The 48,134-nt window shown below is 66.4% G+C and carries 37 protein-coding genes and 8 pseudogenes; 28 read left to right on the top strand and 17 right to left on the bottom strand.

What is annotated here, in order from left to right; translation table 11 throughout:
- Positions 1-192, bottom strand: a pseudogene (locus tag ACFOY6_RS12905) (Crp/Fnr family transcriptional regulator); the annotation flags it as partial.
- Between the two features lie 413 nt (positions 193-605).
- Between ACFOY6_RS12905 and ACFOY6_RS12900 the strand changes: the two are divergent.
- Complete coding sequence (locus tag ACFOY6_RS12900) at positions 606-1,610, top strand: zinc metalloprotease HtpX (RefSeq protein ID WP_379638912.1); 1,005 nt, start codon at positions 606-608, stop codon at positions 1,608-1,610.
- A gap of 171 nt (positions 1,611-1,781) precedes the next feature.
- Here ACFOY6_RS12900 and ACFOY6_RS12895 read toward each other — a convergent pair whose 3' ends face one another.
- Positions 1,782-2,084, bottom strand: coding sequence for a hypothetical protein (locus ACFOY6_RS12895; RefSeq protein ID WP_379638898.1), 303 nt, complete (start codon positions 2,082-2,084; stop codon positions 1,782-1,784).
- A pseudogene (locus ACFOY6_RS12890) lies at positions 2,084-3,179 on the bottom strand (IS3 family transposase). Before ACFOY6_RS12890 ends, ACFOY6_RS12895 begins: the two are co-directional and overlap by 1 nt.
- Before the next feature lie 486 nt (positions 3,180-3,665).
- Here ACFOY6_RS12890 and pepT point away from each other — a divergent pair.
- Entirely contained in the window at positions 3,666-4,916 is a 1,251-nt protein-coding gene (pepT, locus tag ACFOY6_RS12885) for a peptidase T (RefSeq protein WP_379638868.1), read from the top strand.
- 194 nt (positions 4,917-5,110) lie between these two features.
- On the opposite strand, the gene ACFOY6_RS12880 is transcribed toward pepT, so the two are convergent.
- Positions 5,111-7,450: a PAS domain S-box protein gene (locus ACFOY6_RS12880; protein ID WP_379651061.1), complete on the bottom strand. Its 2,340-nt coding sequence runs from the start codon at positions 7,448-7,450 to the stop codon at positions 5,111-5,113.
- Between the two features lie 273 nt (positions 7,451-7,723).
- On the opposite strand from ACFOY6_RS12880, the gene ACFOY6_RS12875 reads away from it, so the two are divergent.
- Positions 7,724-8,173, top strand: a complete 450-nt coding sequence (locus ACFOY6_RS12875) for a hypothetical protein (RefSeq protein WP_379638814.1) — start codon at positions 7,724-7,726, stop codon at positions 8,171-8,173.
- Positions 8,174-8,364: 191 nt separating this feature from the next.
- Here ACFOY6_RS12875 and ACFOY6_RS12870 read toward each other — a convergent pair.
- Positions 8,365-9,152: pseudogene (locus ACFOY6_RS12870) on the bottom strand (IS5 family transposase).
- 718 nt (positions 9,153-9,870) lie between these two features.
- Here ACFOY6_RS12870 and ACFOY6_RS12865 point away from each other — a divergent pair.
- Entirely contained in the window at positions 9,871-10,818 is a 948-nt protein-coding gene (locus ACFOY6_RS12865) for a replication protein RepA (protein WP_109519109.1), read from the top strand.
- Positions 10,819-10,939: 121 nt separating this feature from the next.
- On the opposite strand, the gene ACFOY6_RS12860 is transcribed toward ACFOY6_RS12865, so the two are convergent.
- On the bottom strand, positions 10,940-12,505 hold the full coding sequence (locus ACFOY6_RS12860; protein WP_379638757.1) for an MFS transporter: 1,566 nt from the start codon (positions 12,503-12,505) through the stop codon (positions 10,940-10,942).
- Between the two features lie 344 nt (positions 12,506-12,849).
- Complete coding sequence (locus ACFOY6_RS12855) at positions 12,850-13,425, bottom strand: TetR/AcrR family transcriptional regulator (protein ID WP_109519111.1); 576 nt, start codon at positions 13,423-13,425, stop codon at positions 12,850-12,852.
- Between the two features lie 89 nt (positions 13,426-13,514).
- Here ACFOY6_RS12855 and ACFOY6_RS12850 point away from each other — a divergent pair, with 89 nt between their 5' ends.
- The 10 genes from ACFOY6_RS12850 (at position 13,515) to ACFOY6_RS12805 (ending at position 26,495) form a co-directional block, all read left to right on the top strand.
- Entirely contained in the window at positions 13,515-14,534 is a 1,020-nt protein-coding gene (locus tag ACFOY6_RS12850; RefSeq protein WP_379651058.1) for an NADP-dependent oxidoreductase, read from the top strand.
- A 99-nt stretch (positions 14,535-14,633) separates the two neighbouring features.
- Positions 14,634-15,551, top strand: coding sequence for a LysR family transcriptional regulator (locus ACFOY6_RS12845; protein ID WP_379638661.1), 918 nt, complete (start codon positions 14,634-14,636; stop codon positions 15,549-15,551).
- A gap of 163 nt (positions 15,552-15,714) precedes the next feature.
- A complete protein-coding gene (locus ACFOY6_RS12840; RefSeq protein WP_379651056.1) occupies positions 15,715-16,788 on the top strand; it encodes a TRAP transporter substrate-binding protein in 1,074 nt (357 codons plus the stop codon).
- The gene (locus ACFOY6_RS12835) at positions 16,785-17,423 is read left to right on the top strand and encodes a TRAP transporter small permease subunit (RefSeq protein WP_109519115.1); all 639 of its coding nucleotides are present in this window, start codon (positions 16,785-16,787) and stop codon (positions 17,421-17,423) included. The genes ACFOY6_RS12840 and ACFOY6_RS12835 overlap by 4 nt, the downstream gene beginning before the upstream one ends.
- Positions 17,420-18,784: a TRAP transporter large permease gene (locus tag ACFOY6_RS12830; protein WP_379638536.1), complete on the top strand. Its 1,365-nt coding sequence runs from the start codon at positions 17,420-17,422 to the stop codon at positions 18,782-18,784. Before ACFOY6_RS12835 ends, ACFOY6_RS12830 begins: the two co-directional genes overlap by 4 nt.
- Before the next feature lie 44 nt (positions 18,785-18,828).
- On the top strand, positions 18,829-20,892 hold the full coding sequence (locus ACFOY6_RS12825) for a hydantoinase/oxoprolinase family protein (RefSeq protein ID WP_379651054.1): 2,064 nt from the start codon (positions 18,829-18,831) through the stop codon (positions 20,890-20,892).
- Entirely contained in the window at positions 20,889-22,568 is a 1,680-nt protein-coding gene (locus ACFOY6_RS12820; protein ID WP_109519117.1) for a hydantoinase B/oxoprolinase family protein, read from the top strand. The genes ACFOY6_RS12825 and ACFOY6_RS12820 overlap by 4 nt, the downstream gene beginning before the upstream one ends.
- A gap of 660 nt (positions 22,569-23,228) precedes the next feature.
- Positions 23,229-24,092, top strand: coding sequence for a polysaccharide deacetylase family protein (locus tag ACFOY6_RS12815; protein ID WP_379651052.1), 864 nt, complete (start codon positions 23,229-23,231; stop codon positions 24,090-24,092).
- A gap of 16 nt (positions 24,093-24,108) precedes the next feature.
- On the top strand, positions 24,109-24,876 hold the full coding sequence (locus ACFOY6_RS12810; RefSeq protein ID WP_379638380.1) for an SDR family NAD(P)-dependent oxidoreductase: 768 nt from the start codon (positions 24,109-24,111) through the stop codon (positions 24,874-24,876).
- 41 nt (positions 24,877-24,917) lie between these two features.
- Positions 24,918-26,495, top strand: coding sequence for an ABC transporter substrate-binding protein (locus ACFOY6_RS12805; RefSeq protein WP_379639422.1), 1,578 nt, complete (start codon positions 24,918-24,920; stop codon positions 26,493-26,495).
- A 220-nt stretch (positions 26,496-26,715) separates the two neighbouring features.
- On the opposite strand, the pseudogene ACFOY6_RS12800 reads toward ACFOY6_RS12805, so the two are convergent.
- Positions 26,716-26,882: pseudogene (locus ACFOY6_RS12800) on the bottom strand (transposase); the annotation flags it as partial.
- 61 nt (positions 26,883-26,943) lie between these two features.
- On the opposite strand from ACFOY6_RS12800, the pseudogene ACFOY6_RS12795 reads away from it, so the two are divergent.
- Positions 26,944-27,261, top strand: a pseudogene (locus ACFOY6_RS12795) (IS3 family transposase); the annotation flags it as partial.
- A gap of 39 nt (positions 27,262-27,300) precedes the next feature.
- On the opposite strand, the gene ACFOY6_RS12790 reads toward ACFOY6_RS12795, so the two are convergent.
- Positions 27,301-30,630, bottom strand: coding sequence for a DEAD/DEAH box helicase (locus ACFOY6_RS12790; RefSeq protein WP_379651050.1), 3,330 nt, complete (start codon positions 30,628-30,630; stop codon positions 27,301-27,303).
- Positions 30,631-30,858: 228 nt separating this feature from the next.
- Between ACFOY6_RS12790 and ACFOY6_RS12785 the strand changes: the two are divergent.
- The 5 genes and pseudogenes from ACFOY6_RS12785 to ACFOY6_RS12765 form a co-directional block, all read left to right on the top strand.
- Positions 30,859-31,110 (top strand): annotated as a pseudogene (locus ACFOY6_RS12785) (IS3 family transposase); the annotation flags it as partial.
- A gap of 89 nt (positions 31,111-31,199) precedes the next feature.
- The gene (locus tag ACFOY6_RS12780) at positions 31,200-31,511 is read left to right on the top strand and encodes a tautomerase family protein (protein ID WP_379651063.1); all 312 of its coding nucleotides are present in this window, start codon (positions 31,200-31,202) and stop codon (positions 31,509-31,511) included.
- Positions 31,508-31,678, top strand: coding sequence for a hypothetical protein (locus ACFOY6_RS12775; protein ID WP_181378308.1), 171 nt, complete (start codon positions 31,508-31,510; stop codon positions 31,676-31,678). The genes ACFOY6_RS12780 and ACFOY6_RS12775 overlap by 4 nt, the downstream gene beginning before the upstream one ends.
- Before the next feature lie 31 nt (positions 31,679-31,709).
- Positions 31,710-32,270 (top strand): 3'-5' exonuclease, encoded by a 561-nt coding sequence (locus ACFOY6_RS12770; RefSeq protein ID WP_379651048.1) that lies wholly within the window; start codon positions 31,710-31,712, stop codon positions 32,268-32,270.
- Between the two features lie 3 nt (positions 32,271-32,273).
- A complete protein-coding gene (locus ACFOY6_RS12765; RefSeq protein ID WP_379638281.1) occupies positions 32,274-33,260 on the top strand; it encodes an oxygenase MpaB family protein in 987 nt (328 codons plus the stop codon).
- A 49-nt stretch (positions 33,261-33,309) separates the two neighbouring features.
- Here the strand turns inward: ACFOY6_RS12765 and ACFOY6_RS12760 are convergent, their stop codons facing one another.
- Positions 33,310-34,188, bottom strand: a complete 879-nt coding sequence (locus tag ACFOY6_RS12760; RefSeq protein WP_379638261.1) for a sigma-70 family RNA polymerase sigma factor — start codon at positions 34,186-34,188, stop codon at positions 33,310-33,312.
- Positions 34,189-34,235: 47 nt separating this feature from the next.
- The gene (locus tag ACFOY6_RS12755; RefSeq protein WP_379638242.1) at positions 34,236-34,685 is read right to left on the bottom strand and encodes a carboxymuconolactone decarboxylase family protein; all 450 of its coding nucleotides are present in this window, start codon (positions 34,683-34,685) and stop codon (positions 34,236-34,238) included.
- A 475-nt stretch (positions 34,686-35,160) separates the two neighbouring features.
- Between ACFOY6_RS12755 and ACFOY6_RS12750 the strand changes: the two genes are divergently transcribed.
- Positions 35,161-36,198 carry a phytanoyl-CoA dioxygenase family protein gene (locus ACFOY6_RS12750; RefSeq protein ID WP_379638222.1) on the top strand — a complete coding sequence of 346 codons (1,038 nt, stop codon included), beginning with the start codon at positions 35,161-35,163 and terminating at the stop codon, positions 36,196-36,198.
- A gap of 792 nt (positions 36,199-36,990) precedes the next feature.
- On the opposite strand, the gene ACFOY6_RS12745 is transcribed toward ACFOY6_RS12750, so the two are convergent.
- Positions 36,991-37,683: a hypothetical protein gene (locus ACFOY6_RS12745; RefSeq protein WP_379651046.1), complete on the bottom strand. Its 693-nt coding sequence runs from the start codon at positions 37,681-37,683 to the stop codon at positions 36,991-36,993.
- The gene (locus tag ACFOY6_RS12740; RefSeq protein WP_109519129.1) at positions 37,680-38,336 is read right to left on the bottom strand and encodes a ParA family protein; all 657 of its coding nucleotides are present in this window, start codon (positions 38,334-38,336) and stop codon (positions 37,680-37,682) included. The genes ACFOY6_RS12745 and ACFOY6_RS12740 overlap by 4 nt, the downstream gene beginning before the upstream one ends.
- Before the next feature lie 438 nt (positions 38,337-38,774).
- Between ACFOY6_RS12740 and vapB the strand changes: the two genes are divergently transcribed.
- The 3 genes from vapB (at position 38,775) to ACFOY6_RS12725 (ending at position 39,963) form a co-directional block, all read left to right on the top strand.
- Entirely contained in the window at positions 38,775-38,996 is a 222-nt protein-coding gene (gene vapB / locus ACFOY6_RS12735) for a type II toxin-antitoxin system VapB family antitoxin (RefSeq protein WP_109519130.1), read from the top strand.
- On the top strand, positions 38,996-39,400 hold the full coding sequence (vapC, locus tag ACFOY6_RS12730; protein ID WP_379638095.1) for a tRNA(fMet)-specific endonuclease VapC: 405 nt from the start codon (positions 38,996-38,998) through the stop codon (positions 39,398-39,400). The genes vapB and vapC overlap by 1 nt, the downstream gene beginning before the upstream one ends.
- 383 nt (positions 39,401-39,783) lie before the next feature.
- Positions 39,784-39,963, top strand: a complete 180-nt coding sequence (locus ACFOY6_RS12725; protein WP_109519132.1) for a thermonuclease family protein — start codon at positions 39,784-39,786, stop codon at positions 39,961-39,963.
- Positions 39,964-40,081: 118 nt separating this feature from the next.
- Here ACFOY6_RS12725 and ACFOY6_RS12720 read toward each other — a convergent pair whose 3' ends face one another.
- Together ACFOY6_RS12720 and ACFOY6_RS12715 are read right to left on the bottom strand one after the other, a co-directional pair.
- Positions 40,082-40,366 carry a transposase gene (locus ACFOY6_RS12720; protein WP_379638014.1) on the bottom strand — a complete coding sequence of 95 codons (285 nt, stop codon included), beginning with the start codon at positions 40,364-40,366 and terminating at the stop codon, positions 40,082-40,084.
- Positions 40,367-40,399: 33 nt separating this feature from the next.
- A complete protein-coding gene (locus ACFOY6_RS12715) occupies positions 40,400-40,753 on the bottom strand; it encodes a hypothetical protein (RefSeq protein WP_379637992.1) in 354 nt (117 codons plus the stop codon).
- An 882-nt stretch (positions 40,754-41,635) separates the two neighbouring features.
- On the opposite strand from ACFOY6_RS12715, the gene ACFOY6_RS12710 reads away from it, so the two are divergent.
- From ACFOY6_RS12710 to ACFOY6_RS12700, 3 genes and pseudogenes are all read left to right on the top strand, one after another.
- Positions 41,636-43,657 carry a hypothetical protein gene (locus ACFOY6_RS12710; protein ID WP_379651043.1) on the top strand — a complete coding sequence of 674 codons (2,022 nt, stop codon included), beginning with the start codon at positions 41,636-41,638 and terminating at the stop codon, positions 43,655-43,657.
- Positions 43,658-43,726: 69 nt separating this feature from the next.
- Positions 43,727-44,653, top strand: coding sequence for a TAXI family TRAP transporter solute-binding subunit (locus tag ACFOY6_RS12705; RefSeq protein ID WP_379651041.1), 927 nt, complete (start codon positions 43,727-43,729; stop codon positions 44,651-44,653).
- A gap of 221 nt (positions 44,654-44,874) precedes the next feature.
- Positions 44,875-45,081 (top strand): annotated as a pseudogene (locus tag ACFOY6_RS12700) (IS5-like element ISRso1 family transposase); the annotation flags it as partial.
- Between the two features lie 78 nt (positions 45,082-45,159).
- On the opposite strand, the gene ACFOY6_RS12695 reads toward ACFOY6_RS12700, so the two are convergent.
- Together ACFOY6_RS12695 and ACFOY6_RS12690 are read right to left on the bottom strand one after the other, a co-directional pair.
- Positions 45,160-46,695, bottom strand: a complete 1,536-nt coding sequence (locus ACFOY6_RS12695; RefSeq protein ID WP_379637916.1) for a glycosyltransferase — start codon at positions 46,693-46,695, stop codon at positions 45,160-45,162.
- A gap of 390 nt (positions 46,696-47,085) precedes the next feature.
- On the bottom strand, positions 47,086-47,781 hold the full coding sequence (locus ACFOY6_RS12690) for a GntR family transcriptional regulator (RefSeq protein ID WP_379637880.1): 696 nt from the start codon (positions 47,779-47,781) through the stop codon (positions 47,086-47,088).
- Between the two features lie 110 nt (positions 47,782-47,891).
- Here ACFOY6_RS12690 and ACFOY6_RS12685 point away from each other — a divergent pair.
- Positions 47,892-48,134, top strand: a pseudogene (locus ACFOY6_RS12685) (fumarylacetoacetate hydrolase family protein); the annotation flags it as partial.

The following is a 48,134-nucleotide window of genomic DNA, read 5'->3' as shown; positions in this document are numbered from 1 at the left end:
GGCGAGCATGGAGCACCACCCGCTTTCCGGGAAATAGACATTCTCGATGGCCACTTCCGGCTTGTGCAGCACCTGGCGGAGCTGCATCTCCACCCGTTCCAGCTTCGGCCAGAGACGGGCGAGGCTGTCCGGCGGCAGGGCGGCGAGCAGGCGGTTGCGGGGCGTGGTAGGGATTTGGGCAGAGCGGGCCATGATGGGCTCCTGCGACATGGCGTCGGCAAGAGCGCAGACGTCTCTCGGCCACCCGCGCCGGAAAACCATCAGCGAGCGATGGGCCCTACATAAAGGGCGAAGCTCGGCCTGTCTGTACGGTATCGCGCAGGCCCTTCAGGCCAGCACCGGCGGGAGGCACCGACCATGGCTGATGCCACTCAGCATCCAGACCACACGCTGTTCTAATGTTCTGGTACTGAAGCCAGCTGCTACAAGCAGGCGAAGAGGAACTAACGCTTCTAAAGCGGTCAACGAGTCGCCAGAGCCGCCCTGGCCAAGTGCAGTCGGCAGCGGAACCATTCCGAAATTTCGAGTCGCGAAGCGTTCGAAGCAGCGGATCATTTTGAGCTTTTTCTCCGCCGTGCCGCCCGCCATTGACGATGAGAGAGAGCATGCACCATTGCTTCAACGCTGCACTTGCGGCAGCGCCTATACAAAAGCCGCTTTGGCTCGACCGCGCGGCGCTGCGTCGTCATCAGCAGCTGAACCGGCTGCAGTCGGTATTGCTGCTTGTCGGCCTTGGATTACTCGCAGCGATGACAGGCAGCCTCCTGGCTGGTCTTGACGGCATGCTGCTCGCCGCAGGCGCGTCGCTGCTGTTGCTCCTGTTAGAGCCAATCGCTGGCGACACGGCATTCCGCCACGTGTTCGGCGCCGTCCCGCTTCACCCAGCGCAGGCACCGGAACTTTATGCGCTGACCCAGGAGGTGGCACGCCGCGCCGGCCTTCCGCGTGTGCCCATGCTTCACCTGATACCCTCCAGCCAAATTCAGGCCATGGCGGGCGGTGGGCGGAAGAGCCCGGTAATCGCCTTGACCATTGGCCTGCTCACCACCTTGCCACCCCGCGAAGTGGCAGGAGTGCTCGCGCATGAGATAGCTCATCTCCGGCATGGAGATCTTCGTGTTCTGCGGCTTGCCGCCGCTGCGGCGACGCTGACGCGTGGCATGGGTTTGATAGGCACCATGCTGCTGATGCTTTGGTTGCCGGCCCTGGTGGCTGCCGGTGCGGCACCGTCACCGCTGGCCATCCTTCTGCTCGTTGCCGCACCGACGGTGGGCGACCTGCTCACGCTTTCCCTTTCGCGGAGGCGGGAGTTCCTTGCCGATGCCGGCGCTGTCGAGCTTACCGGCGATCCAGCCGGGCTGGCGGCAGCCCTGGTGCGGCTCGAGCGTCTTCAGGGCGATGACTGGGAACGGCTGGCAACACGCAGCGGCGCTTGGTGGCTGCGTTGGCTCCGAACCCATCCGACTGTCCGGGAGCGCGTCGCACGGCTCGCCTGCATCGTCACGACGGCACCGCCTGTGAAGTCCTCAGTGTTGGACGCTGTCATGCGCGATATGGTGATGCCGCGCGGCCATGCCGGTCAGCGCTTTGCGCGGCGCTGGATGCTCTAAGCAGCGCCAGGTCAAGCGAAGACGGATTCGCGAAGTTCCAGGCAGGTCCTACCTCGCCAGCTTACCCACAAGGCCAGATCGCTGCCTCAGGTGCCTGTCAGGCCCCCCAGCACAGCGCAGCAACAGGTTCTTCGAGGTACCCAGGTGTGCGGCGAACAAGCTTTCAGACGCTCAGCGATAATCTGACCAAGTTTCATCCTGCTCGTCCTCTTTGCTTGCTCTCTCAGTGGACTTTGTTGGCACAAAGCCAACTTGATAGCCAAAAGGCTTGCCGATCTTTGCCAGCGTTTCTGCCGTCGGATTTGCTGTTCCTGCCTCCAACTCAATGACCAACCGCCGCGTCAGCTTGAAGGCCTGCGCAAAGCGCGCCTTGGTCCTGACCCCTGATCTGGCCCGGGCCCTATGCAACTCGTCGGGCTTGTTGACCGTAGCCCCGGAACTGGTCCGCCCGCAGGGAGAGCGTTCCGGCTTCATCAGCAGCCCTTCCGGGCTGCTTTGGCAGCGAATTCCTGGGGCGTCAGGTGCCCCAGGGCACTGTGAGGACGGCACGCATTGTCGTCCCGTCTCCAGGCTTCGATCTTGCTCCTGGCATCCTCCAGCGACAAGAACCAATACGTGTCCAGGCATTCGTCGCGCAGGCGGCCGTTGAAACTCTCCACCAACCCGTTGTCGGTTGGCTTGCCCGGTCGGGAGAAGTCCAGCGTCACGCCGCGCTCATAGGCCCAGCGGTCCAGCGCCTTCGACACGAACTCGGGACCGTTGTCGACCCTGATCCGTTCCGGCGCACCACGATGTGCCGCGATCCGCTCGACCGCCTGCACGACGTGCTTACCCCGGATGCCACCGTCCACGACGATCGCCAGCGCCTCCCGGGTATCGTTGTCGACCAGCGTCAGGGCGCGGATCGGCGCCCGTCGAACAGGGCATCGGAGACGAAGTCCATCGACCATTGCTGGTTCGGCCTGGTCGCGACCTCCCGCTCCAGGCGTCGTACCGCGGTGACGTGCCGCCGTGGACGTTTGCAGCGCAGGCTCAGACCTTCCAGACGGTACAGCCGGTAGACGCGTTTCCTGTCCACGGCCCAGCCTTCGCGCCGGAGCAGGATATGGATGCGCGGGCAACCGTAGCGGACACGCACCGCGGCAATCTCGCGGATCCGCAGTCTCAGGGGCGCCTGGTCGTCGCGACTGGAGCGATAACGCTGCGAAGAGCGGTGGAAGCGCAGCGCCGCACATCCCCGGCGTTCACTCACGCCGGACCTGTCCTGCACGTGCCGGACAAGGTCGCGCCGACGATCAGGCGTCAGGGCTTTTTTGCCAGCACGTCCTGCAACATGGCCTTGTCCAGGCTGAGATCGGCCACCAGGCGTTTCAGCTTGGTATTCTCCTCCTGGAGCTGCCGCAGCTGCCGGAGCTCCGAAGGGCCCAGGCCACCGTACTTCTGCTTTCAGCGGAAGAACGTGGCCTCCGACACGCCCATCTTGCGGCACACCTCTGCCACCGCCGTGCCCGACTGCGCCTGCTTCAAGGCGAAGGCAATCTGCTCTTCCGTGTCGTGGCTCTTCCGCATCACCAAGCCTCCGTTCAGGTCAACAATCCTGCCGGAAAGCTCTCAGAATGGCCGGGCCAGTTTACAGGTTTAAGGTCACTGAACCACGACCCGCGCGACAACCGCCTGCGCAACCTTCATGCCCTTTGCCGGCGCTGCCGCCTGCTGCACGACCGCACCTACCACCGCGCGCAGCCGTGGAAGACCATGCGTCGGCGCTGGGCCATGGGTGACCTCTTCCTTGGCCTCTACGCGTGACCGAACCCTGAGTTAGGTCGGCCTGTAGCCTCCCACCTTTTCCTCGGCAAGAATGCCACCATTGATATAGAAAACGACAATCCTCTGATTATCAGATGCGCATTCAAAACCGAGCAATTGATCTGAGCCTGATAACGCTACATGCCAGTTCCAGGCTTCTTTTCGTCCTTTGGCGGCCGGTACCCAGGGGCGATGATGCTCTGTGCGCCGCGTCAATGCGTTTGGGCTTTACATACAGGAGCATTTCTCATGGCCAACGTCCTCGCCGAGCAGCTCATCGAGCGCTTCTTCCGCTACCTCGCGATTGAGAGCCAGAGCGATGCGAAGGCCACTATCGTACCCAGCACCCCCGGACAGCGCCGGCTGGCGGAGCTGCTGAAGACCGAATTAGAGGCGCTCGGCCTGCCGGACATCCACCTCGACGCGCATGGCATCCTGACTGCCCGGCTGCCGGGAAACCGGGCGGGAGCGCCCTGCATCGGCTTCGTGGCGCATCTGGACACAGTGGATGTCGGCCTCTCCCCCGAGGTCAAGCCGCAGCGCATGATGTTCGAGGGCGGCGATCTGCCGCTGAACCGGGAGCAGGACATCTGGCTGCGTGTCGCCGAACACCCGGAGATCCTGGCCTATCGCGGGCAGGAGATCCTGCTCGGCGACGGCACCAGCGTCCTGGGCGCGGACAACAAGGCGGCCATCGCCGTGGTGATGACGCTGCTGGACCGGCTGAGGGAGAGCGATGCGCCGCGCGGCGACATCATCGTGGCCTTCGTGCCAGATGAGGAAATCGGCCTGCGCGGCGCCAAGCTGCTGGACCTCGCGCGCTTCCCCGCCGCTTTCGCCTACACCATCGACTGCTGCGAGCGGGGCGAGGTGGTCTATGAGACCTTCAATGCCGCCAGCGTCACTGTAGACATCACCGGCGTCACCGCCCATCCCATGGCGGCCAAGGGTGTCCTGGTGAACCCCATCCTCATTGCCACCGAGCTGGTGGGCATGTTCGACCCTCTGCAGACGCCCGAGCATACGGAAGGGCGCGAGGGCTACTGGTGGTGCAACGGCATCACCGGCAACCAGAGCACGGCGCAGCTGCAGATCTCGATCCGCGACCATGACGGTGAGCGCTTCGCCGCCCGCAAGCGCTTCGCCGCCGAGGCGGTGGAGGCGCTGCGGGCACGCCACCCCCGCGCCCGCATCGAATGCCGCATCGAGGACAGCTACAGCAACATCGATGCGGCTCTGGGCAACGACCGGCACTGCGTGGAGCTGATCTTCCGCGGGCTGCGGGAGATGGGCATCGCGCCCAAGGTGATCGCGATGCGCGGCGGCACGGATGGCTCCGCTTTGTCCGCCCGTGGCGTGCCAACGCCAAACTATTTCACGGGCGCGCACAATTTCCACTCGCGCTTCGAGTTCCTGCCCGTCGGCTCCTTTGTCGAGGCCTACCGCCTGACCGAGCGTCTTTGCGCCCTGGCGGCTGAGGAACGGGAAAGCGCGGCTTGAGCGTTGGATCGACGCCGCTGGTAGTGGAAAGCTTCGCGGCCTCTCTGCCAGAAGCAGCCATCCGTTTCGTTGCTCAGCGTCTTCGCTTGGCTCCTTTGCGAAGTGGCTTGATCACGCTCCTCGGGTCATCATTGAGCAGTTGCGGTGATTGACAGTTGGCGCACATTCCCGACCAAGGCTGGCCTGTTGAGCTTCTATGCGGCTGCCAAAGGCGCAGTCGCACTGGCCTTCGCGAGGGGGATCGAAATGTCACAGATCAGGCCTGTTCTCTCCCAGTGCCATGCCAACGTCCCGCCGAGCTGGCTGCGAATTGTCGCCTCGATCACCCGTGAACCAAAGCCCCGTCGCGTCGGTTGCGCAACGGGCGGTCCGCCGCTTTCCGCCCATTGCAGACACAGCAATCCGGCGCAGGTATCCAGGCGCCAGGCGAGCTGGACCTTGCCGCCGGGCGCCGAGAGTGCTCCATGCTTGACCGCATTCGTTGCTAACTCGTGCAACACCATGGCCATGGGCTGCACCGCCGTGGACGAAAGCCGGCAGGGTGGGCCGCTCAGGATGATAGCCTCCTCCTGCTCGTACTGCCGGGAATGGGCCGCCAGTTCCCGCTCCGCTACGGTACGGAGATCAGCCGCCAGCCAGCCTTCCTGTGCAAGCAAGGAGTGCGCCCGTGCAAGCGCCGCCACGCGCGCCTCAACAGCCGCGGCAAAGGATCTGGGGTCATTTGCCGGCGTCAGGCGCAGCATGGATTGAACAACCGCCAAGGCATTCTTGGCGCGGTGATCCACCTCACGGGCCAGTAGGTTCTGCTTTTCCTCCGCCGCGCGCCGCTCGGTGATGTCGCGCAGCACGCCGGTAAAGAACCGGGCGCCGGCCGCGTCCTGCCACTCGCCAATGGATGCTTCGAGGGGAATAAGGGAGCCATCCTGGCGCAGCCCCTCGAGCTTGGTGACGGCGCCCAGGACGCGCCGCTCACCCGTGCGCAGGTAGTGCGCGAGGTAGCTGTCATGCCGCTCCGCATCGGGTGCGGGCATCAGCATGGAGATGTTCTGCCCAACCACCTCCACTGCCGCATGACCGAATATGTGCTCAGCTCCCTGGTTGAAGGACTGGACGATGCCTCGCACGTCCATCACCACAATGGCGTCGGGTGCCGTGTCCACCAAAGCGCGCATCCGTGCCTCGCTTGCGGCGAGCGCCGCCTCGACCCCTTTGCGGTCATGGATGTTGGCGATGACGCCGAACCATTCCTTGATCCGGCCCCCGTCATCGAGGATCGGCACACCCCGCGCCTGGTGCCAAAGCCACTGCCCATCCCGTGCCCGGACGCGGTACTCGACGCTCACGGGCCTTCTCTCGGCCATTGCCTGCCGCCACTCCGCTACCGTCGGCTCGACGTCGTCGGGGTGCAGTGCTCGCAGCCATCCTCTCCCGCGCAACTCCTCCCCGCCTTGCCCGGTCAGAAGTTCCCATCCCCGGCTTTCGAGAATGTAGCCATCCGGCTCTGCACGCCAGAGTGCTGCGGCGCCAGCTTCGACCAACGCCCGATGACGCCGTTCGCTGGCTGCCATGGTCGCACCTGCAGAACTGATCGCCGCGCGCAGGGATTCGAACTCGGTGACACCCAGGCGATGCGAGGCAGGCGAGAAGGACACGAGGGTGTTTCCCCCGCCTCCTGCCGCCACGGTCTCAGCCTGCTTCTGCAAAGTAGCAATGGGATTGAGAACGCGACCACCCAGCCACAGGGCAAAAGCCAACGCAAGCACCAGCGCGGCTGCCCCGCCCAGCACCAAGGTCATGATGGGTGGGCGCCAACTCGCATCGTAGGCAGCAATGGGTTCAAGCACCATCAAGGTCCATCCGGGGGTGCCTGAGATGCCCTGAAAGGCGAGCTTGACCTCCTCTCCAGCCAAAGTTCTGCCGGAGGCTAGGCCGTCCGTCTGCCCGTTGGTGGCCTCCGCGTACCAGTTCGGAACCTGCCGGCCAATGAAATTCCCGGCCTCCCGCGAGCGCGCGATGATGATGTTCTGGCCGTCGGCAATGGTCGCGACGGCGCCACCTGAAAGATTCGGTGCGGCGAGGAGGCCGGAGAGCCGTTCCGGATCGATGCGCGTGCCGATCACCGCAACGCCGCGGCCCTCCCGCAGCACGGGAACGTTGACGATAATGACTGGTCGTTGGGAGATGGCACCGGTCAGGAGGTTGCTGACACTCGGCCTCGCCCTCTCCAGCGCTGTTCGCGTTATCGCAGAGGCGGCAGTCGTCGGAAGCCTCGCGCCGAACGCACGGTCAGTGTCGATCCGGATGCGAAGATCGGGCCCGACCAGCCCGACGGAGGAGCCCACGGCCTCTGCGGCGCGGCGCGCATGCGTGTAGAAGGCCTTTAGATCCCCATCGGCTCCCCCATCGAGCGAGGGGGACGTGGCAAGGGCGGACAGCGTGGAAACATGATTGGCAATCTCGCGGCTAATGACGAGGGCTACACCGCGGGCGGTGTCACGTAGCCGGTCCTCGAAGGCGCGCTGGAAGCTGCCCATGGCCAGCCATGCACCAACCGCGCCGACACTCAGTGCTGGCAGGAGAGCAACAAAGACAATGGCTGCAAGGTGGATCCGTAGGGGACGTGGACCGAACAGAAATCTTGAGGCCTTTTGTCTTTCTCGAGAGGTTGCCAAGAGGGTGATCCCGTTAAGATCCACAGTGCACGTTATGAGAGTGTCTTATGGATTTCTACACAACCAGGGACTTTTTTGGGTTGCCGGACCTGTGATGAGCGCTGCGGTGGGATCGTCTCCCATTGAGGATGGAACATGGCCTTGCAGGGCCACGGTATGGAGGGCGACATGGAAATCGAAGCTCATCCCCTTATCGAGCGTGTCGAGGGCCGCCTGGAGCGCCTTGGCCTTAATGCCGAGGAGGCTCTGCGTGCCGCGGGCCTGCCCCCGGACCTGTTGGAGAACATCCGCCAGGGCAAGGCCCGCGTGCCCCGCGGCCAATCGCTGGTCCGCCTGTCAGAGGCGCTGTCCACCTCCGTGGCCTACCTCGTCGGCCTCGACCCGGACGCGCAGCCACCCCAGGAACTTCTTGAAGAGGACCAGGCTAACCTGGGCCTGCTTGCCGCCGACGAGGACGCGCTGCTCCGGGCGTACAGGCGCCTGGACATCCCGGCTCGCGCAGCCGCGCTGCACGTCATGCTGACCATGGCAGGCCCCGAGCCTCAGCCAACAGGTAGGCATGGGAAACGTGCCAAGTTGGCCTGAACAGTGACAACTGCTGCTCGACCTTCAAAGCTCCGGCATGCTGCGCAAGTTGGCGCCGCAAGGCTTATAGAGTTGCATGACGACCCTAGACCAGCCTGATAACCTTTGATTATCGTGCTCGCCGTAAATCAGATGGCTTTTAGCCAAAGTTATGTTTGATAATCCATATTTGTCGGAGGCTGGCTGGAAACTCATGCGGAACGACCGAGGCGCCTGACGAGGAGCATGACGGAAGCGGCGTAGAGGAAGGCTTGGCGGAAGCGATGGTTCGTTCGAAGTCCTTGGCCAACCTGCGGTTACGGTTCAGCCAGGCGAAGGTTCTCTCCACCACCCAACGTCTCGGCTGCACGGCGAAGCCGATCTGGCCCTTGGGTTTGCGGATGATCTCGGGCGTGATGCAAGTCGCCTTGGCGACGCGCTCTCCCACGTAAGCGCTGTCGGCGAAGACCTTCTTGATAAAGGGGAAGCGTTTGCGCGAAGCCTTCAAGCTCGGCACCGCCTCATCCCTGTCCTGGATGCCGGAATGGCTGCGCGGCACCAGAGGCCGCCCTGCGGTATCGACCATGATGTGCCGCTTGCGACCTTTGATCTTCCTGCCCGCGTCATAGCCATGCGGACCTCCGGCCTCGGTGGTTCTGACGCTCTGGCTGTCGATCACCGCGGCACTGGGGCTGGCGTCTCGGCCCAATCTTTCCCGCTCCAGCAGGACCAGGCGATGAGCCAGCGCTTCAAACAGGAACCAGCCTTAGACGGTTTGCTTGGGCGGGAACCGCTCCGTTAGCATGCGCCAGGGGCAACCGCTCCGCAGGACGAAGAAGATCGCCTCCAACACCAGCCGAGGGGGCCAGGTCCGGTGCTGCCCCGTCCGCCGGGCCTGCGGCATCATCGGCTCCAGCACTGCCCATTCCGTCTCCGTCAGGTCGCTGGCGATACGCAGCCCTGCTCGGCTATGCTGCTTCCGGCTGGTCAGGGCCCACATCAGGCGCTCCAACTTGGTCTCGGCAACCCGCTGAAATCATCCCCGCCCCGGCCAGCCAACCCTCATTCCGTTCCCGTTTCCAGCCAGCCTCTTAGTCAGGAAGTTATTGGCAGAGAAAATTCTGTACAGAATATCAAATTTACCAAAATTTTTACTATAACGACGGCTCATTGTCTATTTTGCCATATTATCTTAGTATAATTTCACTAAAAATCATCTCATTCAAAATATTATCACGTGATATTTTAAATAGGGCCCAGCACCAAGCGGCCGTTCCACCCCATAGGGGCGATTTGGTCATCAGGCAGGAAAACCTCTTGTGCATGACGTAACGGCTCCGAGAACTCGCGGCAGTCCGTTTGGAAAGCGGCGGACGGCCTTGAACTGAAGCAGCGGGACTGCGTGCTTGCAGGAGGGAGACGGAATTCCATCAGAGGCGCGACTCGAGGCCGATGTGCAGGATGGCGAATCCGCACATTCTCCGCCGATCAGGCGGGCGGCAGTTATCCACCGTAGCCGGGTTATCCCGGGGGATTTTGCGATGCGACTGTGGGAGTTTGCGAGGGAATCCGGGTTATACCGTGGGGTTTTGCGAGCACTCCAATTAGTAAACAACTAGATCTTCCTAGATGTTCCATCGCAAAGTCCCACGCTTGCGACAGCCGGCCGAAACCGTCACTTTGCTTATTGATGAGATGGTAAATTTCGGAGCGAAGCCATGGCCGATGCAGCGAAGGGAGTGCGGCAACTCGTCCTGCTGCATGGCCGCGAGCAGGCCCGGACGCTGGCGGATCCTAGTGACCAGTCCCTGGTCAAGATTGCCAGCGAAGTGCTCGGAGATGAAAGCGGCCAGAAAGGCTACAGCTATTCCGGTCTGTGTCTGACCTCCCTGCCGCACCGGAAGCCCGGCGACGATGAAGCCTGGATCCGCACCGTCGGGCCCTTGACGCTGATCATTGAGCCCGGCCGGATCGTGATGGGCGACGGCCAGCCGAAGCTTATGGGCGTGCCTTTCGGAGCGCGCGCCCGCCTGATCCTGATTTATCTCCAGACGCAGGCCGTGCTGACCGACAGCCGCGAGGTAAGCCTTGGCCGCTCGATGCGTGAGTGGATGAAGAGGCTCGGCCTGGCAGTCGGCGGGGAGACGGCCTCGACGCTGCGCGAGCAGGCACGGCGCATTGCGACCTGCTCCATGCGCTTCTCATGGCAGACAGAGCCCAGCAAGTCCGGCCGTCCCACGATGATGACCAACGAGCGCATCATCAAGTCCGGCTTGTTCTTCCAGGAGGGTACAGGGGATGACCGGCAAGGCAGCCTGTTCGAGGATCGGGTGCTGCTGGACTCCGACTTCTTCGACCAGTTGCGCCGCCATCCAGTACCTCTGCAGGACGCGGCTATCCGGCAGTTGAAGGACAGCGCCGCAGCTCTCGATATCTATGTCTGGCTGGCTTACCGGCTGCACCACCTCAACAAGCGCACCCCGATCGGCTGGAAGGACCTGCACCAGCAGTTTGGGGGCAGTTACAAGAACCTGTTTCAGTTCAAGCCACGCTTCCTCGCTTCGCTAGCCGAGGCTGTGGCGGCCTATCCGGAGGCCCGGGTAGACGTCGAGGATACGCACATCGTGCTGCACCCGAGCCCCCCTCCTATACGCAAGCTTGCCTGACCCACGGGGCGTGGGGCTTTGCGATAAGCATGGAAGAGCGACTTCAACGCCTTGGCCACAGCCCGGGCGCTTCTTTGTAAAGAACGCGCCATCGCAAAACCCCACACCCTGCGTAGCCGCTCTAGATGCGCCGTAACGGTAAGGTCCAGGCCAGCAAGGCGTTCATGACGGCAAAGGCTGCCACCGCCATGAAGGCGATGCTGAAGCCGGCGTCGATCCGTGCTGCTGTCGTGGCGCGTATCGCGTCCGGCAGGGCGGCCAGGGCAGCGGGGCCGTGCCGCACCATGTCGGCGAAGACCGCAGCGGCCGCGCTGTCCTGGCCGAGGATCGCGAACAAAGCGCCGATCACGACCGTGACGCCTGCTGCTGAGCCGACCGAACGCGACAGTTGCACCGAGGCTGCCGCCGCTCCCAGCATGGCAGGCGGTGCCAGCGCCTGAGCCGTGACCTGCGCCACCGGCATCGCCGAACCTTGGAACACCGCGACAAGGGCAAGCATCGCCGGCAACCCCCAAGGGCCCAGCACCGCGCCGGCCTGATGATGTCCGAAGGCGACCAGCAGCAAACCCAGTGCTGCCGCCGTTTGTCCGACCGCGGGGAAGATCGCCAAGCGTCCAGTACGGGTCACGAGCCATCCTGTTACCAGCGAGCCCATCCCGACCGTTGCCGTCAGTGGCAGCATCAGCAAGCCGATCTGAGCCGCCGAAGCGCCATCCACCGCCTGCAGGTGGATCGGCAGAAGGGTCACCTCGCTGACCAGCAGGGCGCCCGAGCAGGCGGCCATGGCGTTGGCACGCCACATGGCCGGACGCCGCAGCATCTCCAGCGGGAACAAGGGCTGCACCGCCCGCTGTTCGAACCGCAGGAGGAGCACGAGGCAGAGCAGCGACACGCCGAGGCTGGCGGCGGTCCCCACCAGTGTCGCGGCGTCGACTGGCTGCACCTGTTCCAGCGCCAGCAGCAGAGGCACTACGAAGCCGGCGAACAGCAGCAGGCCTGGCCAGTCGAAGCTACCCCGCGTCTTCCGGACAGGATGGACCGGCAGGCGCAGCGCCAGCAGCATGGCCAGTGCGCCCAGGGGCAGGTTGATGAGGAACACCGAGGGCCAGCCGAAGAACTGCGTCAGCACGCCGCCCGCCACGGGGCCAAAGGTGGAGGAGACCACGATCACCGCGGCCAGTATGCCCTGCGCACGGCCGAGCTGGCGCCGCGGCACGTTCTCGCCAAGCAGCGCCTGGGACAGCACCATCAACCCCCCGCCGCCGAAGCCCTGCAGCACTCGCGCCGCTGTCAGCGACAGGATGCCTTGTGCCAAGGCGCACAGCACCGAGGCCACCACAAACAGCACCAGCGCCACGAGCAGCAGGCGCCGCCGTCCGAAGGCGTCGCCAAGCCGCCCATACACCGGGGCCGCCACAGTGCTGGCAACCAGGTAGGATGCCACCACCCAGGACACCCGCTCCACGTCGCCGAAGGCTCCGGCCATGGCGGGAAGGGCCGCTGCCACGATGGTGCCGTCCACCACGGCGAGAAAGATGGGCAGCAGGATGGGCGGGAAGATCCGCCACAAGGAAGGCCATGCCGGCTCCTCGGCGGAGGCTGGCGTGTCGGGGACAGCGTCGGACGTCATCAGGGCAAGGTGAACCAGACCCGGGCCTTTGGCCAGCAGCCTGGCGTGACCGCTCATCGCATCCCTGCCTCAGAGCAGCCAGGCCGGCTCCGGCCCTGTCCGCCATTATGAGGAACGGCAGCCAGGCGTTCATTTTCCACCGGATGCCAGCATGATGAGGCTGTTCATCGAGGGTGAAGGGGGCAAGGTTCGGCCGGGAGCGGACTGGCAGGCTCAGGGGTTTAGCCGGATAGAAGCGGACGTCTGACTTCGGATATTCGACCGCTGGGTTCGGTCCATTGCCACCTCCCGTTCCCTGGCTGTCCCCCTCCCCTGGTAGGGGCGGCACCGGCTTCTCCAGGAAGGATCGAGAAGCGGGAATAGCTGGCTCCCCCGGCCATGGAAGAGGCTCGTGCCGCCCATCAGCCGAGCTTCGGGAGCTTGGATGCTCCCGGACTGATCAGAATCGCGTCCACAATGATCCCGAAGATATGGTCGGAGCGGGACGCAAGCGCGGGTTGATCCGCTACCCAAGAAAGCGCGCCGACGAACGCGAACAGGTCGGCGCCGTCCATATCGGCACGGGCTTCCTTTGCGGCCTGTGCCCGGCCGAGGAGGCGCGTACCGGCAGCCTTCATTGCAACACATGACGCATGGAGCGCCGACGTCTCGTCCTCGATCGCGGCCACCATCGACTTGATCGCGCCACTGTAGTTGCTTGCCACTGCCACCGTCTCGCGCAGCCATGTCACCAGAGCTGCACCGGGCGTGTCCGATGCCTCCAGGTCGCCTGCCCGCACCGTCAGCGCGTCGAAGCTGCTGCGGAGGAGGGCCTCCAACAGCGCCTCGCGGGTCGGGAAGTGCCGGTAGAGCGTACCGAGCCCCACCCCGGCCGTGCGCGCAATGTCGCGCAAGGAGGCATCCGCCCCTCCCGCGGACAGGAGGTCGCGCGCGACCGCCAGGAGATGATCATGATTCTTCTTCGCGTCGGCGCGCATGGCTCTCCGGCTTGACAAACGGATCAATGCTCCGAATATTCGGGACAGTGCTCCACATAGATGGCTTATCTGGAGCGGAGGAGACAGCCATGTCTACAGGGACAATGAAGGCGGCCAGGCTACACGAGTTTGGCGGCCCCGGCGTGCTCCGCTACGAGGATGCGCCCCGGCCTGTCGCAGCACCCGGCGAGGTGCTGGTCCGCGCCCATGCCGCCGGCCTGAATCCCCCCGATTGGTACCTGCGGGACGGTTACCGCGCACTGCCTCCGGAGTGGCGGCCTGACCCCTCCTTTCCCCTTATCCCTGGTACGGATGTGTCGGGCGTCGTCGAGGCGGTTGCCGACGACGTGAGGGGATTCAATCGGGGCGACGAAGTTTACGCGATGGTGCGCTTCCCCGAGAACCTGATGAAGGGCAGTGGCGCCTACGCTGAATATGTCAGCATTCCAGCACCGGAACTGGCGCTCAAACCCGTGGGCATCGACCATGTCCACGCGGCTGGCGCGCCCATGTCGCTGCTCACGGCATGGCAGTTCCTGATCGAGCTGGGCCACGATGAGCCGAACCCGTTCCAGTCCTTCCGGCATGAGCCGGTGCCGCTCCAGGGCAAGACGGTTCTCGTCAACGGCGCCAGTGGCGGCGTTGGGCACCTGGCCGTCCAATTGGCGAAGTGGAAGGGGGCACGCGTTATTGCCGTGGCGTCCAGCAGGAATGAGGCGTTGCTGCGCGACCTCGGCGCCGATCAGTTCATCGATTACACCACGACAGCGGCCGAGGAGGTCGTGTGTGATGTGGACCTCGTTCTCGATGCGGTCGGCGGTGCGAAAATGGGCCGCTTCCTGCACGCCGTGAAGCGAGGCGGAGCCCTGTTCCTGGTCAACCCGCTCGGCTTCATTGATCACGAGGAAGCTGAGACGCTGGGGGTCACGGTTTCATCGACACAGGTCCGCTCGAACGGCGCGCAATTGGCGGAAGCCGCTCGCCTGCTCGCCAACGGCACCGTCCGCGTAATCGTGGACAGCACATATCCGCTGTCAGATGTCTCACGGGCGCATCAACGTGCCACCAGCGGCCGCATTCAGGGCAAAATCGTCCTCACGATGGACTGACCATCAAGAGTTTGGGCCCGGATTGTCGGCAGCGCCGATAGGGCCTGGAAGCCCGATGTTCCAGGTGGAAGTGCCCTGAAAGGTCGAGCAAAAAGGCTTATGCAAGACCTGAAATGGCTGGAGACTTTTGTCTGGGTTGTGGAGCTGGGTGGGTTCCGGGCCGCCGCCGCCCGGCTCAACACCACGCAGCCCTCGGTCTCGGCCCGTATCGACCAGCTGGAGCGGCAACTCGGCGTTACCCTCTTCAGCCGGGGAAGCCGTCGCCGTGAGCTGACCCGCGAGGGGCTGGTCGTGCTGGACTATGCCCGGCGCATGCTGGAGTTGCAGCAGGAACTGCAGGAGGCCATCCGGCAGCCCAATGCCGTCCGTGGCGTGCTGAGGATCGGCGTGGCCGAAACCCTGGTCCACAGCCTGATGCCCCGGCTGCTGGAATCGATCGGCGCCAGCTACCCGCAGGTGGTGCTCGACCTGATGGTGGACACCACGAACATTCTCTCCGACCAGCTTCGGCAGGGCGAGATCGATATCAGCATGCAGGTGGGCCCCGTAGCTGACCCGCGCGCCGTCAGCCGCCGGCTCTGCCATTTTCCGCTGGGTTGGGTGGCGAGCCCGGCCTTGCCACTGCGGGAAGGCCCTCTGCCGCTGGCGGAGCTGACACGATGGCCGGTGATCAGCTTTTCCCACAACAGCCCTTTGGCGGCGGAGATCCAGCGCGCCCTGGCGGCGAGCGGCACGCCCGATGTCCGGCTTTGGGGCAGCGCCTCGCTGACCCTCATGGTCCGCATGGCCCAGGATGGCGCGGGCTGCTGCATTCTGCCGCTGGCGGTCCTGCGCCGGGAAATCGCGGCCGGCCTGCTGCGGGTGCTGGAGGTGACCGATGTCGTCCTGCCGCGCAACGCCTTCTATGTCAGCTACCTGCGCAGACCCGACAACTTCCTGGCCGCCATGGTGGCGGAGCGGGCTTCGGCCATCGGCGGAGAACTGGAGAAAGCGGCGCGAGGTGATCAGGAATCCTGATCAAAGTTATCCAGAATGACGATTCGACAGCGGCTCGAAACCGCCGCCTAATCGCCCGAAATCCGGAGCCGCAGGGGACATGCGGCCCGGAAGCGGCCGGCAAGCCGGCAGGGAAACGCTTGTCGCCCGGAAGCCTTCTCAAAAGAACAGAGGCTCCGCGATCATGTTCAAGACCTTGCTGGCTGGCGGCCTGGCCGCGGCCGCCCTGGCTCTGCTGCATCCCGCCCAGGCACAGTCGTCGCTGCCGCCCGGGCTGAAGCTCAGCATCGCCGCCGTGACGCAGCCGGTGCCGACCAACCCGCAATACACCACCGTCGACCTGCCGATCCTGCGGGACGGGTTGCAGAAGGCCTCGGGCGGCCAGATCACGGTCCAGGTCAGCAGCCATGCCGAGCGCAACCTGGGGGGCAGCGAGATCGTCCGGCTGGTCCGCTCGGGGCAGGTGGAGATCGGCGCCGGCACCCTCTCCACCCTCTCAGGCGATGTGCCGATCCTCGATGGCATCGATCTCTCCGGCCTCAGCCCGGATATCGGCCAGGCCCGGCGCATCGCCGAGGCCATGCTGCCGCTCGCCAACAAGGAGCTGGAGCGCTTCAACACCCGGCTGGTGGTGGTCTATCCGTTTCCGGCGCAGGTGCTGTTCTGCCGCAGCGCCTTCACCAGCCTGGCCGATCTGCGGGGGCGCAAGATCCGCACCTTCGGCAACTCGCTGGTCGATCTGGTGCAGAAGATCGGTGCGCTGCCGGTCAGCATCGGCTTCCCCGAGGTCTACAGCGCCCTGGAGCGCGGCGTGGTCGACTGCGCCGTGACGGGCACCGGCAGCGGCGCCGCCGCCCGCTGGCCGGAGGTCTCCTCGCACATCTCCGATCTGCCGCTCTCCTGGGCGGTGGCCGGCTACATGGTCAACCTCTCCTGGTGGAACCGGCTGGACCCCGCCGCCCGCGCCCTGCTGGAAGACACCTTCGCCCGGATGACCGACGCGCTCTGGACCCTGGGCGATGCCGCCACGCGCGATGGCATCGACTGCAACACGGGCAATGCCGCGGCCTGCAGGATCCACAGCCTCGCGCCGCGCCCGATGACCGAGGTCAAGGCCACCGAGGCCGACCGCGCCCTGGTGCGCGAGGCGATGCAGACCACGGTGCTGCCGGGCTTCGTCAAGCGTTGCGGAGCGCGCTGCGGCGAGATCTACAACCGGATGATCGCGCCGATCTCCAAGGTGGAGTACCGGCCGTGACGGCGCGGGCCGGGGCCGCCGCCCCGGCGCCGCTGCGGCTGGCGCGGGGCCTGCGCGCGGGGCTGGACCGGGCCGGGCGGCTCATGGCCTACCTCGCCGGCTGGAACTACATCCTCTGCGCCCTTTTCATCACCGCCGACATCGTCGGGCGCACCGCCTTCGGCGTCTCCAGCGCCGCGACGGTGGAGATCACCGGCTACATGCTGGCCTGCGGCATCTCCTGGTCGCTGGCGCATACCCTGGCGGCGCGGGCGCATATCCGGGTGGATGTGCTGGTCAACCGCCTGCCGTTGCGGCCGCGCGCCACGCTGCATGTGCTGGCGCTGCTGCTGCTGGGCGGCTTCGCGGCATTCCTGGCCTGGGCCGGCTGGTCGCTGCTCGACGAATCGCTGCTCTTCGACGCGCACGACAACAGCGCCCTGCACATCCCGCTGGCCCTGCCGCAGGGCATCTGGGCCTTCGGCCTGCTGGTCTTCCTGCTGATGATCGCGGCCCTGCTGCTGGAGGCGGCGCTGACCCTGCTCTGCGGCCGCTTCGGCGAGGCGGATGCGCTGCTCGGCTCCCGCAGCATCGACGACGAGGCCGGCGAGGCGCTGGAGGCGGTGGCCATGGCGCGGAAGGGGCAGGCCGCATGATCGCGCTGGTCTTCCTCCTCGGCCTTCTGGGGCTGTTGTTCTTCGCCGCCGCCAGTGGCGGCCCGGCTCTGCCGCTGGCCGAGATCATGGGCCTCGTCGCGGTCTTCCTGGTGTTCTTCGGCGCCGGCGTGCACATCGCGGCGGTGCTGGGCATCCTGGCGGTGCTCACCGGCCTGCTGTTCTCCGACCGCCCCTTCTGGCTGTTCGCGGGCCAGACCTTCTGGGGTCCCTCCAGCAATTTCGTGCTGATCGCGGTGCCGCTCTTCCTGCTGATGGGCGAGATCCTGCTGCGCGCCGGGCTGTCGGACCGGCTCTACCGGGCGCTGAACGTCTGGCTCAACCGACTGCCGGGCGGGCTGCTGCACACCAACATCGCCTCCTGCGCCCTGTTCTCGGCCATCTCCGGCTCCTCCGTCGCCACGGCGGCCACCATGGGCTCGGTCGCGCTGCCCTATTTCGAGGGCACGAAGTACAGCCAGCGCATGGTGCTGGGCTCGCTGGCGGCGGGCGGCGCCATGGGCAACCTGATCCCGCCCGGCATCACCTTCATCGTCTATGGCCTGATCACCGAGACTTCCGTGGGCGCGCTCTACATCGCGGCGCTGGGGCCGAGCCTGCTGGTCACGGCGCTGTTCGTGGCCGTCATCGTGCTGCACGGGCTGCGCAACCCGATGGAGCGCCCGCCGCCGGTGCCGATCGGCCTGAAGCTGCGCGCCCTGGGCGGCCTGGTGCCGACCCTGCTGCTGATGCTGCTGGTGCTGGGCTCCATCTATGGCGGCTACGCCACGCCCACCGAGGCGGCGGCGCTCGGCGTGGTCGGCGCCGCGGGCTTCGCCGCCGTCGAGGGCAAGCTCTCCTGGCGCATGCTGAACGCCTCCGCCGAGGCCACGGCGCGCAACACCGCGCTGCTCGGCCTGATCATCCTGGGCGCCTACCTGCTGAACTACGTGCTGACCCTGATCAACGTGCCGCAGGCGGTGGCCGGGCTGATCGGCGGGCTGCCGGTGCCGCCCTGGGTCATCATGCTGGCCATCATCGGCATGTACTTCGCCCTTGGCACCTTCATGGAGGGCTTCTCCATGATCATCACCACGGTGCCGGTCGTGTTCCCCATCGTCGTCGGCCTGGGCTACGACCCGATCTGGTTCGGCGTCGTCGTCACCATGCTGGTCGAGATCGCCCAGATCAGCCCGCCCGACGGCACGGTGATGTACGTGCTGCAGGGCATGCGCCCGCGCGGCGGGCCGATCACCGATGTCTTCGCCGGCGTCATGCCCTTCCTGCTGGCCTATCTGCTGGCCGTCGGCCTGCTGATGGTCTGGCCCGGCATCGCCCTGTGGCTGCCGGCGATGATGGGCTGAGCGCCGCCATGACCCTCCCTCCCGATTTCGCTCCCGGAGCCTCCGTGTCCACAGATCCCTTCATCCGCGTCGGCATCGACATCGGCGGCACCTTCACCGACCTGCAGATCCTGGACGAGCGCCACGGCTCCCTGCACAGCCTGAAGACGCCGACCACGCCCGAGGACCCCTCCATCGGCCTGCTCGCCGGGCTGGAGCAGGCGGCGGCGCAGTTCGGCTTCGCCCTGCCGGACATCCGGCTGCTGCTGCACGGCACCACCATCGCCACCAACGCGGTGCTGGAGCGGCGCCTGGCGCGCGGCGTGCTGCTGACCACCGCCGGCTTCGAGGACGTGCTGGAGATCGGCCGCCACGCCCGGCGGGACATCTATGCCGCCCGCCAGCGCCGCCCGGCGCCGCTGATCCCGCGCGACCGCCGCTTCGGCGTGCCCGAGCGGATGCGCGCCGACGGAACCGCCGAGCGCGTGCTGGACCCCGCTGCGCTGGAACCATTGGCTGCGCGGATCGAGGCGGCGGGGGCCGAGGCCGTCGCCGTCACGCTGCTGCATGCCTATGTGAATGGCGCGCACGAGGCGATGCTGGGCGAATGGCTGGCCCGCCGCTTCCCCGGCCTGCCGGTTTCGCTCTCCTCCGACATCAGCCCCGAGATCCGCGAGTATGAGCGCAGCTCCACCACGGTGCTGAACGCGCTGCTGATGCCGGTGGTGGGCCATTATCTCGGCCAGCTTTCGGCGCGCCTGCGGGCGGCGGGGCTGCCGGCGCGGCTGCTGCTGGTGCAGTCCAACAGCGGCGTCTGCTCGCCCGAGGTGGCGGCGCGCCAGCCGGCACGGCTGCTGCTCTCCGGCCCCTCGGGCGGGGCGCTGGCCACGCTGCGCATGGCGGAGGCGCTGGAGCGGCCCAACCTGCTCGGCGTCGACATGGGCGGCACCAGCTTCGATGTCTGCGTCGTGCGCGAGGGCGCGGTGACGCAGATGACCCAGGGCGAGATCGATGAGCTGCCGGTGCGCCTGCCGATGATCGAGATCCGTACCATCGGCTCCGGCGGCGGCTCCATCGCGGCGATCGACGAGGCGGGGCGGCTGCGCGTCGGTCCGCGCAGCGCCGGCTCCCGCCCCGGCCCCGTCTGCTACGGCCGCGGCGGCACCGAGCCCACCGTGACCGACGCCAACCTGGTGATGGGCCGGCTGGACCCGCGCTACTTCCTCGGCGGCCGCATGGCGCTCGACCTCGACGGCGCGCGGGAGGCGATCCGCGCCCGGCTCGGCGCGCCGCTCGGCCTCGGGCCGGAGGCGGCGGTGGAAGGCATGATGACCGTCACCAACACCAGCCTGGCCACCGCCGCGCGGCTCAGCCTGTTCGAGAAGGGGCTGGACCCGCGCGATTTCAGCCTGCTCTCCTTCGGCGGCGCCGGCGGGCTGCACGCCATCCCGGTGGCCGAGGAGCTGGGCATCGGCGAGGTGGTCTTCCCCGCCGATGCCTCCACCTTCTCCGCCTATGGCATCCTGCATTCCAACATCGTGCATGACCTGGCGCGCAGCCGGGTGATCCCCGCCACGGCGGCGAGCCTGGACTTCATCGGCGCCACCCTGGCGGAGCTGCGCGCGCGCGGCGCCGCCCTGCTGGAGGAGGATGGCGTGCCGGCGGACCAGCGCCGCACCGCCGTCTCGGCCGACCTGCGCTACAAGGGCCAGGCCTCGGAGCTGGTGGTGCCCTGGCCGGAGGCGGCGGCGGATGAGGAAGCTCTGGTCCGCGTGCTGGCCGCCTTCCATGAGAGCCACCAGGCCCGCTTCTCCTACGCCAACCCGGACGCCCCGGTGGAGCTGGTGGCGCTGCGCCTCTCGGCCACCGGCCTGCTGCCCGCCGGCGCGATCCGCCGTGGCGAGGCCGCCGCCGCGCCGCCCGCCGCCGAGACGCGCCCCGTGCTGCTGGACGGGCGCTGGCAGCCGGTGGCCGTGCACCGCCGCGCCGCCATCACGGGCGAGACCTCCGGCCCGGCGCTGATCGAGGAGGACTACACCACCATCCTGCTGAGCGCCGGCTGGCGCTGCGCGCCCGGCCCGGAGGGCACGCTGATCGCGCGCAGGATGCCGCAGGGAGACGCCGCATGAACGCCACACCTCCACCCACGCCCACCCTCGGCCCCGTGACGCTTGAGGTGCTGCGCAACGCCTTCACCGCCGTGGCGGCGGAGATGGATGTCACCGTCTGGCGCACCAGCCGCTCCACCATCGTGCGCGAGATGCTGGATTATTCCACGGCGGTGTTCGACGCGGAGGGCTACAACGTCGCCCAGTCCGCCCGCATCCCCGGCCACCTGAACTCGATGAGCGCCGGCCTGCTCACCATCATCCGCGACTTCCTGCCGCTGGAGGCATGGGACGAGGGCGATGTGGTGATCACCAACGACCCCTATTGCGGCGGCCAGCACATCCCCGACATCCTGGCCTTCCGGCCGGTGGTGGTCGGTGGCCGGCGCATCGCCATCGTCGGCACGCTTTGCCACCATCTGGACATGGGCGGCATGGCCGCCGGCAGCTACGCCGCCACGGCCACCGAGATCTTCCAGGAGGGGCTGCGCATCCCGCCGCTGAAGCTGGTGCGCGCCGGCGTGATGAACGAGGACGTGCTGGCGATGATGCGCCAGAATGTCCGCCGCCCGGACATGCTGTGGGGCGACCTCCAGGCGCAGCTCGCCTCCCTCGCGGTGGGAGAGGGGACGATGCAGCGCCTCGCCGCCCGCTTCGGCGCCGCCACCATTCTGGAGGCCTGCCGCCAGCTGCTGGACGGCTCGGAGCGCGCCATGCGCGCGATGATCGGCCGCATCCCCGACGGGCGCTACAGCTTCGAGGATTTCCTCGACGATGACGGCATCCTGCCCGACCCCATCCGCATTCACGCCGCCATCGAGGTGCGGGGCGAGGAGATGGTGGTGGACCTCTCCGGCTGCGGCCGGCAGGCGGCGGGGCCGGTGAACGCCACGCTGGCTTCCTCCGGCTCGGCGGTGGCCTATGCCGTGCTGGCCGTGGCCGACAGCGACATCCCCGCCAATGCCGGCTGCTACCGGCCGGTGCGCATCATCGCGCCGGAGGGCAGCATCGTGCATGCCAGCCACCCGGCGCCGGTGGCCAACCGCGTGGCCGTGGCGCACCGGCTGGCCACCACCATGTTCGGCGCGCTGCACCAGGCGGTGCCGGGGCGGGTGCCGGCGGCCTATTACGGCGTCTCCTATGTCTGCTCCTTCCAGACCATCGGCGAGGATGGCGCGCGCGGCGTGCTGGTCGAGATCGAGATCGGCGGCACCGGCGCCTATCACGACCAGGACGGGCTGAACGCCTGGGCCTACGGCATGCACAACAACGCCTCCATCCCTGTCGAGATGATCGAGGCCGAGGTGCCGCTGACCCTGACGGGCTATGGCCTGCTGGATGGCTCGGGCGGCGCCGGGCGGCACCGCGGCGGGCTGGGCCTGTTCCGCGAATGGCGGGTGGACAGCGCCGCGGCGGTCTTCACCGCCAATCTGGAACGCTTCAAGTTCCGCCCCTATGGGCTGGAAGGTGGTGAGCCGGGCAGCGCCGGCGCGCTCTACCTGATCCGCGATGGCGAATGGCGGCCATTGCCCTCCAAGGTGAACAACCTGCCGTTGCGGCGGGGCGATACCATCCGGCTGGAGACTTCGGGCGGCGGCGGCTACGGCCCGCCGGGGGAGCGCGGCGCGGCAGAGCGGGCGAACGACGCTGCCTGCCGCTATGTGCGCCCTCCCAGTGCCGCCGCCGCGGCTGGCTGAGGGCGCCGGCGTCGGCCAGATGCGTGACATGCTGGCCCGCCGCTGAGCGGAGCATGGAGGCCCCGTCTCTGGCTCGACGCCACCTCCATGAAGGTTCGCGACGGCAACCGTGGCGCGATCATCGCCCCTGCGGTCAATGAGGGCGGCAAGCGCGTGGTGCCCCGTGCTGTCCCCTGAACCGCCCCTCGTCCGTCCGGGGCAAGGGTGTCAGGCTGCCCGCCATGGTCGCCTGACCCATTTCCAGCATCTCCAAGGACTGACGCTTGTGGACCCTCCAGCAGCACACAACCGCCGGGCCTGACGCGCCTGCAGCAGCGGCGCAAGGATTGCGGACACGGCGCCGAAAGCATCGGCCCGGTGCGTCCGCAGGAAGGCGGCGCGTGCAGGCCGGTGGGCGGGCCGAGGCAACGTTGCGCCGGCCGGCTGAAGGCCGGAGGGTTCTTCATTGACACGGCCAGAACTCTCCAACACCATTACTCAATATGAAAGTATCGATGGTCAATACGGTTTTGGATAACCTGTTGGCCGGTCTTTCCCTTGAGGTTGCTTTGCTCTGCTCTGGTCAGCGGCCGTGCTCTGGAGAAGCGGAGCCTGTTCCGCACCCTTTGCCCGCGCAGCGCCAGGCCTGAATTTGGGCCTCATCTGAAGAGGATATGCAGATTGCCCCGCCACATCGCCTGCCTCTCCTATGATTTCGATACCTGGTCTGGCTTCGCGGCGCGCGGCATGATGACGCCAACCCCGATCTCACGTGGAGAGTTCGGGGTGGTCGGTGCCGGACGCATCCTGGACCTGCTGGCCAGCCGCGGGATCAAGGGCAGCTGGTACATCCCCGGCGTCGTCATCGAGACCTACCCGGAAGCCTGCGAGCGCGTGGTGGCGGGAGGGCACGAGATAGGCCACCACGGCTGGAGCCACATTCCGCCCGCCGAGCTTCCGCCGCAGCAGGAAGCCGAGGAGTTCGCCCGTGCCGTGGAGTCCATCCGGCGTCTCACGGGACAGGGCCCGGCCGGCTACCGGTCCCCTGCCTGGGACCTCAGCGCACAGAGCATCGACCTCATGATCCAACATGGATGCCGCTACGACAGCAGCATGATGGGCCATGACTGCGAGCCCTACTTCGCCCGCCGCAGCGACAAGGTTGCGGTCGATGCGCCGCTGGCGTTTGGCGAGACGACGGATCTGGTCGAGGTGCCGATCAGCTGGTCGCTCGACGACCACCCGCATTTCGAGTTCTTCCGCACCGCGGCAGGCATCATGCCCGGCCTGGCCAATGCCGATGCGGTCCTGGCAAACTGGCTGGCGGATTTCGAGTACATGTGCCGCACCACGGAGTGGGGCGTCCTGGTCTACACGTTTCATCCCTATGTCAGCGGCCGTGGCCACCGGATGCTGATGATGGAGAAGCTGATCGATGGCCTTGGCAGGATGGGCGCCGATTTCCTGACCCTGGACCAGGTCCAGCAGGAGTTCCGCGCCCGGCAGGGTGGCCAAGCCGCCTCGCCCTCCCCGCTGCCGCGCTGATGACGGGAAAAACGCCGTGACCGAACAACGAAGCCTTTCCGGCCGCGTGGCCATTGTCACGGGCGCCGCCGGCGGCATCGGCGCCGCGACGGCGGCGCGCCTTGCACGAGATGGCGCGCGGGTCGTCCTCGCCGACCGATCGGCGGATGTGGAAGGCGTTGCACGCGGGCTCGGCGGTGTGGCCGTCTCGCTGGATGTCAATGAAAAGGGCGCCGGCGGACGTCTCGCGGCGGCGGCGCTCGATGCCTTCGGGCGGCTGGACATCCTGGTGAACAACGCGGGCATCGGTGGCAGCCGGACGCTCGAAGAGTCGGATGACGAGCTGATCGACCGCTTCGTCGACATCAACCTGAAGGCGGTTCTGCGCGTGACGCGGGACTGCCTGCCGCATCTGGCCCGCCCGGGCGGGCGAATCATCAACCTGTCCTCGATCTTCGGGCTCGTCGGCTACCCAGGCACGGCGGCCTATGCCGTTGCCAAGGCCGGGGTGGCGCAGCTGACCCGGCAGCTGGCCTGCGACCTCGGGCCGGAGGGCATCCTGGTCAATGCCATCGCCCCGGGCGTGATCGAGACGGCGATGACCGCCGATCACCTGAAGAATCCGCGTTACGTTGCGAACATGCTGGCGCCCACGCCGCTGCGCCGTGCTGGGCGCCCTGAGGAGATCGCCTCCGTCGCCGCCTTCCTTGCTTCGGATGATGCCTCCTTCGTCACGGGGCAGGTGCTGGTGGTCGATGGCGGATGGCTGACCGCCCGCGCGGCCCCCGCGGCGACCAGCTCCTGAGCCCGTTTGACCGCAATGCCTTCATCAGCAGGAGCAGAGACATGAGGCGTCGTACATTCCTCGCGGCCGGCGCGGCGACCCTCGCCGCGCCCTCGCTCGGCCTCGCGCAGCAGAGCAAGGTGTTGCGCTTCATCCCGCAGACCGACCTCAGCTTTCTCGATCCCGTCTTCAGCCTGGCCTATGCGACGCGAAACCATGGCTACATGGTCTTCGACATGCTTTACGGGCAGGACAGCAACTTCCGCGCCTCGCCGCAGATGGTGGAAGGGCATGTCATGGAACAGGAGGGCCGCCTCTGGCGGCTGACCCTGCGTGACGGGCTCGCATGGCACGATGGCGAGAAGGTCCTGGCACGGGACTGCGTTGCGAGCATCCGGCGGTGGGGTGCGCGCGATCCTTTCGGCCAGGCGCTGCTCGCCGCGACGGACGAGCTTTCGGCGCCGGACGACAAGACCATCCAGTTCCGCATGAAGCACGCCTTCCCGCTGCTGCCCGAGGCGCTTGGCAAGCTGCCGCCGCTGCTGCCGGTCATGATGCCGGAACGTCTGGCCAAGACCGACCCGTTCACCCAGGTGACCGAGATGGTGGGATCGGGTCCCTTCCGCTTCGTTCCCGGCGAGCGCGTCTCCGGCGCACGGGCGGTCTATGAGCGGTTCCAGGGCTATGTGCCGCGCGGTTCGGGCACGGCCGACGGCACGGCGGGCCCCAAGGTGGTGCATGTGGACAGGGTGGAATGGACCACCATCCCCGAAGCCTCCACCGCCGCCGCCGCCCTGCGGGCGGGCGAGCAGGACTGGCTCGAATTCGCGGCCAACGACATGCTTCCGCTGCTGAAGCGCATGCGCAATGTCCGGGTCGCGGTGCAGGAGCAGGCCGGCATGATGTGTTTCATGCGGCTGAACCACCTGCACGCACCCTTCAACAATCCGGGCATCCGCCGCGCGTTGCTGGGCGCTTTCGAACAGTCCGATTACATGATGGCCGTGGCGGGCGACGACCAGGCCATGTGGAAGGCGCCTGTCGGCTTCTTCACTCCTGGTACGCCGATGGCCAGCGACGAGGGCATGGGCGTGTTCCAGGGCCCGCGCGACTACGCCAAGGTGAAGCGGGAGCTGGAGGCTGCCGGCTACAAGGGCGAGAAGGTGGTTCTGCTGGGCGCCACGGACCCCACCTTCATCCACGGACTCAGCGAGGTCGCCGCGGACATGCTGCGGAAATGCGGCATGAACGTTGACTATCAGCTTTCTGACTGGGGCACGCTGACGGCACGCCGCTCGAGCCGCGAGCCGGTCGAGAATGGCGGCTGGAGCTGCTACATGACCGCCCTGACGGGTGTGGACATGACCAATCCGGCGCTGAGCGCGCCGCTGCGCGGCAATGGCGACAGGGCGATGGCAGGCTGGCCGGACCTGCCGGAGGTGGAGAGCCTTGTCGGCGAATGGTTTGCGGCGTCAGGGCTCGCGGAACAGCAGCGCATTGCCGCGCGGCTTCAGGCACAGGCCTTCCGGGATGTACCCTATATTCCGGCCGGGCAGTTCCTGCAGGCGGCGGCTTATCGGAGCAACCTGGAAGGCGTGCTGCGCGGCTTTCCGCTGTTCTGGAACGTCCGCAAAACCTGACGGGAAGGGGTGGACAGGTCCCCCCCATCCCCAGCACAGCAGGGTGGAGGCCGGGCGGCGGCGCCATAGCGGGCCTGCTCCCGGCGCCCTGGCCTCACGCCAGAACCGGCGCGGCCCTCGCGCCGCCAGTCATTGCTTCGGAGCAGGTCCAAAGGACGTCCATATCCGGCGCCTGGGCGACATACATCGCCTTTTGAAACCTGCCCTGCAGTGCCTCGGGGCAGATGAGGGAGCAGGCGAGCGCGGCGAAGGCATGGTGGATGTCAATCCTGCGCTCGTAGCGTATGGCGAGGCGGCGGAAACGGTTGACCATGCGAAGGTGCGCTCGATGACCCATCGGGGCTTGCCCGGCCTCCGGCAGCTCTCGATGCGGCGGCGGCAGGCGCGGCCCCAGCCGATGCGGCCCGCATGGCGCAGGCGCCGCAGCAACCCATGCTGCAGCCGGCCCCACAATAGCGACCGGGACAACCAATACGTTGCGATCCAGCATGCAGAGCGCCTGCTCACGCCGATATCGGCCCTCCGTCGGCAGCGCCGGCGACTCTCCCATGACAATGCGTCTGCCGAAACCGTCATCGGCCTGTCCAAGACCGAGGTGATCCGCCGACGCGGCCCTTGGCGCAACATGGAGGCCGTCGCGCTCGCCACCCTCGAATGGGTGGACTGGTTCGGCCACCGCCGCCTCCTCGGACCGATCGGCGGCACTGCGCCGGCCAGGGCTGAGGCGCGCTACTATGCTGCCCGGCAGGAGATTGCGCTGGCAGCCCGCCTCAAGCCCATCGGCCTCCGGCAGGCACGGGCCGGTTCAATCCGGCCTGGCTTTGTCCCGCCTGGCTTTGTCGGGCTGCGCGCCCTGACGGCGCGCGCTCCGGCCCGGGCGCATCACCCGGTCAAGCAGTTCGGCCGCGGTAGCCAACATGCCCGCGACATCCTGGCTCTCGCGGCGTAGAACCAGCCGCTTCCCTTTCCGCTCCAGTGGCGGTTCAGCATGAGGAAGCGCATTCCGAAAGCTCGCGGCGGCGGCGCTGGGGCCCACCTTGAGTTCCGAGACGCCGGCACGACGGCAGCGCAGCCGCAGCCGCGCCAGCGACAGAAGGTTCTCCACCGGTTCCGGCAGCGGGCCGAAGCGGTCCGTGATCTCGCCGGAAAAATCCTCCAGCGCATGCTCCGGCCCGCCTCTGTTTCCCTGGCGCAGGATCTCGCCCAGCCGCGCGTGCAGTTCCACCCGCAGCGCCTCCTCCTCCACATAGCTTTCCGGGATGAAGGCAGGCACGTCCGCCACCAGGCGCGGCGTCCAGTCTTCCGGAACCTTCTCCCCCTGGGCCGCGCGTAGGGCACGGCCCAGAAGGTGTTGGTACAGGTCCACGCCGATCAGTTTGAGGTGGCCCGCTTGGCTCTCGCCCAACAGGTCACCGGCACCGCGCAGATCCATGTCGCGGGAACTGATCGTGAAGCCGGCCCCGACCCGGTCGAAGGCTTCCAGGGTGCGCAGCCGCTTCAGGGTGGAAGGAGATGGCGGCTCCGCCGGGTCCGTCAGCAGATAGATCGTGCCGCGGTTCCGCCCGCGGCCTACGCGGCCGCGCAGCTGGTGCAGCTGGCCCAGCCCGAAGCGGTCGGCGCGCCAGATCAGCATCGTGTTGGCGCGCGGCACGTCCAGCCCGGTTTCCACGATGTTGGTGCTCAGCAGCACGTCGGCCTCGCCGCCGGCGAAACGCAGGAGCGCGGCATCCGCCTCCGCCGCCGGCATGTCGCCATGCGCCTCGATGAGCGAAAGCTCGGGCAGCAGCCGCGTGATTCGCTCCTGCATCGCCGGCAGGTCCTCGATACGCGCGCACACCACGAAGCTCTGCCCGCCGCGCCGGTGCTCGCGCATCAGCGCCTGCCGCAGCACCGCGTCATCGAGCGCGACATGCGTGGTGCGGATCGGCTGACGCCGTGCCGGCGGCGTGGCGATGACGCTGAGATCCTGCAGCCCCACCAGCGCCAGCTGCAGGGTGCGTGGAATGGGCGTGGCGGTGAGGGCCATGAAATGCACGCCCTCGCCCAGGCGGCGCAGCGCCGCCTTCTGCGAGGCGCCGAAGCGCTGCTCCTCGTCCACGATCAACAGGGCGAGGTCCTTGAAGCGCACGCTCTTGGAGGCAAGCGCCTGCGTGCCGATGACGACGCGCACGGAGCCATCGGACAGCCCCGCCTTGACGGCGCGCGCCTCGGCCGGGGTGCTGAGGCGGGACAGCTGCTCCACCCGGATGCCCATGCCGGCGAAGCGCCGGCGGAAGCCCTCCAGATGCTGGCGGACCAGCACGGTGGTGGGCGCGAGCAGCGCCACCTGCCGGCCTGCCAGGGCGGCGGCCGCCGCCGCCCGCAGCGCCACCTCGGTCTTGCCGTAGCCGACATCGCCGCAGACCAGGCGGTCCATCGGCCGCCCCGAGGCGAGATCGGCCAGAACCGCGGCGATGGCATCCGCCTGGTCGATGGTGGGGATGAAGGGAAAGCGCGCCTCGAAATGGTTGAAGGGCGCACGGGGCGGGCGGAGCACGGGGGCCTTCCGGGCGTCGCGCAGCCGTGCCAGCCTCGCCAGCTCGGCGGCCGCCTCGGCGATCTGCGCCTCCACCGTGGCGCGCCGCCGCAGCCAGGCCTCGCCATTCAGCCGGTCCAGCGTCAGGCCCTCGGCTTCCGCGCCGTAGCGCCACAACCGGTCCATCTCGTCGAGGGGCACGAGCTGCACATTGCCGCCTGCATATTCGAGCCGGAGGCAGTCCAGGCATGATCCGCCAACCTCCACCGTCTCGACGCCGCGCAGAATGCCCAGCCCGTGGTCGAGATGGATCACGGCGTTGCCCGGCTGCAGCCCCGCCCCGCTTCCGGGCAGGATGGTGGCGCGGTCCGGGCCATGCCCGCGCGCGGGCGCCGGCCGCACATCGCCAGGGGCGATGACGGCGACCTCGCCCTCCATGAAGCCGGCTTCCAGCGCTCCCGGGAGCAGCCCCATCGTGCCGGGTGGAGCGGCGCGCAGCTCCAGCCAGCCGGCGAGCGGCACGGGCGCTGCGCCGAGCCGCCGGACCGCCTGGCGGGCCAGGGCCCGGCCGCGCTGCCCCTCGCTTCCGGCCAGCGCCACCCTGCCGCCGGCCGCGTGCCGTTCTTCGACGAAGTCCAGAAAGGCCTCCGCGGGATCGTCGGCCTCCGCGAAGGCGGGCAGTGCGGCGTCGCTTTCCTCCCCGTCCGGTTGGGCGAGGGTGATCACCCGCCGTCCTTCCAGGGCGGCCGCCCAGCCTGCCTCGCCCAGGAAGAAGCGCCCCGGCTCCGGAAGCCGCCTTGCGTTCCCGGAGGCGGAGGCAAGGGCCAGGCGCGTGCGGTAGGCGTCGGCCACCTCGGTCTCGCGCGCGCGGCGCAGCGCCTCCACCTCCGGGTCCAGCACCAGGGCCGCGCCCGGCAGCAGGTCGAGCGGTGCCGTCAGCCGCTCGTACAACTCCGGCAGGGCATGCTCCAGCCCCGGCCTGTGCTCCTCCTGCGTGTCATCGGGTAGAACGGCCTCGGAGGCGGGGGGGAGCAGGAGCTCGGCCGCATCCTCTGCGCTGCGCTGGGTCAGGGGGTCGTAGCGGCGCATGGCCCTGACGCGCCCCTCGGCGTACTCCACGCGGCAGGGGAGGCTGCCGTCGCCCGGCGGAAACACGTCCAGCACGGCGCCGTGCAGCGCCACCTCGCCCGGCTCGTCCACCCGGTCGTCGAACAGGTAGCCCAGCTGTGCGAGACGCCGGCTGATCGTGTCCTCGTCGAAAGGATCGCCCGACCGCAGGGTCAGGCCCGCCGAAGCTTCCACTGGCGGGAGATACTGGCCCAGGGCCTCGACGCTCGCCACGAGCAGGCGCGGTCCGGCTGCGGGGCGGGAAAGGCGCGCCAGCATCGCCATGCGCGTTCCCATGACGGCCCGCGAGGGCGAGGCGCGGTCATAGGGTAGGCAGTCCCAGGCGGGCAGCAGCAGCGCCTCCAGCCCTGGCTCCAGGGCACGGACAGCCAGGGCGATGCGGCCGGCCCGTGCTTCGCTGCGAGATACGTAGACCACACCGGCCGCGCCGGCTTCCGTGGCGCGCTCAATCAACCATGCGGACAGCCGGCCATCCGGTTCCGATGCGATCATCGTCATTCTCGCCCCGTGCGTGAACTGCAGCTCCATCAGTGGTGGAACGCCGGCAGCGACGGTGAAAGGCAATGATTTCAGCGCATCTGCGATAGCGTCATGGTGAGCGAGGTGGTCCTGGTGCAAATCCATGACGGTGTTGATGGGATACGGCGTCGCTGGGGCCTTGTTACGGAAGGCGCTTTTGGCCGGAAGGAGGCGGCCGGGCCAGGCTGGGCGGATGGACCGGATGCCCTTGAGCAGGCGCTGCACGACTGGCGGCCGCTCCAGGGCACGAATCTCGTGCATCACAGCGGCCGCGGGGTCCGATACGTGGAGATCCGCTACAGCGAGCGGCTGGCCCAGATCGGGATCGGAGCCGTTGGCCGGCAGCACCGGCGACAGCTACGACCATGCGCTGTTGAGAGCGTCATCGGCCTGTTCAAGACGGGGGTCATCCGCCGCCGTGGCCCGTGGCGGGGCCTTGAGGGGATCTACTTCAACGACTATCCCGCCGGGATGGTGTTCAGCGGCGGCACGCAGGCTTCGGCCAAGGTCATGAGGCTGCTGGTCTATGTTCTGAAGGGCGGCTGGACAACCAGGGCAAGCAGGCGCTGATCGCGGGCGCGACCGAGATCCTTGGCCGCCATGCAGGTATCGGGGGCCGGATTCCGGCCTGTGTGGTCATCCGGGAGGTGCCGGAAAGCAACTGGGGCATCTTCGGCGCGGCCGTAAGCCTGGAGGCCCTTCGCGCATCGCCGAAGGGCGCGCCGCCTATCCAGGATGCGCCTTCGGAGCACCGCGGCCAGGCCGCCCAGGATGCCAGCCTCAATGGTCTGCCTTCTCGGACGCCACCAACCGCCGCCCCAGGCGTTTCACCGGAAGAAGGGAGTCTGCCATGAGCGAAACCAGCAAGCCTGCCCAACCCGCAACCGAGAAGGAGGAAAGCCTGGAAGAGCGCGCCCTCCGGATGGAGCAGCGACGGGTTGGGCCGGAGGATGAGGTGCGGAAGTCGCCGGAAGGGCCGGGCGCACAGGTCTCGCCCGATATCGAGCCTTCGGGAAGCTGAAGGAAAGCTCGCGCCTGGAAAGGAGCAGGCCTTGATCGTCTTCCTGGATTTCGAGGCCAGCGGCCTCGGCAAGCGGGGCTTTCCAATCGAGGTCGGCTGGGTGGGGGAGGACGGCATGGAGGAAGGCCATTTGATCCGCCCTGCCCCTGGGTGGGATGAATGGGATGCGCAGGCGGAGCGGATCCACGGCATCACGCGCGACCGGCTGCTGCGCGAGGGAGCGCCGCATGACGCCGTGGCCCGCCGCATGCTCGACGTCCTGTCGGGGCACCAGCTCTTCGCCTCTGCACCGTCCTGGGACGGCCAGTGGCTGAGCAAGCTGCTGCGCGCGGCCGGGCTGCCGCGCCATGCGCTGCGCCTGCGCGATACGGAGGAAGCACAGCGCGCCACGGCTCTTGCCGTGCTGGAGCGATCCTCCATGACGGCCGAAGCGCAGGCGCAGCAGGCCGAGGCCCTGCTGCAGGCGGCGCGGACGGCCAAGGAGCGGCAGGGCACCCCGACGCACCGTGCGGTGGAGGATGCCCGGCAGGAGCTGCAGCTTTGGCAATCTGTCCGCCGCCAGGCAGAGCAGGCCGCCAGGCCCCTCGCCTGACCCATGCGCACCGACAACCCTGTCGGTTCAGGCCGTGCCGCCCGAGCGGGAGGCTTTCTGCTGCCCTGGCCCGCGCAGAACTGGATCGAGAGCCTGGCTCTGGGCTTCATGCAGCCCGCCGGCATGCGGCCCATCGGTTTTCTGCAGCCTGTGGGTGAAGCGGCGCTGGTGTCGGCGGACTCTGTGTCCTGGCAGATCTTCAAGAACCCCCTGGCTCTCTTCATCGGCGGCGTCGCGGCGGTCGTGCTGGAGCTGGCGGAGCCGCGTGTCCGGTCCGGCGTCTGGAATCACACCACGTTCCGCACCGAGCCGGTCCGGCGCCTACAAAGGACCGGGCTGGCCGCGATGGTGACGGTGTATGGTGCGCGCAGCGTGGCGGAGGAGATGATCGCCCAGATCCGGCAGGCGCATGAGCGTGTGCAGGGCGTGACAGAGTCCGGAGCCCCCTACAGCGCCGCAGACCCTGCCCTGCTGAACTGGGTCCAGGCCACCGCCTGCTACGGCTTCCTGGAAGCCTATTGCGCCTATGTGCGCCCGCTCTCCTTGCATGAGCGTGACTGTTTCCTGCGGGAGGCCGAGCCCGCCGCCATGCTCTACGGTGCCTTGGGCGCGCCACGGTCCCGCGCGGAGATGGTGGCGCAGTTCACGGCCATGCGCCCTTGTCTGGAGCCTTCCGGCATCCTCCGGGAGTTCCTGGGCATCATGCGGGGCGCGCCTGTCCTGCCCGCGCCCCTGCGTCCCCTGCAGCGGCTGATGGTGCGCGCGGCCCTGGCCATCCTGCCGGGCTGGGTGCGTGGCACGCTCCTGCTCGACGGGCATCTGCGTCCCTGGGAGCAACGCCTGCTCCGTGCAGCGGGCGGCATGGCGGACCGGCTGATCTTGCGCGGAGCTCCTCCGGCCGAGGCCTGCCGCCGGCTGGGCCTGCCGGATCGCTATCTCTACGACGCGCCGCGCCCGGCGATTCTGCCGTCCTGCGGTTGGGATTTCTGATCTCGCCTACCTTGCCTCAGCCACTCTCTCCAGCCAGGAGCAGAAAGGGTCAGTCAGGCACCGGCGCCCTGGAAGCGAGACCATTCAGCACGCCGCCCAGCTTGTCCGGGTTGCGGACGATATAGATCGCAGCGATACAGCCGTCCTGGAGTTCCAGCGCGGTTGTCTGCGGCAGCCCGTCCGCCTCCTGCGTGACAAAGCCGGGCAAGCCGTTGATGCGGCCCAGGTGCAGCAGCGGGGTCAGGCCAAGAACTCCCTTGCGCACCAGCCCACCGAAAAAACGCGCCACCCGGTCCGCCCCCAGGATGGGATTCAGCGCGGCGTTGCGCAGACCGCCACCATCGGTATGCAGCACCACATCATGCGCCAGCAGGGCGCGCAGCCTGGTCTCGTCGCCTTGACGGGAGGCGGCAAGGAAGGCTGTCGCCACCCGCTGCGCCTCTGCCTCCGGCACCGCTTGGCGGAGGCGCGGCACCTCCAGATGCGTGCGGGCACGGGTAGCCAGCTTGCGGCAGGCGGCCTCGCTGCGCCCTAGCAACGCTGCGATATCGGCAAAAGGCGTCTCAAACAGGTCGTGCAGGATGAACACAGCGCGTTCGGATGGGGAAAGCCGCTGCAATGTGAGGAGGAAAGCCACCGAGAGATCCTGGGCATGCTCATGCGCCGCCTGCTGCGGCGGCGTCTCGGACTCCAGCAGCGGCTCCGGCAGCCAGGGACCAACGTAGCGCTCGCGGCGGTGCCGGGCAGAGCGAAGATGATCGAGGCTGAGGCGCGCAGCGACGGTCAGCAGCCAGGCCCGCGGCGCGGCGATCGTGCTCCGCTCGGCCGCGTTCCAGCGCAGGAAAGCCTCCTGCGCGATGTCCTCTGCCGTGGCGTGGGAGCCGGTCATGCGGTAGGCGAGCCCGACCAGCTCCGACCGCAGCGCCATGAAGGTCGCTGCGGGGCCGGGAGCGCCGGTCTCAGACGAGCCGCGGCTCAGGCTGCCGCCTCGGCGGGGGCCTGACCTGGGATGCTGCGAAAGCCGATCGCCAAGCGGTTCCAGGCGTTGATGGTGCCGATCAGCACGCTCAGCGACACGATCTCGGGCTCCGTGAAATGCGGATGCAGGCCTTCGTAATCCGCCTCGGGCGCGTGAGTCTGGGCAACAAGGGTCAGTGCCTCGGTCCAGGCCAGGGCCGCGCGTTCGCGAGGGGTATAGTGCGGCGCTTCCCGCCAGGCATCCAGCAAGAACAGGCGGGCCGGATCTTCACCAGCTTTCAGTGCGTCATGCGTGTGCATGGCTATGCAGAAAGCGCACCCATTGATCTGCGATGCACGGGTCTTTACCAGCTCGATCAATCCATGCTCCAGGCCGCTCTGGCTCACGGCGCGCTCCAGGCCCATCATGGCCTGCATCAGTTTCGGGGCTTGGGTGTAGTAGTTCATCCGGGGCGTCATGACGCTCTCCTCAGGGGTGGTCTGCCCTGAAGACGAGATGCGGGATGCGGATGTGACAGCGGCCAGGATGTTTTTCGTGCTGCCTCCGCTTGGCCAGTCGATGGGTGTGATAGCAGGCCTTTCGATCGTCTGGCTGCTGTCTTGCCTCTAAAAGGCTGCCCCTGCTGCCCTCCTGCTAATTCAAGCACTTGGCTTGCGCAGCAAGCCAGCGGGACGGCTTCCCGGAGGCCTGCCTCTTCGTCAGGCCGGTCATGGCGCGCCTGTTGCCTTAGCCTCCCCCGTATGGCTGCAAGCTTTTTGGTTCGAATTCGAAACACAAAATATTGAGTTTTATCTCCTTAATGAGATGTGCCAGCGTCGAGCTCAGGCTTCGCGAGGGCTGTTCCGCCACTGTGCGGCCTTCGGTGAGGAGAGGAGCGAGGAAGACACCTCGCGCGGCGCCACACAGCTGGGGAGGTCGTTCATGCGCGTCATCACGCCGCTCAACACAGAAGTGGATGTTCCGAACAGCTTGTCTGAGGACCGGCCTTATTTCGGGGTCGCCGACATCGGCGAGGCTGTGAAGTACTATCGGCGGCAAGGCTACGTGGTCATTCGCGGATTGCTTCAGCCAGATCTGTGCGACGCCATCCGCGCTGCCTATCTTTCCGAGGTTCGGCCCTCGCGCGTGCCCATCCTCCGCCAAAAGAACATGCGCTACGAGCGCAACAGCTTCGACAGGGATGGCTTTCTAGATAATCCGATCTTCAATGTGCAGGATCTCGAGACCGGCCGTTTCGGCCAGTTCAAGCGCAGCGCGCTGTTGGGTCTTGTACAGAAGGACGTCGCCCGGACAACCGCGGCGCTTGCAGGTGTCGGCCGTACCAAGCTGATCCAGAGCATGTTCTTCGAGGCCCCGGTCGGCACCTGGGCGCATCAGGACAGCTACTATCAGGACAGCGCCTCGGGGCTAGGCCGGTGCGTCGCCGGTTGGTACGCGTTGGAGGATGTGGATGCAGCCGCGGGCCGCTTCTATGTCTGCCCGGGCAGTCACCGCACCGTTCCGGTGTTGCGTAACGCGGGTGAGTTGGACTTCGCCACGGGCCATGACCGCTACAGGAAGGCGGTGCTCGAGACCATTCGCCATTTCGATCTGGAATTCCGCGCACCCTATCTGGCCAAAGGCGATGTGCTGTTCTGGTCCTCCCTAACCGTCCACGGCAGTTTCGCCCCATCGGGGAGCGGCGTTTCTCGCACCTCCCTGACCGCCCATTACCTGCCGGCCGATGACGAGATGCTACAATTCCATACCAGGATCCGCCGTCAGAAGATCATCTGGGTGGAGGGCATGCCGGTGGCGCAGCTGCACGACCAGGACAAGCTGCACAACCGCCTCCTGCGCGACATGGCGGCTCATGCTCCTGGGCCTTATGCAGCGGCGCGCAAGCTGGCGATGCGAGGGCTTTTCCTTGCCAGCAAGCTGAAGCCATCGCAGCAGGCCCCATCAACTCTCATGCCATGAAGCTTTCTTCGAACCCTTGTTGGGTATGACCCGAGCGATCAGCTTGCAAGCTACGGGCGCGTTTTTCTGCCTTTGGAAGGCGGTCTTATCCGGGGCAGGCCGCGGCCCGCGGTCTCAGCATTTCCAGCGGCCTCTCCAGGCTGACCGGAACAGGCAGGCATTTGTCGCCTGAACCCGTCGGCTGCCGACCACAGCACCGTGAGCCAACCGCAGCAGAATGGGAGCCTCTTCCAGCCGTGTAACCGCCTCCTGCACCGTCGAACGCGGCCTGCGCCCGGTCTAGGCGATCTGCTGGAACAAGGGATCGCACGCCCCGCTCCTTCCCGTCCCTGGGTACAGCAGCGTCCAGCGCACGCTCAGGCCGGCCTCGCGCAATCCGCGCCTGTGCTGGCCTGAGTTACGACGGTAGGTATCACGCTCCCGTCGGCGAACTGCGTCCATGATCTTGATGCAGGCGGTATGGCCGAGCGCCTTCCGTTGCCAGGAGACAGGGGGTACTCAGCCGGCACGTGGGGGCCGGTAATGGTGGACGAGTATCCTCTCTCCTGCATTGGTAGCCTATAGCAGGCCGAACTCTCCCAGTTGCAGGTTGGCGCTCACGCCGAAAGGCTCGACAGGGAAGGATACGCGCCAGGAAAATGTAGAGGTCCTGCCTTTTGCAGGCTGCCGGAAAAGCTCTCCGGTGGGCGCCGTGAGACCTCTTACGTTTCCACGTCTCTTCGGATCTGGATCTCCCTGGCGCGAAGCAAGAGTCTAGGGCGCGTGTCGCAGAGTCTCTGTCTTCTGTTCCGCCTATCCCTTTTCGTCATTTTCCAGAATACGGGCAATTTCCTGAAGGCGCCGGCGCATTTGAATGAGTTCGCGGATTGCCTTTCGCCGCGCCTCTCGCAGCCGGCGCTGCTCTGCCATCAGGTCAGCCAGGTTGACGGTTGAAGGGCTCCGCTTGGCCAACTCCTTCCTCAACGCCATGATCTGGGAGCGAGTCGCACTTTGGCTGACAAGCCCCCTTTGACGTGCCACCCTCACCTGCTCAGGAGGCATCAACGCCAGCTGATAGGCTGCGCTGTAGGAGCCAGGGCAGTCCTCGATCGGCACGCGCCCGCTGTCGATCATCTCAGCCACTCGTTTGAACTGGCTTGCCACGGGCGCGCTGAAAGGGAAGAGGCGGGCAAAGCCCTCCTGCAGTGCGTCGCGCTCTGCCTTCGTGTGCAGGACTTCGTCCAACGCATTCAACGCCCGGCCAATCTCGATAAAGGCCTGCTTGGCGCTCCCCCAGGCCGCATTAACCTCGCGGCGCGCCTCTAGTAGCAGCCGTACTCGTTCCGGGCTGTCCGGCAAGTCTGTGCCAGCGAACACATCCCGAATCGCATCGACCAGGTCGGCCGAGACCTGCACCATCTTGTCGATCTGTGCAGGCCGCAGATCAGCAGGGGCAGCGTCGGCGGGAGCGAGGGTGCGCGCCTTGCGGAGGGAAATCCCCTTCACAGCTTGGCCTCGCGAGCGACATAGCTCCACAGACCGTCGAAGGTCTCGGTGCTGGCGGCTTTGCTCAGGTCGGCAATGGCAAGGCCCTTGCTCGATGCTTCCGCGATCTCTTCCAAGGGCGGAATCTCGACCGGACAGATAGCACCCAGTGCCAGAAGCTTTGTGCGGATTGCGCCGAAAGAGCGCGTACGCCGGTTGGCGCGGTTCATCACAAAGGCCGCATGCACCTTGGCCGCGGCCAGCCGCTGCATCCAGGGTGCGGCAGAGTCCAGATCGTCCTGTGAGGGCTGACATGGAATCAAAAGCAGATCCGCCTCGCCGCTGAGGCTCAAGATGGCGCTGATATTGATTTCGATGCTGGGCGGCGTGTCGATCACGATTACATCGGCTCCGCTGCTCTTCGCCCGGCGAATGGCACCGCGCCAGTCGCCGAGGTCAGCCTCCTGGACTGGCACGGCCAGGCAATCAGGGAACGTCTCGCGGATACGCTCGCGGCGCTCAGCCCAGGTCGCCAAGGTCCGCTGCGCGTCAAAATCGAGGCCAAGTACCTTCTTGCCCGAGTGCGCCGCGCACACGAGAAGATTGCGGCAGAGCGTGGATTTTCCGACCCCGCCTTTTGGGCTGGATGCCATGATGATGCGCGTTTTAGACATAGTCCCCTCTTCTGATGCGAGCGCAACATGCCTGTCAGAGCGACTCAGCACGAGAGGAATTTTTTACCGCGTAAAACGCCGCTCGCCCTTCGTGCCTGTTTTCGTGGCTTGATCCCACGGATGTTTGGCTGCCGCTTGCTTGGCGGCCCCAGGGGACAAGGAAGCCTGTCTACACTCGCTTCTGACGATAATATCCGTCCAGTCAACGCAGCAGCAATCAGTGGGGCGGTGGAATCAATTCTTGGCAGTGCCTCGCACGGCGCAGGACAGCTTTTGCCAGGCCAGGGTCAATCTGACAAGATGACACACCAGACCGCAAAACCCCGGTAGATCTCCGGCGGTTTCCTGTTGTTGGCCGCACGTTCTCCAAGGCTCTCAATCTGGCTTGAGCCCACCGGCTGGAGGGGATATACTGCATGGATATACAGGAAGAGGGCCATGACCCGAACCGCGCTGTTCTTGAGTAACCGCACCCAGGCTGTCCGCCTGCCGAAGGATGTTGCTTTCCCGCCGGAGGTGCGCGAGGTGAGCATCATCCGTGACGGTGCGCGGGTCATTATTGCCCCGGTCGACGCAGTGTGGGACGATTTCTTCGCGGCACCTGGCGCCGATCTCGGCGAGAGGGCGCAGCCCGCGCATCAGGAGCGGGAAGCTTTCTGATGCTGCGCCACATGCTGGACACCAATCTGTGCATCCGGCTCCTACGCGACCGCCCGCAAGGGCTGCGGCCCCGCTTCAATGCGGAGGCGGACACGCTGTGCATCACGACCATCACCCTGACAGAGCTGCTGCACGGCGCGGCCCGCTCCGCCCGCCCGAGTGAAAATCGCCGGCAAGTGGAAAGCTTTGCCCGCCGTCTCGTCGTGCTCCCCTTCGACGAGGATGCCGCTGCGCATGCCGCCGACATCTATACCGATCTCGGCCGCCGAGGCCTGCTGATCGGCCCCTATGACATCCTGATCGCCGGGCATGCACGCAGCCGCGGACTGGTGGTCGTGACGGGTAATCTGGGCGAATTCCAACGCGTTGACGGGCTGCGCTCAGAAGATTGGCTCGCGACCTGACGTCATGCAGACGTGGGAAGTCGACAAGACCAGAATAATTTTGGTGTATCAGGCCATGCAAACATAAAAGAAAGTTGGATTTTTAACGTTCTTTACTGCGACGCCGCCTTTTGCGTGGCCAGAGACAGCACAGTGCCGTCTCGGTGACCAGCAGGGCGGCGCGATACGCTTTCCCCCCTCCTGCTGATGTTCTCCCATTGCCTGCTATTGGTGGTCCTGCTGCTCACTATTGCGCCTGCCCTTGCCGCGTATCCTCTGGTCCAGGTGTCGGCATCCAGGCTGGCGGTATCCTGCGCTGCCCGCCCCGGAGCGCCAGCAGGTTCGGGTGGTGCTGGAAGACACCGGCCACTATGGCCGCACAAGTAGGCCGGGCCTGAACCCGGGTGCTCGATGTGAATATCAAGCTGGTGCGCTGCGGTGCCGCATGGGTCTATCACCATTGTGACCAGGATCCGACGCTGCCGCCGCTGGAGGCGGAGGCCCGCCAGGCGAAGCGTGGCCTCTGGATCTTGCTGGCCAGTGAGCAGGTGCCGCCTTGGGCCCGGCGGCGGAAGGGTGGCTAGGCCATGGCATAGCCACAAGGAGCGGGGAGGCTAGTACCAAGTCTCCATGACAGCACTCCTGAGCTCATTTTCGCAGGCCGTTGGCCATGATCTTCCAGAGCTGTTGGATGAAGATGTTTCAGGCGAAGCCGCCGTCGTCAACGATGCCGGCACCGGCTTTGAAGACCTGGTTGGCTGGCCAGCTGTCGCGCATGAGCTGCCAGACGTTTTCGACCGGATTCGGCGCCGGGGAGCAAGGCGGCAAGGGCAGGAGGGCGATGTTGGCAGGCACGGCGCGCTTGGCGCTGGTGTGCCAGCCAGCCTGATCTACGGCGGGCACGGCGTGGGCGCCCGGTGCAGCAGTCTGGAAAATCCCGGTCAGGTGCAGTTCTACGGCCGCGACGTGGTAGGAGGGAAGAATCAAGCCTGCGCCCTTTCCTGCGCATGCGCATCGAAGTCACTTCGGCAGGGCCACCGCTGCCGCCATGGTAAATTTCACACCGTTGCGCGCTTTGAAGCAAACCAGCGGCCCAGCAGAAGGCCACAACAAGTCTATCTGAAGAGAATTGGTATCATCGATCCAGAAGAGGATGGCGGCGAGGCAAGTAGCGGACAGAAAGGTGTGAGCGCAGCGGTCATGGAGCGTGGCGATGCGGCGCCACCCCTTGAGCTTGCTGAACACGATCTCGATGCGGTGCCGCTGGCGGTAGAGCATTCTGTCATGCGCGATGCGCTGCTTGCGGCCGCGGCGCAAGGGAATGCGAGGCTCGATGCCGTGATCGGCCAGGCTGGCGAAAGCGACCGCTGTCACAGCCCCTGTCGCCGACCAGGGCGCGGGCGGACGGCAGGGCGCCCAGCATCAGCGCGGCATCCGTATGGTCGCTCATCCGGTCCTTCGGAGAGCAGCATGATGAGCGGGCGGCCTTGGCCATCAGGGACGGCGTGAGGCTTGGAACTCAGGCCCGACCCTGGGGCGCCCGACAGAACAGGGAACAGCCCGCTTTTGAGCAGGCTGGCGGCTGTGCGGCGCACCTTGAGGTGAGTACGATCATCAGCGGGTCCGGCTGCCCTTCGCTGCCGGCCAGCCCGGCGAAGGTACGGTTGAAGATACCCATGCGCCTCCAGCGGACGAGGCGGCGGTTGCACAGCGTCTTGTGCGGTCCCACTCGACAGGCACATCGCGCCGGCGAACCTGCATGAGCCAGAACAGGCCCGCCAACGCAGCACCTCCGGCAACCATGGAAGCACAGCAGCATCGAAGCACGAGAGGCTCGTTGATAGGTCCTGAGCCTTAGCTGCGGCGGATCTTGCGCCCCATCACCTCCAGAACGGCGCCAACCAGCGGCCCAGGTCAGACCCAGCATTCCGCATGCTCGTCATCCTCGCCTCCAGCAGGCAACGTCGGACAGGAGGGACTTACAATTAATCCAAAATGTCCAGCTAATGCTGAATTCTTGGCGCCAAGCCTTGGTGAAGTCTCTCGGTATCCGGGCTTTTCACCTGTTCTTGAATAGCCCTGGCATCTGGCAAGAGTGAACCATGGCCGAACACCATGGGCCCTTATCATCATATGCCGCGACAAGAAGACGCGAGGCCCTCGGCAAGCGGGACTGCCGGATACGGGAACGATAGATCATCGGCTTCCGAGAGCCGACCTCGCCCGGGAATGCTGCTCCTCATGAGTTGCGCGGCCATGCTGAGCCTGGGCGGCGGGGCTGTGGTCTATCTGCCGCACTGGCTCGGCCAGTATTATGATGGCCCGAACGCCGGGCGCGGGCAGGAGGCGCCGCGGCTCGTCCTCTCCGCCGACGCGGCGCCCACTTGGCGGACTGCTGCCACCGGCGACACGCCGCCGGCGCCAACACCCCTGGATGTCGCGCAGGCGCCGGCCCGGCCCACGCAGGAGCAGGAGGACGTCACGGCATTGCAGGCCGAGATTTCGCGGCTGCTCACCATGGCCAGCCAACTGGATCAGGAACTGGCTCTGCTGGAGGCCGCCGCTGAGGCACCTGAGGCCGAGATGCCCAAAGAGGGGATGCCCGAGGACAAGGTGCCCAGGGACGATGTCAGTAGCCCGGCCGGCAGGATGGATGCGGCGGCCACCGGGCTTCGGGGAATGGAGGAGCCGGCGCTGCCGCCGCAAGCTTCCGCCATCTCGGGCAGCTTCCCGTATCAGCTTGATTTCGCCCGCAGCGACGACGCGCACTTCGGCGAACACACGGACCATGTTCCGCTTGCCGGCCCAGGATCTGAACCAGAGTCCGGCCCCGATCCACTCCCGGTGATTGCTCCGGAAACGCCTGTCCCACAATCCCCGCGCGCGCCCGAAAGCTCCCCGGCAGACTTGGATGTGGCTGTCTCCACCCCGGCACCGGACGAGCAAGCATTGCCCGTGGTACGCGCCGAACAGCACGAGAAAAGCACGGAGGCCGTGGAGCCCTCCACCGACGTGCCCGCCTCCCCTGAGTCCGAGGCGGTCCAGGCCCCACCGCCGGAAGCACCACAGCCCGGAGAGAACCTTCGGGATTCGCCCGACCTTGTCTCCAGCGATCGGCCCGCGCCAAGGGATGCGGAGCCTCACGGTGCGCCGCAGGCTGCACCCGAGGATGCGCCCTTGGCGGCCATGCCCCAGGGCCCACAGGAGGAGGCCGCATCCGCGCCGCCTCCTGCCCCGGAGGTGACGGCAGAGGATCCTGGTCCGGAGAATCGCGCCGAACCCACGACGCCGCCGCAGGCAGAGGCTGTTCCTCCTGGCGTGGTGGAGCGTGCCGAGCCGGAAGCGGCACGGACCAAAGCTCCCGCATCGCAGAGCGCCGCCGAGGCCGCCGCACCGGCAAGGGACCTGGCCTCTCCGGTTGCGCCAGAGGCCATCTCACCATCCGGCGGCCCGCCAGAAGCCAGCTTGGCAGCGGGCCAGGAAGCCGCCCGCCCGCCCGCGGAGAAAGCGGGAGCCGTGGCGCCCGTGCCACCCGCTCCGCCTCCTCCGGCGCTCTCCGCCCCCTCGCTCTCCGCAGAGGAAAAGGCGGCGCTGCTGAAGCAGGCGGAGGAGAAGCTGGCCCTTGGCGACATTGCAGCCGCCCGCCTGCTGTACCAGCAGGCGGCGCAAGCCGGCAGCAGTCAGGCCGCCGTCGCCCTCAGCCGGACCTATCAGCCGGATTTCCTGAAAGGCCTCGGTGCGGAGGGCACACCCTCCGACCCCCTGCTGGCTCTTGTCTGGGCCCGCCGCGCGGAGGCTCTGGCCAAGGCCGAGCCAGTGCCTGAGCCGCAGCTCATGGCGCCCCCGCAGCCGCCACAAGCCGCGCCCGCCCCCGCGACGGCCCCGGAACCGGTTCCTGGAACGGCTTCCGCATCCGGACCCGAACCAGCTCGGGCTGCAGCGCCGGCGCAAGCGCCGGTGGCTACCTCCGCCCCCCCGCCGCGCCCTCGCCCCACTGGATCCCCGGAAAGGCTGGAGGCGGTGATCCGGCGCGCCGACGAGATGCTGGCGCTGCGCGACATCTCGGCTGCCAGGCGACTCTACGCCTATGCCGCCGAGGCCGGCAGCGGAAAGGCCGCCGCGGCGCTGGGCCAGACCTACGACCCGGCGTTCCTGGACAGGATCGGTGCCCAGGGCATCCGCCCTGATCCTGCCCTGGCCGTCCGGTGGTACCGGCAGGCCATGTCGCTGGGGGAGGCGCAGGTCGCTCCCGCATTGTCGCGCCTGGAACGGCGCTGAGCGCCTTCGCAAAGCATGGAGAACCCCCGGACTATGCCCTCGCACTCCTTCGGCCGGCGTGCCGCCCTGATGTCCGGTGCTTTGACCCTCCTGGGAGGACCAGCGGCCTGGGCGCAGGGTAGCGGCCCCTGGCGCAGCGCGGCGGAAGCGACGCGGGAGGTGAATGCCGGCACCGTCGGCGTGATTTCCGGCGGCGTCGATGGCACCTACATCCGCATTGCCACCGATCTGGCCGCGGTGCTCGACGAGGGCGAGTACCTGCGTGTCCTGCCTGTCATCGGCAAGGGCTCGATGCAGAACATCTCGGACCTGCTCTACCTGCGGGGCATCGACATCGCCATCGTCCAGTCCGACGTGCTGGCGGCGGTGATGCGGGACCGGCTGTTCCCCGGCGTCAGCCAGCTCGTGCAGTACGTCGCCAAGCTCTACGACGAGGAGGTGCATATCCTCACGCGCCCGGACATCATGCGGGTGGAGGACCTTGCCGGCCAGCCTGTGAACGTGGACCTGCCCGGCAGCGGCACGGCGATGACGGCCTCCCTTATCTTCGGCAGCCTGGACCTGGAGGTAAAGGCGGTGCACGCGCCGCAGGACGTGGCGCTGGAGCGCCTGCGGCGGGGTGAGATCGCTGCGCTGGTCTATGTCACCGGCAAGCCCGCCCGCCTGTTCTCGGGCGTGCGGGCGGAGGAGGGGCTGCATCTGCTTTCCCTGCCGCTGGCGCCGCCCTTGCTGCAGACCTACCTACCGGCGCCCATCGATCATGCCGATTATCCCAACCTTGTGGCCGAGGGCAGCCCGGTGCAGACGGTTGCGGTGGGAGCGGTGCTGGCGGTCTATGCCTGGAAGCCGGGAACCGAGCGGCACGGCAAGTTGGTGCGTTTCCTGCAGCGCTTCAACCAGAAGTTCCCGATGCTGCTGCAGCCGCCGCGCCATCCGAAATGGCGCGAGGTCAACCTGACCGCGCAGGTGCCCGGCTGGACCCGCTTCAGCCCGTGAGGCGGACCGCCGCCGCCTGGCGTCCGATGGAGGCCGGCGGCTGCGGCGCCCCTGCGGCTGGCGCTGCGGCACATGGTGCGCGATCTTGCCGATCCGCACGTCGCTCATACCAACTTTCTTCGGATAGACTTGTTATGGCATTCTGCCGGGCCGCCGGTCTGCTTCAAGGCGCGGAACGGTGTGGAGTTCGCCATGGCGGCAGCGGTGGCCCTGCGAATGGTGACTTCGTCAGCGGGGTCGTGCGCAAGCAGGCGGATCAGAAAGGCTTCCAGGTCCTGTCACGCCGCAGGATGGTGGAGAGAGCCTTCGGCTGGATGATCCGCTGGAGCCGCCTGGTTCGTGACTATGAGCGCCGCTGTGACGTCTCCGAAGCCATGATCCACGTCAGCATGGGCGCACTCCTCCTCAGGCGCATTGCCCATCCATGACTATTCTCAAACGGGCATTGAGAAGGCCAACTCTCTCACCCCACATAGGCTGAGTTCACGTGGGAAGCTCAGTTCCGATTACCGTCGGTAATTCCCTGTCATATGTAATGATACCAGGCGGAATCCCTTCGGGCCCGCCACGTCTTCCGAAGTAGATGCTCTCTGCCCGTGAATTAGTATCTGAAGCTGTAAGTCCTGGCCACGATCTATATTCTTCGGAAAGGCAAACCACAGATAAAAATATCCTTGCCTTTTCCCCTTCATATCAGGCGCTATCTTGATGTCGGCGTCAGTCCCGTTGGCCTTGATATGAAGTGGACAGTCTGGCGCATCGACACACGCGGGTAGATCCAGCGCTCCTTCCAGTTTTATGCCATCGAAGTCCGACCAATTCGTACGGCTAGGTAACGTAAGGCGTGCCTCCTGAGCGAGCCAAGTTCCTTGCGGATCATTCTTCGACCACCCCTCCTCAAGCGCGTGCTGGCCTAGCTGGTTTATAGTGAAGGACAACTTCCGTGCGTCAGGCTTGTCGCCGAAAGAAAAATTTTGCCACTTCAACTCCAGAAGCTCTGCAGCCAATACTTCTGCCTTGTTCTTCCAATCCAGGCTTTGTGGCAACAAAGGCCCATCGATGCGGAAACTGGGTAGCGCCATCTCCAAAGCTCGGGCAAAATCCAGCCGCTCGTCTTTCGGCCGGTGGCCTGCTATCTGCTGATATAGTGCCTCGAGTTCATCCAGATAGCGCGATAAAGCCAGATGCGGTCGCAGAAGAGTTCGCGTCCGGGCAAAATCCTCAGGATTGTACAAATCAAGCTCGGCGCTGACTGATGCTGCTTCAGAAGGTAGACGGCGTATAGATGAGCCGAAATTTCTCAGGAACCAGGATGTGGCTACATCAGGCGTAATCAATCCCGCAATTCCGTTTTCATCCGCACAAAGCACCGGGCGGTTAGCACAAATTGCTTCCATCGCGGCTTTTCCGCTTGTTACCACAAGATCATTTTGTTCAAAGATTTTGTGCAGCGTGGAAGAAAGCCTTCCAACTCCACCACCAACAATTTCTACATCAAGGCCCCTTTCTTGACAGGCTTCCCTCACAACATTGACATGCTGAGCATTGTACTTCGCAACCACCAGTACCCGGCGAAGCTGCGCCGGGGGTGGAGCCTCCTGAAAGGGTAAGCCACTAGCATTATGCAGAGTGTACACTCGCGCTGGGTCAATGCCAGGCGAGGCAAGTATACGATTCCGGCTCGGGATACTGTGGGCAACGTAGAGCCCAATACTGTTTAAAACCGGCGGCTCATCATGCCAGGAAATTGCATCATGGCAGAACCACAGAGCAGGCACTTCAGGAAAGAGGGTGCGCACAATAAGGAATGGTGTGGTGTGGTGACCATGCAAGATATCTGGATCGAAGTGGCTGAGCGCTTCAATCCGCTCGGTCACCAACACACCAGCTTTGCGCAGATCAATCGCAAGGCCCCCTAAGGGTGATGTGACATAGACGGCCACTTGGTGGCCTCGCTCGACTAATCCCCGAGCAACTTCTGATGTGACAATCTCAGTACCAGAGCGCTGATCAAGCCGAATGTTTGTGATGATAATGCGCATGCGACCACCTCATCGATGCATCCTATCGGCGGAAATGCGCTCTGTGACCATCCTCTTTAAGGATCAAGATGAGGCACATGGCCAAGTAGCAAAAGCTAGCGATGGTTGATTGAGCAGCCCACGTGCTCCGCCAAGTTGGCCAGTCCGCATTGATGCGGCGGGTGAGGGCGATGAAGTCGCCAATGTCGGCCAATGCATTGCGGCCATGATCGGCCCACCACCAGGCAGTTGCCTCGGCCGCGCCCTTACGCTCTCTTGCTGTCGCTGAATTACGCGACGAACTGCATCGTCATTCTGGCGCAGCCGTGAAGAACCTGACCCATAGCGCATGCCTCGCAGCATGGTGCTGAAGGGTACCACGACATTCCGGGACTAAGGAGGCGGCAGCGGTCACTCGATGCCGCTGCCCATGTCGGCCCCGATAAAGGCGCCGGTTCGCTCGTAATGCTGCGCCAGGAGGGCGACAGCCTTGTCGGCATCGCGGTTCAGCGCCGCACGGGCGAGTATGACATGTTCCGCTGCCACGTCGCGGCCCGGATAGGCCAAGGTGTTGGAAAGCGCCCGATAACGCTGCGCTTCCTCCCGCAGCCGGTCACAGAAGGCCAGCAGGGGCGGCGCCCCGCAGGCGGACAGCAGGGCCTGATGGAACCGCAGGTGGCAGGCCTCCCAATCCGGGTTGCTGACGAAACGGTTCGGGTCGAGCGAGCGGGCGGCGCGATTCAGCCGGTGCTCGGCCAGGAGCAGCGCTTCCTCCCAGGCGGCATCGCCCCGCAGGATGGCTTCCCGCAGTGCCGCGCCTTCGGCCAGCACACGGCTACGGATCAGGCCATGGAGCTGGCCAAGCGCCGCCGCCGCAACGCGGAAGCCGCGATGCTCGATCTGCTCCGCAAGCCCCTCGGCGGCGAGGCGGGAGAGTGCCTCGCGCATGGGCGAGGCGCCGGCTCCGTAGCTCTCCGCCAAGTCGCGCAGCTTCAGCTTCTGGCCTGGCGGCAGTCGGCCAGAGAGGATGTCCTCTCGCAGCCGGCGGTGGACGGCTGTGGCAAGGGTCGGATCGCGCGCATCGGCGAAGGAAAAGGCTTGGGACATGGCCCGAGCATCATCGCTCCCCGGTTATGGACAGGCAAGTTTTCGGAATTCCAGCTTGACGAGGGAATAATTTCGATAAAACCTCTGCCAAAATTTTGGAGGAACGGTTTGTGCGCCTGATCGCTTTCCAGCACGAGGGACGCGCGGCCCTCGGTGCCCGGCTGGGCACGGAGGTCGTTCTCCTCGCCGACGTGGTGCCGGGCCTGCCGCAGGACCCTGCCCTGGCCCTGGCCGCGCTCGGGCTGCCGGAGGGCGCACCCGCCCTGGCCGCGCGCCTCGCCGATGCGCCGCGCCGGCCGCTCGCCGGGCTGACCCTGCTGCCCGTCATCCCGCGCCCCGGCAAGGTCGTCTGC

Origin of the sequence: Teichococcus aestuarii (assembly GCF_042651065.1) — a bacterium.
Taxonomy (GTDB): Bacteria; Pseudomonadota; Alphaproteobacteria; order Acetobacterales; family Acetobacteraceae; genus Pseudoroseomonas; species Pseudoroseomonas aestuarii.
Note: the sequence above shows the minus strand (reverse complement) of the source record. Positions and strands in the feature narration are given on the sequence as shown.

What these genes read in the sequence shown, in the direction of transcription:
- ACFOY6_RS12705 (WP_379651041.1), top strand. Translation starts at nt 43,727, where the DNA reads ATGTCCGGTGCTTTGACCCTCCTGGGAGGACCAGCGGCCTGGGCGCAG.
- ACFOY6_RS12845 (WP_379638661.1), top strand. Translation starts at nt 14,634, where the DNA reads ATGCAAGACCTGAAATGGCTGGAGACTTTTGTCTGGGTTGTGGAGCTG.
- ACFOY6_RS12690 (WP_379637880.1), bottom strand. Translation starts at nt 47,781, where the DNA reads ATGTCCCAAGCCTTTTCCTTCGCCGATGCGCGCGATCCGACCCTTGCC.
- ACFOY6_RS12855 (WP_109519111.1), bottom strand. Translation starts at nt 13,425, where the DNA reads ATGCGCGCCGACGCGAAGAAGAATCATGATCATCTCCTGGCGGTCGCG.
- ACFOY6_RS12765 (WP_379638281.1), top strand. Translation starts at nt 32,274, where the DNA reads ATGCGCACCGACAACCCTGTCGGTTCAGGCCGTGCCGCCCGAGCGGGA.
- ACFOY6_RS12820 (WP_109519117.1), top strand. Translation starts at nt 20,889, where the DNA reads ATGAACGCCACACCTCCACCCACGCCCACCCTCGGCCCCGTGACGCTT.
- ACFOY6_RS12695 (WP_379637916.1), bottom strand. Translation starts at nt 46,695, where the DNA reads ATGCGCATTATCATCACAAACATTCGGCTTGATCAGCGCTCTGGTACT.
- ACFOY6_RS12790 (WP_379651050.1), bottom strand. Translation starts at nt 30,630, where the DNA reads ATGATCGCATCGGAACCGGATGGCCGGCTGTCCGCATGGTTGATTGAG.
- ACFOY6_RS12900 (WP_379638912.1), top strand. Translation starts at nt 606, where the DNA reads ATGCACCATTGCTTCAACGCTGCACTTGCGGCAGCGCCTATACAAAAG.
- ACFOY6_RS12755 (WP_379638242.1), bottom strand. Translation starts at nt 34,685, where the DNA reads ATGAACTACTACACCCAAGCCCCGAAACTGATGCAGGCCATGATGGGC.
- ACFOY6_RS12760 (WP_379638261.1), bottom strand. Translation starts at nt 34,188, where the DNA reads ATGGCGCTGCGGTCGGAGCTGGTCGGGCTCGCCTACCGCATGACCGGC.
- ACFOY6_RS12840 (WP_379651056.1), top strand. Translation starts at nt 15,715, where the DNA reads ATGTTCAAGACCTTGCTGGCTGGCGGCCTGGCCGCGGCCGCCCTGGCT.
- ACFOY6_RS12805 (WP_379639422.1), top strand. Translation starts at nt 24,918, where the DNA reads ATGAGGCGTCGTACATTCCTCGCGGCCGGCGCGGCGACCCTCGCCGCG.
- ACFOY6_RS12865 (WP_109519109.1), top strand. Translation starts at nt 9,871, where the DNA reads ATGGCCGATGCAGCGAAGGGAGTGCGGCAACTCGTCCTGCTGCATGGC.
- ACFOY6_RS12895 (WP_379638898.1), bottom strand. Translation starts at nt 2,084, where the DNA reads ATGAAGCCGGAACGCTCTCCCTGCGGGCGGACCAGTTCCGGGGCTACG.
- vapB (WP_109519130.1), top strand. Translation starts at nt 38,775, where the DNA reads ATGACCCGAACCGCGCTGTTCTTGAGTAACCGCACCCAGGCTGTCCGC.
- ACFOY6_RS12750 (WP_379638222.1), top strand. Translation starts at nt 35,161, where the DNA reads ATGCGCGTCATCACGCCGCTCAACACAGAAGTGGATGTTCCGAACAGC.
- ACFOY6_RS12860 (WP_379638757.1), bottom strand. Translation starts at nt 12,505, where the DNA reads ATGAGCGGTCACGCCAGGCTGCTGGCCAAAGGCCCGGGTCTGGTTCAC.
- ACFOY6_RS12880 (WP_379651061.1), bottom strand. Translation starts at nt 7,450, where the DNA reads ATGGGCAGCTTCCAGCGCGCCTTCGAGGACCGGCTACGTGACACCGCC.
- ACFOY6_RS12875 (WP_379638814.1), top strand. Translation starts at nt 7,724, where the DNA reads ATGGCCTTGCAGGGCCACGGTATGGAGGGCGACATGGAAATCGAAGCT.
- vapC (WP_379638095.1), top strand. Translation starts at nt 38,996, where the DNA reads ATGCTGCGCCACATGCTGGACACCAATCTGTGCATCCGGCTCCTACGC.
- pepT (WP_379638868.1), top strand. Translation starts at nt 3,666, where the DNA reads ATGGCCAACGTCCTCGCCGAGCAGCTCATCGAGCGCTTCTTCCGCTAC.
- ACFOY6_RS12850 (WP_379651058.1), top strand. Translation starts at nt 13,515, where the DNA reads ATGTCTACAGGGACAATGAAGGCGGCCAGGCTACACGAGTTTGGCGGC.
- ACFOY6_RS12740 (WP_109519129.1), bottom strand. Translation starts at nt 38,336, where the DNA reads ATGTCTAAAACGCGCATCATCATGGCATCCAGCCCAAAAGGCGGGGTC.
- ACFOY6_RS12775 (WP_181378308.1), top strand. Translation starts at nt 31,508, where the DNA reads ATGAGCGAAACCAGCAAGCCTGCCCAACCCGCAACCGAGAAGGAGGAA.
- ACFOY6_RS12830 (WP_379638536.1), top strand. Translation starts at nt 17,420, where the DNA reads ATGATCGCGCTGGTCTTCCTCCTCGGCCTTCTGGGGCTGTTGTTCTTC.
- ACFOY6_RS12710 (WP_379651043.1), top strand. Translation starts at nt 41,636, where the DNA reads ATGCTGAGCCTGGGCGGCGGGGCTGTGGTCTATCTGCCGCACTGGCTC.